This window comes from Streptomyces abyssomicinicus, assembly GCF_008974245.1.
In the GTDB taxonomy this organism is placed as follows: Bacteria; Actinomycetota; Actinomycetes; order Streptomycetales; family Streptomycetaceae; genus Streptomyces; species Streptomyces abyssomicinicus.
The window spans coordinates 732,633-789,500 of the sequence record NZ_BBZI01000005.1 but is presented as its reverse complement, the minus strand read 5'-3'; the positions used below and the strand labels follow the sequence as shown (position 1 = coordinate 789,500).

Below are 56,868 nucleotides of genomic sequence, written 5' to 3'. Positions count from 1 at the left end.
GCGCACCGACCGTGGACTGCGCGAGGACGACCCGGGTTACGTCTCGAAGGCGATCGCTCCGGTCGCATCGTCGGTGGACGTGGCGACGTCGCTGGTGGGCCTGGTGGCCTTCGGCGTCGCCGAGGTCACCCAGGCCATCGGGAGCAGGGACCCACGGTAGTCCGGCGCCGTGGCCGGCTCGGCCGCGCCGTCCCTCAGAAGACCAGGAGGCCGTTCATGAGCACCGTACCCGTACCCCTACCCGTGCCCAGGGCCCTGCGGGCCCGCCAAGAGCTGTCTGCGAACGACCCGGGTCATGTCCCGGACACAGGCGCTCCGGTCGCCTCGGCGATCGTGGTGACGCCCTCGGCGACCGGCCTCCCGTACGGCTGCTACATCGGCGCGGCCGTCGGGAGCAAGGATCCCCAATAGTTCTGTGCTCCTCGACCGCACCGCCGGTCCTCGGTCCGCCGGCGGACGCCGCCGGACCGAGGGCCGGCCGGCCGGGCGCCGCGAGGACCGGCGGGGAGTGCGCCCTGTGCCGTCCGCACGTCCCTGACTCACACGCCCATGACGTGACGTTGCCACACGAAGGAATTCTCACCGTGCCCTTATCCGCAGGCGTCCCGAGCAGAGCGAGATCCGTGGCCCGGGCGGCGCTGTCCTCGCTCTTCCGGCCCGTCCCGGTCTCCCGTGCGCAGGCCATCGGCGCCTCCGAGCGCATCGCGGCGGTGACCTCGCTGCTGTCCAGTCTCGAGCGCCTCGCCGACCGGGGGCCGCGCCGGCCCGGCGGGCTGAACGACTGGTCGGTCGCCAGGGAGTCCTACGTCCGGTTCGGCAGGCCGTTCCGGCGGCTGCTGGACCTGGCGGCCGACGACCGGACCGACATCGCCCTGCACACCACGCGGGTGGCCGCGAGCGCCGCCCTCCTGCTGCCGGGCAGCGGGCGCTGGCGCGGTGCGGCCAACCTCTTCCTCGGAGCGAGCGGGGCCGTCCTCTACTCGACCCAGCGCTACGGCACCGACGGTTCCGACCAGGCGTCCGGTCTGGTGCAGACGGCGACCGGGGCGGCCCGGCTCGTGTCCTCGCCGCAGGCGCAGGACGCCCTGCTGTGGTACGTGGCGCTCCAGTCCAACCTCTCCTACGCGGTCGCCGGCTGGGTCAAGCTGCTCGGCCGGGACTGGCGTGACGGCTCCGCCATGTCAGGGGTGATGCGCACGAGGACCTACGGGCACAAGGGGGTATGGGAACTGACGCGGCGTTTCCCGAAGTCCGCGCGTGCCTTCGCGCACGGGGTGCTGGCTCTGGAGTGCCTGTTCCCCGTGCTCTACCTCAAGGGTGGCCGGCTCGCCCGCCCGGTGCTGGGCGGCACCGCCCTGTTCCATGTGGCCAACGGCTTCGTGATGGGCCTCGGCAGGTTCGTCCCCGCGTTCACCGCGATGTACCCGATGGTCGCCTACACCAGCGCGCCCCGCAGCCATCCCGCGGTGGCCGGGCGGGACGACCGCATGCCGGCCGCCGCGGGCCTTCTGGCCCTGGGAGGCGCGGCCGTCGCGGCCGCGGTGGCCGTCAACCGCCGGCTGCGGGTCACCGACCACCCGTACGGTGGCGGCACCGTGACCACCCGGCACGGCAACCGGATCGGCTTCGACGGGACGGTCACCGCCGAGGGCACCGGTCCGGTGCTCGTCCTCCTCCACGGTCTGGGTGCCGGCACCGCGCACTTCGGCTGGTACGTCCGTGCGCTCAACGCCGAAGGCCGGCAGTGGCTGGTCCACAGCCGGGCCGGCTACGGCCCGAGCCAGCGCCGCGCCACCGGTCCGTACCACCTCGGGGAGTCGGTCGACGACCTGGTCGACCTGGTCGCGGCGGCGGTCCCCGAGGACCGCCAGGTGGTGCTGGTCGGCCACTCCCTGGGCGGCGAGATCGCCCGGCGGGCGGCGGCACGGCTCGGGGGGCGGACGCACTCCGTCGTCTACGTCGACAGCTCCCACCCCGGGCAGCTCGACCGGTCGGAGCAGCAGGGGAAGACCGCCGGGAAGGTCCTGGAGTCGCTGCGGACCATGTCGGTCAGCCTGCGTCTGGGCATGGGCGCCCTGCTGCAGACCCCGGGGTGGGTGCACAACCTGCCCCACCCGGTGCGGGGCAAGGCCATGGCCGAGTACGCCGACGCCCGTCTGTGGACGGCGGCCATCCGCGAATGGCGGGCGGCGGAGCGCGAGTTCCGCGCCTTCACCGGTGCCCTGCACGGCCTCGACACCCACGCACTGGTGCTGTCGGCCCAGCGTACGGTCGACCAGGATCCCGACCACCTGCTGCTGCACAAGGAACTCGCCGACGCGCACCTGCCCGGGCGGACCGTCCGCACCGTCGTCGTCGAAGGATCCGACCACGACAGTCTGCTGACGGACCCCCTGCACGCCGCGGAGGCATGCGGTCACCTGCTGGCCTTTCTGGCCGAAACCGCCGGCGGGCCCGCTGTCGGCTCCGGCACCGCCCTCGCACGGGAGGCCCGATGAGCAGCGCCCGTGCCCTCTCCCGCACCGGCCGCGAGCTGCTGGCCCGCCACTTCGCGGGCCAGGCGGGCACGGTCCGCCTGCTGGCCGGCCTCGTCCTGCTGGGTACCGTCTGCTCGCAGCATCCCAGCCCGGCGTTCAGCCGGGTGCTGCGGCTCGACGTGCTCAACGTGGTGTTTCCCAACTGGCGTTTCTTCGCACCGAATCCAGCCCAGCACGACCTCCAGTTCTACTGCCGGACCCTCGACGAGGCGGGCAGGACGTCCGAGTGGTTCCCGGTGGAGGTCATCCAGGGCCGCACTCCCCGCCAGATCCTCTGGTTCCCGGAGCGCCGGGCGGAGAAGGCGGTCTTCGACCTGGCCACCGAGGTGCTGCGCCACCTCGACAAGGGCCTGTCCAGAGCGGGCACCCTGCCCGGCTACCGCATGCTGCGCGCGTACTTCGAGGCCGGGATCGCACGTTCGGGCGCCGCCGCCGTCAAGGGCTTCCAGTTCACCCTCGTGCGCAACGCGGGCTACGACGACGCCGAAGAGCCCGAGATCCTCTTCGTCTCCCCCTACACACCGATGCGCGGGCGGGTCGCGGCAGCCGCGGAAGGCGGGCGTGCATGAACACCGTGACCAGTTCCCCGGCCGAGGACCCCGTCGCACCGGAGGTGCGGGACATCGGCTACGGCAGGATGTTCGCCGACTTCTACGACCGCCTCTTCCCACCGGACGGCCTTCCCGAGCGCACGGCCGCGGCACTGGCCCGCTGGCAGGCCGGCGGTCGCGCCCTGGAACTCGGCGTCGGGACCGGGCGGATCGCCGTCCCCCTCGCCCGCCTGACCGGTGAGGTGGTCGGCGTGGACTCGTCACCGGAGATGCTCGAGCTCCTGCGCGCCGCCGTCGAGGCCGCCGGAGTCCCGGTCACCGCCGTGCACGGAGACATCCGCGGCTACGCCGACGGCACCGGATACGGCCTGGTCTACAGCGTGTGCGGCACGATCTCGCTCGTGCTCGACCCCGTCGAGCAGCGCGGTGTCGTCGCCCGCGCCGCCCGGCACCTGGCCCCGGGAGGCAGCCTGGTGGTGGAGACCCACAACCCCGGTGCCGTGCACGCGCTGCACGAAGGGGCGTCGCGCACCTCGTTCTTCGTGCCGTACCCAAAACCCGGAACCGGGCTGCAGACATACTCCACCCTGCTGCCCGAGCAGAACCTGTGGCACACCTCGCACCTGTGGCACGAGGACGGCCGGGTGCGCGTCGGTTCCGAGATCACCCGGCTCACGACGCCCGAGGACATCGACGCCCACGCCGCCGACGCGGGGCTCGTCCTCGTCTCGCGGCAGGGTGACTGGGCGGGCGGGCCGTTCCTGCCCGAACACAGCCCGGTCCACATCAGCCGGTACGTCCGGGCCGCCGACCGCGAGGAGCGGGTGTGACCACCGTCGGCCAGGCACCGCCCGGCATGATCCGGGAGCTGACCCGGAACCAGCGGCGCATGCTCCTCCTCGGCCTGCTGCTGGGCACGGCGGGGGTGGTGTGCACCCTGGCGCAGCCCGTGATCCTGTCCGGCCTCATCGAGGCGGCCGGCCGGCACCGGCCGGTGACCGGCCTGGTGGTGCTCCTGGTCGTCCTGCTCCTCACGGACGCCGTGCTGTCGGCGGCCCAGGGCTACGTCGTCGGCCGGGCCGGGGAGAACATCGTCCGCGACGCCCGTGTGGTGCTCGCCGGGAAGGTCCTGCGCGCCGACCTGTCGCACCTGAACACCCAGCGGCAGGGCGACGTGCACACCCGGCTGGTCTCCGACACGGCCCTGCTGAAGATCTCGCTGACGCAGAGCCTCGCGCAGATCGTCCTCAACGGCATGATCGTGGTCGGCGGGGTGGTGATGATGGCCTGGACGGACCTCTGGCTGCTGCTGATCGCCGTGGGTTGCCTCGGCGCCGCGAGCACCGGCTCCGTGTGGCTGGCCCGCGGGCTGCGCCGGGCCGCGCTGGCCAACCGCGAGGACTCCGGCGCGTTCGGCGCCGACCTGCAACGGGTGATGTCCGCCCTGCCCACCGTGAAGGCGGCCTGCGCGGAGGAACGTGAACAGCAACGCCTGGCCCGGCTCGCCGACCGGGTCCGCGTCTCGGGCAACCGGGTCACCGCGCTGAACTCGGCGCTCACGCCCGTCCTCAACGTCGGTCTCCAGGCGTCCCTGGCCACCGTCCTGGGCATCGGCATGGCGCGCGTGACGACCGGCTCCCTCGGGGCGGCCGACTTCGCGGCCTTCACGACGTATCTCTTCTACCTCGTCTCCCCGCTGGTGCTGGTGTTCGTCTCGATCGGCACCTATCAGCAGGGCCGGGCGGCGGTCCAGCGCGTGAACGAACTGGCCGGCCTCCCGCAGGAGGACGTGCCCGCGCCGCGGAGGGGCGACCGGCCGGCGCCTTCGGCGGTGCCGCACGGCGGCCGTTGCGCCGTGGAGTTCCGCGACGTCCGTTTCGGCTACGGCGGGCGCACCGTCCTGGACGGGGTGTCCTTCGCGGTGCCCGACCGCGGACTCACCGCCCTGGTGGGCGCCTCCGGCGCGGGGAAGACGTCCGTGTTCCAGCTGATCGAGCGGTTCTACCGGCCACAGGGCGGTTCCGTCCTGCTCGACGGGGTGGACATCGCCGAGCTGTCACCGGCCGACGTCCGCGGGCGGGTCGGGTACGTGCAGCAGGAGAGCGTCGTCCTGCGCGGGACGGTGCGGGAGAACATCGTCTACGGCGCGCCGGACGCCACGGAGGCGGAGATCCGGGAGGCCGTCGACCTGGTCGGGCTCGCCGACGTGGTGGCCGACCTGCCGGACGGTCTGGACACCCTGCTCGGCGAACAGGGCACCGCGTTGTCCGGCGGGCAGCGGCAGCGTCTGTGCGTGGCCCGCGCCCTGCTGCAGAAGCCCCGGGTGATCCTGCTCGACGAGGCCACCGCCCATCTGGACTCCACCGCCGAGGCCGCGCTGCGCGCCGGCCTGGAGCGGATCGCCCGCAGGTGCGCCGTCGTCGTCATCGCCCACCGCATGTCCACCGTTGCGGAGGCCGACCGCATCGTGGTCCTGGACGGCGGCCGGGTGCGGGCGGTCGGCACGCACGCCGAACTCCTCGACGGCGACGACCTCTACCGGCGGCTGGCCACCACCCGGATCCCCGCCCCGCACCTGCCCGAACGCCCCCTGCCCGCACCGGAACACACCACGTCGGCAGCAGTACACCCGTAGGGAGCATCGCCATGGTCCGGACAACGCACGGCGCGACGGACGTCGGCCGCGCCACCGCCCTCCTCCTGCCACGCACGGCCGCGGGAATCGTGCCTTCGGTCAACGGATGGCAGTGACATGACCGTCGGCAGCGGCCGGCTCATCGCCGGCGTCCGGGCGCGTGGTTCCGTCCCGCGCCCAGGACGGCGGATCACCGGTGGTCACACCCAGCCCCGCTCGCGGGCCGACAGGGCCGCCTGTGCCCGGCTGCCCGCGTCCAGGACCCGCAGCAGTTCCGCGATGTGCCGGCGGTAGGTGCGCAGGGACATGCCGGCCTGCCGCGCCCCCACGTCGTCCTTGCTCGCCGTGCACATGGCGGTCAGCACCCGCCGCTGGGCCTCCGACAGCCCGGGGGCGTCCTCAGCCCTCGGAGCCGCCAGGTCGGCGAAGTCCGTCGCCGCGTCCCACAGCTTCTCGAAGAGCCTGACGAGGCTCCCGACCAGGCTGCTCTCCTCGGTGCACAGCGCTCCCCGGCAGGTGTCGTGGGCGTCGATCGGGAGCAGCGCCGTACGGCGGTCGTAGACGAGCATCAGGTCGAAGAGCTCGTCGGCGACCCTGATCTCGGCGCCGCCCGCGTACAGCTCCAGGAGGTAGCTCCGCGTTCCGGGGTCGTCGAGGGCCTGTGGGCGCACCAGGTTGCGGATCCTGACGCCGCGTTCCAGGCAACGGAAGTCGACGGTCCGGGCGTGCGCGATGTTGTCCGGCGACAGCGCGTCGTAGGGTTCGGCGGCGAGTATCTCCCGGTGCGCGGTGAAGGCCAGCTGATCGATGCGCGCGCGTACCTGTGTCAGGTCCTCGAGTCGGCGCAGCGCCGTACTCGTACGGCCGAGGGTCATGGGCAGGAGGTCCGGCAGCGGTTCCGGCCGGTCGGCCCGGAGCGACTCGAGGATGGGCCAGATGTCGGTGAGCCGGCGTACCGTGCGGTACACCGTCTCGAGTTGCCCTTCCGCCAGGCGGGTCACGGCGACATGAGGGTCCGTCGCCCAGGTGCTCTCCTCGTCTCCGTGCAGCAGTCTCAGGACGCGTAATCGCGAGATCGCCCGGTGTGCTTCCTGCCGGTCGACGGGGATCAGGGGAGCGACGTCGCCTGCCGGTGTCCGCGGGTTCTGCAGGAAATGCCGGTAGACGTGTTCCTCCGTGCTGGTCAGGCCGAGTACCGACATGGTGCGGGTCTCCATCGTCTCCTCCCGTGTGCTCTGCGGGACCGCGAGGCACAAGCTAGCCGAGGGACGAGGGGCTGAAGTCTCATCGGTGTCTCAGGAACTCTCGCGCGGCCGCTCCTTCCCGCTCCGGTGACCCACCGATAAGGTGTTCGCGGTCCGGAGGGGGTCGCGGTCGCGGCGCACGTGTCAGGAGGTCCGGATGGCCGCGCCACCGCGCCCGACGCCCGCCGCGCTGCGGGCCGCGGTCGGGAAGCACCACCTGCTGAACCTGACCGGGCCGCTGGGCAGCGGCAAGTCATGGCTCGCGGCCCGTCTGCCGCAGGCGACGGTGCTGGACCTTTCCGTGCCGCGGGCGCGGGAGGCGGTACCGGCCGCGCTCGCCGAGGACACCGGCGATCCCCTGGTCCTTGACAGTGTGGACGGCGCGGACGCCCTGGCGGCGGTGGAACCCGTCCGGTCCCGGCCGCGCCACGGCGGTAGACCCGTCCTGCTCGTCAGCCGGTGTTCGCTGCTGTCCCGCAGCGGGTGGACCCTGTCGGGCACCGCGGTGCTCAGCGTCTCCGCATGGCCGGACGAACGGATCGGACGGCTGGCGGCGGACACCGCCCAGGTGACCGACGCGCAGGGCCAGGACCTCGTCGTCCGGCTCGCGGCGGGCAACCCGATGATCGCCGCGGCGGCGTGCCGGGCGCTGCACGCGGGTGTCTCACCCCGGGCGACGGGGGCCGTGGCCGACGTGGCCGCCCAGGAGATCACCGACCGGCTCGCCCGGGAGTTGCCCACCGGCCTCTGGCAGCCCGCCCTGGACGCGCTGGCCACCATGTGGGCCGGTGACGAGACGCTGCTGGGGGCCGACCGGCGGCTCTTCGACGCCGTCGGCGGGCTCAGCGTCGTCCACCGCACGGAACTCGGGCTCGCCGTGGCCGAGCCGTTCCGCAGTGTGGTCGAACTGGCCCATCGCTGGCGCCGGCCCGTCACCCACCGCGGTTCGCGGACCCGGACGTTGGCCTACCGCAAGCGGCTGCTGGCCACGGAGCCCGTCGCGGCGCACCGGTCACGGCTCGCCGAGGGCATCATGGCCCTGTCCGACAGCACCGCCGTACGCGAGACGTTCTTCCCGGCGAGCCCGTCCACCGGCACGGTGCGGCCGGCCACGCCGGGCGACTCCGGCACCGTGGGCGAGCTGATGTACGCGTGGGCCCGGCACGGAGGGCTGGACACCGGGCGGACCGACCGCATGGTCGAGCGGTGGCTGCACGACGACCCGGCCGGCTTCCATCTGGTGCAGGACCCCGACGGCAGGGCCATGGGCCTCGCCGGTCTGTTCCACGTCGGCGAACACACCATCAACAGCGTGGAGACGTTGCTCCAGGAACACACCGACGAGCTGCTCGAGCGGAGGCGAAGCATCGGCACGATGCTGCTCGGAGCCGCCTACTGCCCGGACCGGGGCATGCGCGCGCAACTCCTGCGCTGCCTCTTCCGCCAGGTCGTGTCCCGCGGCCAGCTGCTCACCATCTCCACCCCTAGCCCCGACTACCAACGGCTGCTGCGCGGCCTGCGCTTCCACCGGCACGGCACGACCACCGACGACATCTACCGGTGCGGCCGCAAGCCCGAGATCTACAGCCAGGACTTCGGTCCGCACGCGATACCCGCCTGGGTGGACAGGCTCGCTCCCGCCACGGGCGGCCCCGACGGGTCCCGACGATCGCTGGGCCGGGAGGTGGGGCGCGCGCTGGCCGACATCCACGACGCGGCACGGCTGTCGGACAGCCCCCTGCTGTCGACCGCGCGCACGTCGACGGTGGCGGATCTCCAGAGCTGGCTACGGGAGAACGTACGTGCCTTGGCGGCGAGCGACGTCCTGGAGGACGCCGAGGCGGGCTGGATCCTGCTGCACTACTACCTCGGTCGCCGGCGCACCCATCAGCAGCTCACCCTGCAGCTCCACCTCAGCCGCGCCACGTACTTCCGGCGGCTCCGGCACGGCCTGGACGTGCTGGGAAGCCGGCTGGCCGCCTGGTCGTGACGAGCGCGCCCCTCGCCGTGCCGGCGCCTTCCGTGCCGGCGGTCTCCGGACCCGTGCGGCAGGACCGTCTCCTGTCCGAGGGTGTCCGGAGCGGATCAGCCGACGCCCGGCGGTCGGTGCGGCCGAGGCCCGTCCAGTCCCAGCATGCGCAGAGCGTTCTCCTTGAGGATCAGGGGGCGCACCTCGTCCTTGATGTCCAGCCTTTCGAAGTCCGCGAGCCACCGGTCGGGGGCGAGGACCGGGAAGTCGGAGCCGAAGAGGACCTTGTGGCGCAGCGGGCCGTTGGCCTGGCGGACCAGCTGCGGCGGGAAGTACTTGGGGGACCAGCCCGACAGGTCGATGTACACGTTGGCCTTGTGGGTGGCGATCGAGATCGAGGAGTCCACCCATGGCACCGACGGGTGGGCGAGCACCATGGTCAGGTGGGGGAAGTCCGCGGCCACGTCGTCGAGGAGCATCGGGTCGGAGTACCGCAGCTTGATGCCGCGCCCGCCGGGGAGTCCGGCGCCGATGCCGGTCTGCCCGGTGTGGAAGAGGGCGACCGTGCCGAGTTCCTGGAGCGTGTCCCACAGCGGGTAGTGGGCGGGGTCGTTGGGCTCGAAGTTCTGCAGGCTGGGGTGGAACTTGAAGCCGAGGACGCCGTACTCCTCGGCCAGGCGGCGTGCCTGCCGTACGGCCCGGGCGCCGCGCAGCGGGTCGACCGAGCCGAACGGCAGGAGCACGTCTGCGTGTTCGGCGGCGCGTTCGGCGATCTCCTCGCTGGAGAGCGGGGGATGGCCGAGGCCGGTGGTGGCGTCGACGGTGAAGACGACCGCGGCCATGTTCCGGGCGCGGTAGTGCTCGGCCGTCTGCTCGAGGGTGGGCGTCCGCGGATGGCCGGCACGGAAGTACGCGGCCGATGCGTCCATCAGTTCCTGGTCCAGTGAGAGATGGCCGTGGGCGTCGCATTCGATGTGGACGTGGGTGTCGAGGGCGACGATGGCGTCCGGGTCGACGCGGGGGCTGTAACGGGCGGGCATGTGGTGGTCCTCCTCGAAGCAGTGGGCCGATGTGTCAGGGCAGGGACCGGCGGCGCTTCTCCTCGATGAGCTGGATCAGCAGGGCGTCCCTTTCGGCCACCATGCGCGCCTGGTCGACGCCGGCCAGTTCCTCGTCGACGCCGCGGACCAGCGCTTCGGCCAGGGCCGGGGTGAGCTGTGGTGCGCCGAGGTCGTCCATCCAGCGCTGGGCGGGCGGTCCGAGGTGTTGCAGGGTGTGGGCCATGCCGCCCGGCCCGCCGGACAGGTGCTGATTGACCAGGGGGCCGAGCAGCGCCCATCGCAGGCCGGGGCCTTCGGATACGGCCGTGTCGATGTCGGCGACGGTGGCCACGCCCCGTTCCACCAGCGAGTAGGCCTCCCGCCACAGGGCGGCCTGCAGGCGGTTGGTGACGTGGCCGGGCACCTCGCGCCGTACCAGGACCGGCCGTTTGCCGAGCTCGGTGTAGAAGCGGAGTGTCTCCTCGACGACGGACCGCTCGGTCCGCGTGCCGGGCACCACCTCGACCAGCGGGATCAGGTAGGAGGGGTTGAAGGGGTGCCCGACCAGCACCCGTTCCGGTCGGCGCGGGCACATCTCCTGAAGCGTGGTGGGCATCAGCCCGGAGGAACTGCTCGCCAGCGGGGCCGACGGCGGGGCCGCCTCGTCGAGTTCGGCGAGCAGCCGCCGCTTGGCGTCCTCCGTCTCCGGGCCGCTCTCCTGCACGAAGCGCGCCCCGTCGGCGGCCTCCGCCGCGCTGTCCGTGAAGCGCAGCCGGTCCGGGTCCGCGCCCTCGGCGAGGCCGAGCCGGGCCAGGGCCGGCCACGCTTGCCGTACGGACTCCCGCAGCCGTTCCTCGGCGCCGTCGGCGGGGTCGTGGGCCCGGACGTCGAGGCCGTGGGCCAGGAACAGTGCCGCCCATCCCGCGCCGATGACGCCGGTGCCCGCCACAGCGGCGTGCCCGGCGCTCATCGAAGGTCCTCCGCGTGCCGGCGGCCGTACTCCGCGAACGCGTCCAGGGCCGACGGGTCGACGAGTGCGCCCGGGGAGGCGACGGCGGCCGGGTCGGCGCCGAGCAGGATCCGTTTGACCGGCACTTCCAGTTTCTTGCCGGTCCGGGAGTACGGCACGGACGGTACCGCGACGATCCGGTCCGGCACGTGGCGTGGAGACAGGGCGGACCGTATCCGTGCGGCCAGGGCCTCGCGCAGGCCGTCGTCGACCGTGGTGCCGGGGCTCGGCACCACGAAGAGGATCAGTTCACCCATGCCGCCGGCGGGGTCCTCGAGGTGGATGACGACGCTGTCGGTGATCTCGTCGGCGTCCTGCAGGACCCGGTAGAACTCGCCGGTGCCCAGCCGCACGCCGCCCCGGTTGAGGGTGGCGTCGGAACGGCCGGTGATCAGGCAGGAGCCCGCCTCGGAGAACCGGCACCAGTCGCCGAAGCGGAAGGCGTCCGGATAGGCCGAGAAGTACGCGTCCCTCAGCCGGCTGCCGTCCCGGTCGCCCCAGAGGCCGACCGGCATGGACGGCATCGGTGAGGTGATCACCAGCTCGCCCAGTTCCCCGGCCACGGCCACCCCGTCCTGGTCGAACGCCTTGACGTCGACGGCCAGGCTCGGGCCCGACATCTCGCCGGCGTACACCGGTGTGAGCGGCGACGCCTGTACCAGCCCGGTGCAGACGTCCGTTCCGCCGCTGCCGACGTTGAGCAGGACCCGGCTGCCGAACTGCTCGGCCACCCACCGGGCGCCCTCGGGCGGGAACGGGCTGCCCGCCACCCCGAGCTGCCGCAGCCGGGACAGGTCGAACTCCTCGGCGGGCCGCACTCCCTCCTTGCGGCACGCCATGAGGTAGCCGGGGCTCGCGCCCACCAGGGTCGCGCCGGTGTGCTCGGCGAGCCGCCACTGCTCGCGCAGCCCGGGATGGAGCGGGTTGCCGTCGATCATCACGATCGAGGAGCGGACCAGCAGCGCCGAGACGAGCGCGTTCCACATCATCCACGCCGTGGTGCTGAACCACATCAACCGGTCACCGGGGCCCAGGTCCCAGTGGAAGGCGTGGTTCTTCAGGTGTTCGAGCAGCAGGCCGCCGTGGCCGTGCACGATCGCCTTGGGCTTTCCGGTGGTGCCGGAGGAGAACAGCACGCACAGCGGATGGTCGAACGGAACGGGCTCGAAGGCCAGGGGCTCGTCGGTGTCGGCGAGCAGGTCGGCCCACGGCACCGCGTCGTCCAGGGTGTGTGGTCCGTACGGGACATGGACGAGGTGCCGGACCCCGGGCAGCGCCGCGTGGATCTGGGCGACCTCGGCCCGCTTGTCGATCTCCTTGTCGCCGTAGGTGTACCCGGCGACGGCGAGCAGGACCGTGGGCTCCACCTGGCCGAACCGGTCGTGCACGCTGCGCGGCCCGAACTCCGGTGCGCAGCCCGCCCATACGGCACCGAGGCTGGCGGTCGCCAGGTAGGCGACCAGCGTCTCGGGGATGTTGGGCAGGTAACCGGCGACCCGGTCGCCCTCGCGGACACCGAGGCGGCGCAAACCGGCCCGTGCCCTCCGTACCCGCTCGCCGAGTTCGGCGAAGGTCAGCTCGACGGGCTCCCTGGTCTGGGAGTGCGCGACGACGGCGACCGTGTCCGCGTCCTCGGGCCGGCCGAAGGCGTGCTCGGCGTAGTTGAGGGTGGCCCCGGGGAACCAGCGGGCGCCGGGCATCCGCCGGGTGGTGAGGACCTCCTCGGCGGGGGTGTGGAAGCGGACGCCGAAGTACTCCCGGACCGACTCCCAGAAGTCCTCCAGGGAGCGGACGGACCATACCCACAGGGCGTTCCAGGACTCGAGGTCGGCTCCGCGGCGGTCCCGCAGCCAGACCAGGAAGTCCTGCACACGCGCGTCGCGGACCTGCTCCGGGGCGGGCGTGTGGAGGAGTTCGGGTTCCCGGGGAGGGAGGGGGGCGCTCATCATGCCTCCTCGTCGGCGGAGGTGCGAGTGGGGGTGGGGGTGGGAGCCGGGGTGGGGGTGGGAGCCGGGGTGGGGGTGGGGGTGGGAGCGCCGACCTTGGCGGCCCGGCCGGACAGGAAGGCGTTCATCCGGTCCTTGGCCTCGGGGCTGCTCTGGACGACGCCGGCCATCAGGGACTCGAGGAGCAGACCGGTCTCGGGCGAGGCTTCGGCGATCCTGGGCAGGGCGTGGATCACCGCGTAGTTGGTGACGGGTGAGTTGCGGGCGACGCGGGCGGCGAGTTCGAGCGCCTTGGCCAGCCCTTCCCCGTCGGCGGCCCGGTAGGTGGCGAGCCCGGCGGCGGCCCCCTCGTCGGCGTTCAGCACCCGGCCGGTGAGCATCATGTCGGCCATCAGGGCGACGCCGATCAGCCGCGGCAGCCGGACGGAGGCTCCTCCCCCGACGAACAGGCCGCGCTCGCCTTCCGGCAGGACGAAGAAGGCGGAGTCCTCGGCGATCCTCAGGTGGGCCGCCGCGGCGAGTTCCAGGCCGCCTCCCACCACGGCGCCCTTGAGCACCGCGATCACCGGGACCGTCCCGGCCTCGATCCGCGCGAAGGCCCGGTGCCACATGCGGGAGTGGTGCAGGCCCTGCACCGCGTCCCGTTCCATGAGCTCCGCGAGGTCGAGCCCCGCGCAGAAGTGCTCGCCGTCGGCGGCCAGCACGACCGCCTTCGCCCAGGCGGGCGGGGCGTCGAAGAACGCGCCGAGGCCGAGTACGGTGGCGTCGTCCAGGGCGTTGCGCTTGGCCGAGCGGCTCAGTGTCAGGACCGCGATGTCGCCGTGGCGGTCCAGCGACAGGGATGCGGGGAGGTTGTTCTCTGCGGTCACACCATCTCCAGACCATCAGGAATCTTGATGATCAACCATCGTTGATACCATCAGGATTCCTGTCAATAGCTGGGAGGGAAACGGTGGAAGAAGCCGAGGGCCGGAGTGCGCCGCCGTCCTTGCTGTACGCGGTGAAGCGCCTCGAGCTCGTCATCCGCGCACGGCTCGACGAGATGCTGCGCGGTTCCGGGGTGACAACCCTTCAGTACACGGCGCTCACCGTGCTCGAACGGCGCGACGGCATCTCGGCGGCCCAGCTGGCGCGCGACTCCTTCGTCACGCCGCAGGCCATGGCCGACATGCTGCGCGCACTGGAACAGCGTGAGCTGATCTCCCGCTCCCCCAACCCGGCCAGCCGCCGCGAACTGCTGGTGCACCTGACGGAGGAAGGCCGTCGCCTCCTCGCCGAGTACGCCGACGCGCACGCCGCGATCGAGGAGTTGATGCTCTCGGGGCTGAGCAGGGCGGAACGTGCGCGTCTGCGCTCGTCCCTCGACGGGTCCTGGCGGGCCCTGCGCCCGCCCCGGTGACGGAGCGGGCGCGGGGCGACCGGCACCGGCACGCGGGTCAGACCGCCTGGCGCCTCTCCGGGTGACGCTCGGCGGGCGTGGAGAGTTCGTTGCGACTGGTCTCGCCCAGCACCAGGACACAGATCAGGGTGAGTGCGCAGAACCCGGCGATGACCAGGGAGATGGCGGTCGTACCGCCGCCGAGCGCCTGCGCCTGGGCGAAGATCAGCGGCGCGAAGCCGGCCCCCAGACCCGCGAGTTGATAGCCGAGCGAGGCTCCGGTGTAGCGGCTGCGGGTGGCGAACAGTTCCGCGTACAGCGCGGCCAGCGGCCCGTACATCATCGGGTGCAGCACCGACTGCCCCACGACGACGGCCACCACCAGCAGGGCGGTACTGCCGCTGTCGACCAGCGGGAAGAGCACGAAGGCATAGGCACCCACCGCCACCGCGCCCGCGGCCACCACTGGCCGGCGGCCGAACCGGTCGCTGACCGCGGACCAGCCGATGATGCCGATCACGGCCAGCGTCGACGAGACGGTGAGGGCGTTCAGCACCGTGTCACGGCCGAACCCGGCCCGTACCGCGTAGGAGATGATGAACGTGGTGAGGGTGCCCTGCATCACGAACGCGCTCAGGCCGACTCCCACGCCGAGCAGCAGTACCCGTGGGTGGTTGCGCAGCACGTCCCAGAGCGGGGTGCGCCGGGGCTCCGCCTCGGCGGCGGCCGAGGTGAAGACGGGCGTCTCCGTCACCCGCAGCCGCACGAACAGACCGATGGCCAGCAGCACGACGCTCAGCAGGAACGGTATGCGCCAGCCCCAGGCGAGGAACGCCTCCTCGCCGACGGCCGAGGCGGTCGCCGACATCACGACCGTGGACACCGCCATGCCGCACGGCGCGCCTGCGTTGGTGAAGCTCGCCCACAACCCGCGCCGCCTCTTGGCGTGTTCGGCGGACATCAGCACCGCACCGCCCCACTCGCCGCCCACCGCGACACCCTGCAGCACCCGCAGCAGCACCAGCGCGATCGGCGCCAGGCTTCCGGCACTCGCGTGGGTGGGAAGCACGCCGATCAGGAAGCTGGCGACGCCCATCAGCGTCATCGACAGCACCAGCATGTTCTTGCGGCCCAGCCGGTCCCCGAAATGCCCGAACAGCACACCGCCCAGCGGCCGGGCCACGTAGCCGGTGGCCAGGGTGCCGAAGCTGGCCACCGTACCGGCCAGGGGATCGAGGTCGGAGAAGAACACCTCGGCGAAGACCACCGCGGAGGCGGTCGCGTACAGCAGGAAGTCGTAGTACTCGATGACGCTGCCGAGGAAGCTGGAGGTGACGGCACGGCGCAGCTGCGTGTTGTCGCCGGAGGTGGGATCTGAGGGCTTCATGCCAGGGCTCCTTCGCACTGCCGGCCCGGAAAACTGTCAGGTTTCCTGATCGATGGCCAGTGTTGGGACGATCAGGAAACCTGTCAATGGTTCGGACGCGTGCAGACGTCGTCGGCCCCCTGGCGGTGTACGCGCACGCGGGGCCGGGGCGACCTGACGGCACGAGGGCAGGCCGGAACCCCCGACGGGGTTCCGGCCTGCCCGGTGTCCGGTCGGGCCTCCGGTCAGCCCGCGCCGCAGGAGGTGCCGTTGAGCGTGAATCCGGTCGGCGGGGCCGTGTTGCCGCTGTGGGTCGCCTGGAAGCCGATCGTCGTGGACTGTCCTGCGGCGATCGCGCCGTTGTAGCTCACGTTGGTGGCGGTCACCTGGCCACCGGTCCCCTTGTAGGTGGCGTTCCACCCGTTGGTGATCGTCTGCCCGCCGGGGAGGGTGAACGCGAGCGACCATCCGTTCACCGCGGAGCTGCCGGTGTTCGTGATCGTGAGGTTCTCGGTGAGCCCGTTGCCCCAGGAGGTGACCGCGGCGGTCACCTTGCACGCGGCCCCTTCGGCCGGCGGGGTACCGGGGCCTCCGGTCGTCGGACCGGGGCCCGGGGTGCTGCCGGTCAGTCCGAAGAACTGGACGGCCTGGGCGGCCATCCCGCTCGACGGCAGGGAGTGGCCGGCGCCCTGGATGCTGTACGCCTCCACGTTCACGGCTCCGGACGAGTTGGCGAAGCGCTGGCGGTTCCAGCCCGACTGCGGGGTGTCGGAGGACGTCGGCGTCTGACCGAGCCCGAACACGTCGGTCCACTGCTTCACGCTCTCCTGCAGCAGCTGGTACGGCACGAGGGTGTCGCCGGTGCCGTGCCACAGCTGGATCCGCGGTCGCGTTCCACTGAACCCGGGGTACGCCTGCCGCACCAGGTCACCCCACTGCTGGGGAGTCCTGTTCATGCTTCCGCCAGTGCACTTGCTCGTACCGGGAGGGTAGTCCGCCGCGTTGGCGAAGCATCCGAACGGAACACCCATGAAGGAGGCGCCGGCCTTGAACACGTCCGGGTACAGGGCCAGCATGTGCTGGGTCATCATGCCGCCGGAAGAACTCCCGGTGGCGTACACCTGGTTCGGGTCGCCGTTGTACTGCTGCTTCACGTAGTTGATCATCGAGATGATCGAGACGGGGTCACTGCCGCCGCCGCGGCGCTTGGCCGCGTCCGACCAGGTGTCGAAGCACTTGCCGAAGCCCGCCGACTGGGTCGCGGTCGGGTAGACGACGATGAATCCGTACCGGTCGGCGAGTGAGGCGAACTCGCTGCCGGAGTAGAAGTTGGGACCGGTGCCGCCACAGCCGTGCATGGCCACCACGACGGCCGGCTTCGCGGGGCGGCTGTCCGGTACGTAGACGTGCATCTGCATGTTGCCGGGATTGTCACCGAAGTTGGTCACCTGGTTCAGCGACGCGGCCTGGGCCGGCGCCACGGTGACGAGGCCGATGAACACGATGCCGACCGCCACCACCGCGGCGGCCAGCCTTGCTAACGGTCTGCGGGGACTCTTCACTGCGGACTCCTCGGGATGCGCCGTACGGCACGCGGCCGCGGCCGTCCGTACGGCGGTGGGGGGAACACCCACGTGCGGACCCGCGACGTGGGCGCGACTGCATGAGGCCGATGGAGCTGCGGACCTGAGGCTGCGGACCTGAGGCTGCGAACGACGAGGCCGCGGCCGATCAGGGTGGTGGCCGCCCGCGTCCCTCGCGGACAAGGAACGAGGGCCGCGGGCGGCCACCAGAGCCCCAGGAGCCCCTACCTCATATAACAATGACCGTATCCCCCGGACAGAAAACCGTCAATCAATCGGCACTCACTCGGAGTTGGCCGACGGAGGATCCCCGAGCCACACTCCCGCGAGCAGATCCGAGGTGGTGTGCGCCCCGACACCGCCGTCCGCGGCCGAGGGCAGTGCGGCCACCGTCCGGACGTGCTCCTGGGCGGTCTCGGCGAGGCCGTCGTAGACAGCGGTGAAGACGTCCCTGACCTGCTCCCTTCGCCAGCCCCGCGGCATGCACCGCATCGGCAGCCGCGGGTCGAGGACGTGGAACCGGCGGTAGGTGTCCATGACCTCGGTACGCGCGCAGACGGCCTCGACGCCGCTCACCCCACCGGCCCGCATCCGGTCGAGCAGCGGACTCCACCGGTCGACGAAGGACGTGTACTCCTCGGCGATGGCCTCGACGTCCCAGGCGTCCAGCGGATCACGGCGGGCGGCCGACTCCAGTTCCACGTGCTGGGCCCGGAAGACCGTCAGCGATCCGGGGCCGACCTGGGCCAGTTCCTCGCGCGCCCTCGGGGTGAACGGCCGGGGCGACAGCCACAGCCCGTCGTACAGCGGCGCGTACCCGAGCCAGCGCAGTCGTCCCCGCAGCGTCCGCCGCTCGGCGCTACGGCCTTCGGGAAGCGAGAAGGAGATGACCGTCCACGAGCCGTCCCACTTCTCGGCCCGCTCGGTGAACGCCACGATCGAATGCCCTGAGAGGGAGAGGTTGACCGCGGCGGGGTCACTCAGCCGGTAGGAGCTGTGCCGGCCGTGCCTGCTGCTCTCCAGCACGCCCCGCCGCGCCAGCCGGCTGATGGCGGTGCGACTGGCGGCGGGGGTGACACCGAACTCCCCCAGGAGCGCCACGATCGCCCCCGACGGCACGGGCGCGCGGGTGCGCAACGTGTAGTCGGCCAGCAGCGTCACCGCGAGACTCTGCGGTGACCCCCCGGCCCTCCGCCGGGGAAGCCGCACCGAGTCGGCCGGGTCGTCGGGATAGATCTCGTTGACGTCGAAGGGGCGGACCACGACACTCTCCGGCACGGTTCTGTATGGCTGGGTCGGTAACTCCCGCAACCTACCGGCCGGTTGGTGCACCCGCGAACCGGACCTGCCCTCCCCCGAGTGCGCCGTGCCGCCCGTCCTCGCCACCCCAGGCGGCCCCACACCCGAAGGAGAGGAACCCCGGCCGGAGCGCGGCCGGGGTTCCTCGATGTGGTGCGAGCGCCTGGACCGGGTGGGTCAGCGCTGGAGGGTGAGGACGCCCGGCCGGTAGGGCAGCGCGTTGTAGTCGCCACCCGAGTTCGGCGCCTTGCCCTGGTACAGGAGCTGCAGGTTGCAGGGGTCGATGGTCATGGTCTGGTCGGGGTTGCTGCGGACCAGGTCGCCGTGACTGATGTCGTTGGTCCAGGTCGCGCCGCTGTTGGCCTTGCCCGCGAACGGGTTGCTCTCGGAGGCCGCCTGCGGGGTCCACGAACCACTCAGGCTCGAGGACGTGAAGGAACGGAAGTAACGCCCGTTGGCGCCCATCGCCTCCACGATCATCAGGTACTGGTTCTGCCCCTGCACCTTGTACACCTGCACCGCCTCGAACAGGTTGGCCTTGGTGTCACTCATGATCGTCGTGTAGGACGAACCGAAACTGCCCGGGAAGTTCCCGATCGGCATGCTCGCCCGGTAGATCTTGCCGTTGTCACCGGCGAAGAACAGGTACATGTTCTGACCGTCGGCGATCAGCGTCTGGTCGATCGGACCCGTGTCGGAACCGGAGATGCTGCCCGTGAACAGCGCCTGCGGCGCCGACCAGCCGTTGGGGTTCGTGGGGTCGCTCGACGTGCGGTACATGAACGCCGCCGAACCCCACTGGTAGGCCAGCACCCAGATGTTCTTCGGCGCGAAGTAGAACAGCGTCGGCGCCACCGCGGCCTGACTCATCGCGTTCTGGCCCGCCGACCCCATGTCCGACCAGTTCGTGAACTGGCTGAACGCCATCGAACCGTACGACGACCCCGTCGAGTACGACCCGTAGACCAGGTACTTCCCGTTGTGCTTCACCGCGGAGAAGTCCTTCAACGACACCCAACCACTCTTCGGCTGCGCCAACGCACCCGTCGAGGACCACCGGTAGGTGGAGGGGAGGGAGCAGGAGCCGCTCGGCGGGGGCGTCGTCGGGGGCGTCCCGCCTCCGGTCAGGCCGCTCCACTTCTGGTTGTTCTGGCCGGTGCACGTCCACAGCTGCACCTTCGTGCCGTTGGCCGTGCCGTTGTCCTTCGCGTCCAGGCACAGCCCGGACTCCACGCCGACGATCGTGCCGTCGGAGTTCACCCGCCACTGCTGGTTCGCGCCGCCGCTGCAGGAATAGGTCTGCAACTGGACGCCGGCCGTGGTGGAGTGGTTCGGAACGTCCAGGCACTTGCCGAGCACGGTCAACTGGTTGCTGTCCGTCAAGGTCCATTGCTGGTTGGACCTTCCGGAACAGTCCCAGATCTGCAGGGACACGCCGTTGGCGGTGTCGGAGTTCGGCAGGTCGAGACACCGGCCGGAGGCGGCGTGACGCAAGGCGCCGCTGGTGGCCGCCTGGGCCGGGTTGGCCACCAGCGTCGCCGCCAACGCGGCGAGCACCGCGACCGCGGCGGAGAACACCGCGGACAGGTGCCTGCGGTGGAGAGTTCCTCTGCGCATGAAGACTTCCTCGTCTTGGGCAAACGGCTCCGGCCTGCCCCGAAGGGGACCGTCCGGACTGTCGATGTGGTGCGGCGCGAACGGACCGGTGACACCCGGTGGCTTCTTGTGGCTGCGAAGCGCACCGGCCTGTGCCGGCCTTGATCGTTGTGGTGCGAGCCGCCGTGGGGAGTCCCCACCGGCTCCGCGAGCCGTTCCAGCAACGATCGGGACCGAGGCCGCACCGGTGGATGCGGCCCGGCCGTGACCGCGCGTGAGCGGGTGCGACTGGGGACCCGAACAGCTCAATGCACACCGCGCCCCACCCCGCGCAGGGGGTCGAGTGCCATCAAGCCAGGTTGAGCAGGCGGAACTGTGACGTCGTCAATTGTTACCGCTAACACGGCCCGTCAGCCAAGGCTCGTGCAGCGAAAATCATCGCCGGGCCGGCGACGGGCGCGATGTCCCCGCCGCCGGCGAGGTTCAGCGGACTACGCCTCGCCGAGCAGTCCGGGACGCCGACTCACGGCGCTGACCAGCACTTTCCCGCGCCCACAGGCCGCCGGGGCCGACACCCGGCAGGCGCGTCCCCGGGTCCGCGTCGGCCGCGGATGAGAACTCCGCCTCCGCCACCCGTTCGCACCACGTCTCCCCCGATCGGGCCGCGCGCTTGACCCAGTGGGACAACGGACGCCTCTCGCCAGGCGAGTTGTTATCGCTAACACCGCATTTCCACGCCTACCTGCAGGCATGACCACCTGACGGCGTCTTCGGCGGGCCCGCACCCCGGGGGGCGCGGCGCCCCGGGGCGGACCGGCCGTTCGTCAGGCGCTGGCGCGGACGACCAGGCGGGTGGGCAGGATCAGCGCCGTGGGACTCTGTCCGTTGACGAGAGCGGCGAGCATGCGCGCCATCTCCCTCCCGAGGGCCTGTATGGGCTGGTGCACGGTGGTGAGCGGAGGATCCGAGACCTGCGCGACGGCCAGGTCGTCGAAGCCCACCACCGCGACATCGTCGGGGACCCTCCGGCCGGCCCCGCGCAACGCGCGCAGCGCCCCCACCCCCATGTTGTCGTTGGCGGCGAACACCGCGTCGACATCGGGACGCTCCGTGAGCAGTGCGGCCATGGCGGTGGCTCCGCTGCTCTCGGTGAAGTCCCCCTCCCGGGGCGGGAACGGGTCGAGACCGGCCGCCAGCATGGCGTCCCGGTACCCGCGGTACCGGGTGCGTCCGGCTTCGGTGTCCAGCCGCCCGCAGAGGGCGGCCACCCGGGTGCGACCGAGCGAGATCAGGTACTCGGTCGCCTCACGCGCGCCCCCGGCGTTGTCGACGTCCACGTACCAGCGCGGCACCGAACCGACCGGTCGCCCGCCGAACACGACGGGCATCGTCGCCCTCTCGGCCATCCGGGCGAGCGGATCGTCCTCGCGCAGCGCCATCAGCATCACGCCGTCGGCGCCCTTGGACCGGAAGAGTTCCTCCACCCGCTTGCGGCCCCGGTCGGAGGCGGCCAGACACAGCATCAGATGCAGGTCGGCCTCCTCCAGAGCGGCCGACGCGCCGACGATCACCTGGGCGAAGAACGGGTCGGCGAAGATCGACGGGTCTTCCCCCGAGACGACCAGAGCGGCCGCACCTGTCTGCCGGGTGGCCAGCGCCCGGGCGGTGGAGTTGGGCACGTACCCGAGTCGCCGGACGGCCCTCTCGACCGCCTCGCGTTTGACCCGGCTGACGTGCGGGGCGTTGTTGAGGGCGCGTGAGGCGACGGATCGGGAGACGCCTGCCAGTTCGGCCACCTCGTCGAGCGTCGGCTGCCGGCGGGGCGCATCCTCTGCCATGAACGCGATCCTCTCCTGTCGACCGGACGGCGTCCCATCCTCGCCCATGGCGACGCTCCCGTCGGAGGGCGGGTCGGCCCGAGCGACGCGGTCACGGTCCGAAAACTGGGAGCGCTTCCAGTTGGGATCGGCCGTCTCCCTGCGGCATGACCGATGCTCGCGATCGGACCCTTGACACAGCAAGCGGAACGGCACAACCATACCGAAGGCACCCCTGACCCCAGGCTGGAAGCGCTTCCAGTTGGGAGCGCTCCCGGGATCCGGGTCGAACTCTTGCCCGTGACGTCCCCCGGAAGGCCGAAGCCGCGCGGGGACGTCGCACCACCGCACTTCCTTCAGCGCGTCGCCCGCTCGGGACGAGGGCGGGTGGCGCATCCCTGCCAGGAAACCGAGGTACAGACATGGGCCGCAGACTCCGCACCCTGGTGGCAGCGTTCCTCGCCCTGCCGCTCGCGTTCGCCGTCGCCCCGTCCGCCCACGCGGCCGACCCGACCACCATGACCAGCGGGTTCTACGTGGACCCCGACTCCAGCGCCAAGCGGTGGGCCGCCGCCAACCCCGGCGACGGCCGGGCCGCGGCGATCAACTCCTCGATAGCCAACACGCCCATGGCGCGCTGGTTCGGCTCCTGGAGCGGCACCATCGGCACTGCCACCGGGGCATACGTGGGTGCCGCGGACAGCAGGGACAAGCTGCCCCTTCTCGTCGCCTACAACATCTACAACCGCGACTACTGCGGCGGACACTCCGCGGGCGGGGCCACGTCACCGTCCGCCTACGCGAGCTGGATAGCCCAGTTCGCCGGGGGTATCGCCAACCGTCCGGCCGTCGTCGTCCTGGAACCGGACTCCCTCGGCGACTACGGGTGCATGACGCAGGCCCAGATCGACGAGCGCGAAGCCATGCTCACCGGCGCCCTCTCCGAGTTCGGCCGCCAGGCCCCCAACACCTGGGTCTACCTCGACGCCGGCAACCCGGGCTGGACCGACGCGGCGACCATGGCACGCCGGCTCCACGAGGCCGGCCTCCGACAGGCGCACGGCTTCTCGCTGAACGTCTCCAACTACTTCACCACGGCCCAGAACACCGCCTTCGGCAACGCCGTCAACAGTCAACTGAGCGCTCGCTACGGCTACACCAAGCCGTTCGTCGTGGACACCAGCCGCAACGGCAACGGCTCCAACGGCCAGTGGTGCAACCCTTCCGGCCGCCGCATCGGCACGCCCACCCGGCTGGGCGGGGGCGCCGAGATGCTGCTGTGGATCAAGACTCCGGGTGAGTCCGACGGAAACTGCGGCGTCGGAGCCGGCTCCTCGGCCGGCCAGTTCCTCCCCGAGGCCGCCTACAAGATGATCTACGGCTACTGACCCTGGCGGGGCCGTGACGCGGCCTGCCCCCGCCTCTTCGCCCGGGGAGGTGGGCGGCCGGCCCGTTCCGCGCCACCCGGGTCCCGGTCGCACCGTCCGTTGCCACGTCGGAGCGGACGTCGCATCCCCCGCACTTCAGTCCTTCCGTGATGTCTACCCCTGGAGGCACAGTCATGGGCTCGTACGCCCTTCCCGGACCCGCTGTCCGTCAAAGGATCCGCGGCCTGTTATTGGCGCTGCTCGTCGGCGTCCTCGGTGCGTCCCTCGCACTGATCGGGCCGCCCGAGGCACGCGCCGCCGAGAGCACGCTCGGCGCCGCGGCGGCGCAGAGCGGCCGCTACTTCGGCACCGCGATCGCCTCGGGCAGGCTGAGCGACTCGACGTACACGTCGATCGCGAACCGTGAGTTCAACTCGGTGACGGCCGAGAACGAGATGAAGATCGACGCCACCGAACCGCAGCGGGGGCAGTTCAACTTCACCTCCGCCGACCGCGTCTACAACTGGGCGGTGCAGAACGGCAAGCAGGTGCGCGGCCACACCCTGGCCTGGCACTCCCAGCAGCCCGGCTGGATGCAGAGCCTCAGCGGCAGCGCGCTGCGCCAGGCGATGAACGACCACATCAACGGCGTGATGAGCCACTACAAGGGCAAGATCGCCCAGTGGGACGTCGTGAACGAGGCCTTCGCCGACGGCAGTTCGGGCGCCCGGCGCGACTCCAACCTGCAGCGCACGGGCAACGACTGGATCGAGGTGGCCTTCCGCACCGCGCGCGCCGCCGACCCGGCCGCCAAGCTCTGCTACAACGACTACAACGTCGAGAACTGGACGTGGGCCAAGACCCAGGCCATGTACAACATGGTCCGGGACTTCAAGCAGCGCGGCGTGCCGATCGACTGCGTCGGCTTCCAGTCGCACTTCAACAGCGGCAGCCCCTACAACAGCAACTTCCGCACCACCCTGCAGAACTTCGCCGCCCTCGGCGTCGACGTGGCCGTCACCGAACTGGACATCCAGGGCGCCTCGTCCACGACCTACGCCAACGTCGTCAACGACTGCCTGGCCGTCCCGCGCTGCCTCGGCATCACCGTCTGGGGCGTGCGTGACAGCGACTCCTGGCGATCGGGCGACACGCCGCTGCTGTTCAACAACGACGGCAGCAAGAAGGCCGCCTACACCTCCGTCCTCAGCGCGCTCAACAACGGCTCGTCCAACCCGAACCCGACCCCCACGCCCACGAATCCCTCGGGCGCCGGACCTGTCAGGGGCGTCGGCTCGGGCCGCTGCCTGGACGTGCCCAGCTCCAGCACCACCGACGGCACCCAGCTCCAGTTGTGGGACTGCAACAACGGCACCAACCAGCAGTGGACGTACACCGCTGCCGGCGAGCTCAAGGTCTACGGCAACAAGTGCCTGGACGCCGCGGGCACCGGCAACGGCACCAAGGTCCAGATCTACGGCTGCTGGGGCGGCGAGAACCAGAAGTGGCGCCTCAACTCCGACGGATCGATCGTCGGAGTCCAGTCCGGCCTCTGCCTCGACGCGGTCGGCGCGGGTACCGCCAACGGCACCCTGATCCAGCTCTACTCCTGCTCGAACGGCGCCAACCAGCGCTGGACGCGCACCTGACGGGAGGAGACACCGGGAAGGGAACGGCCGGTAGAGCCGAATCGCTGTCATCGTGATCCTGTCAGGGGCCCTTGTCCTCGCATCGCGAATCAAGGGCCCCTGACAGTCCGCCGGACAGCCCTGCCGGACCGAAGGCGGCCGGCGGCGGCCCGCCGAACGGCTACGTCCTCAGCCTCCCGGTCCCAACTCGGCCAGACGGCGGGCGTATTCCCGGGCGATCGCCTCGTTCGGAGCGACGCTCTTCGCCACCCGGTACATCTTCGCCGCGTCGCGGGTACGGCCGAGGCGGCGCAGCGCGTCCGCGCGGACGGCGGGCAGGGCGTGGTTGCCGGTCAGCTCCTTGGGCGCTCCCAGGGCGTCGACGGCGTCCAGCTGCGCCTGTGGACCGTCGCGCATCCCGACGGCGACCGCCCGGTTGAGGGCGACCACCGGATTGGTGCGCAGCGCCAGGAGGCGGTCGTACAGGGCCACGATCCCGCCCCAGTCGGTAGCGGCGGCGACCGGGGCGAGGGCGTGCTGCGCGGCGATCGCCGCCTGGATCGCGTAGGGGCCGCCCGCCGGGGCCGCCTCACGGGCGAGGGCCACGCCCTCGACGACGAGTGCCCGATCCCATCGCGTCCGGTCCTGGTGCTCCAGCGTGACCAGGCCGCCGTCCCCGTCGAGACGGGCGGCGCGCCGGGAATGCTGGAGCAGGAGCAGCGAGAGCAGTCCTCGTGCCTCCGGCTCGTCCGGTGCCTCGGCGGCGACGAGCCGGGCGAGCCGGATGGCCTCCTCGGCGAGGGCGTCGCGGGTCGTGTTGCCGTCGCTCGGCGCGTATCCCTCGGTGAACACGAGGTAGATGACGGCGAGAACCCCGCCCAGCCGTTCGGAGCGTGCACCGGGTGGCGGCACCCGGTAGGGGATTCCCGCAGCCGCGATCTTGCGCTTCGCCCGCAGGATCCGCTGCGACACGGTGTCCTCGCCGATCAGGAAGGCGCGGGCGATCTCACGCGTGGTGAGGCCGCCGACCGCCCGGAGGGTCAGTGCCACCCGGGCCTCGATGGGGAGCGCCGGGTGGCAGCAGGTGAACACCAGCCGCAGCCTCTCGTCCCCGGGCGGCGCCGGTTCGCGGGCCGCCTCGACCGCGGCGGCCTCGGCGAGCTTTCCGCGTTCGGTCGTCCGGCGGCGCAGCACGTCGAGGGCGCGGTTCCGGGCGGCGGCCACCAGCCACGCTCCCGGCCGCCGCGGCACTCCGTCGCGCTCCCAGGCCGGCAGGGCGCGGGCGAACGCGTCCTGGGCGCAGTCCTCGGCCAGCTCCCAGTCTCCGGTCAGGCGCACGACCGTGCCGAAGACGACGCCCCACTCGCCGCGGTGGGCCTCGGCGAGCGTCGCCCGGACCTCCGCCGGCCCGGTGGTCACGAGAGGTCCGTCCAGAACTCGCGCAGCTCGGCGATCCCCGACCGTGCCATGGGACAGCGGGTCAGATAGTCGATCGCCTCCTCCCGCTCGCCGTCGATGAACACGATGCCGGACACCCACTCCTGCACGTCCGCGTACGGGCCATCGGTGATCAGCAGTTCCCCTGCACGGCGGCGCACGAGTGTGGCGTCCTGGACGGGACGCAGGTGCTCGCCGCCGAGGTAGCGGCCGGAGGCGAGACCGTCGAGGACCCAGTGGGCCACCGCGGCCGGATCCGGGGTGAAGGACGGCGCGCCCGGGTCCGTCCGGAGGATCCCGAGGAAGCGTGAGGCGGGCGCGTCGCCCTCGTGCGGGACGTTCCCGGTGCCCGGACCGAGATCGAGCGGTTCGACCGGCCGGATCTCGATGCGCCCGCCGGTCGCCATCGGGTGCGAGGCGGCGACCTCGATCGCCTCGTCGAGGTCGGCGGCCTCGATGAGGTCGTACCCGGCGATCCACTCGGCCGTCTCGGCGAACGGGCCGTCGGTGACCAGCACACGGTCACCGCGCACGCGGACCGTCGTGGTCTCGGTGACCGGCTTGAGCCGCATTCCCTCCACGCGGACGCCGCGGTCGTTCCACTTCTCGACCCATGCCTCCGGGTTCTCGTCGGCCGGCTCTCCAGCGGGGTCGGTGGCGACGAACAACACGTACTTCATGACCGTTCTCCTTCCGAACGTTTCACGAGAACGACGAAGGGCCTCTGCCGGATCCGACAGTGCGGCAAGAGTTCGTCGGCGACAGGTGCCTCTCGCCCTCCGCCTGCGAGGCGGCCGCGGACCCGGCACGGCGGGTGGAGCCGGTTCCGTGAACCGGCCGACACACCGTGTCAGTCATGGCGAAGGGATGCGGAACTCGAACGCGGGGCGGTCCCACGGCACGGCGGGTGGGTTCGCCGGCGCGGTTCCGGTCCGCACCGCACCGACGCGGTGGTAGAAGTCCTCGGCGGGAGGATGCGACACGACCGCGACATGGTCGAGCCCGGCGGCACGGGCCTGCGACTTCATGTGCTCGACGAGCAGTCGTCCGATGCCCCGTCCCTGCGCTTCGTCGGCGACGAACAGCAGATCGAGCTCCGGTGGATCGAGGACGAGCGAGTAGAACCCGAGGACCCGGCCGCCCTGCTCGTCGCCGTCGACGGCCACGAAGACGCGGTGGGCCTCGATGTAATCGGGACCGACCCGGTAGCCCGCGACCGCGGCCGCGTACATGCCCGCGTAGGCGCCTGAGCCACGCACGAGCCGTGTGAGCCGTTTGGCATCCCGCGCGACAGCCCTCCGCACCGTGACCGTCCGGCCGCCCCGGGAAGTGCGTGAACCCATCCGGAGAGTATCCCGCACCGGGGAGTGCGCCGAGGACGCCCGGCCGCCCGGCCGCGCCCCGTCGACGGGTCGACGGGGCGACGGGGCGACGGGGCGACGGGGCGCCTGCGTGTGGCCCCGGGTCAGCCCCTCGTACCGGGGATTCCCTCGACCGCCAGGCGGCGGTTCTTGTACTCCTTCGCCCCGGTGATCTCGGCGCCGAACCAGTCGGGCGGTGTGAACGCCCTCGCCGCCTCCTCGGAGGGGAACTCGACCTCGACGGTGCGCAGGCCGGACAGCTCCGCCCCGTAGACGTCCACGGAGGCGACGGTGCCCTGCGCGGGGACCGAGTACCGGGTCTTCACCAGCCTGGCCCCCGCCGTGGCGGGCCAGAGCTCCTCGAACTCCTGCTCCGTGAGCGGGCACTCGACCTCGGTGCGGGAGAGTCCCCCGTTGCCCCGCTTGACCCCGAGGACGCACCGGCCCGCGATGCGGCGCAGGCGCACCTCGGTGCCGTCGTCGGTGACGGCGAGGTAGCCCTGCTCGATGGACTCCGTCGCCGTCGCGGGCGGAACGGCCCCGGCTCCGGCCCCGGCCCCGGCCCCGGCCCCGGCCCCGGCAGCAGTCTCGGCCCCGAGCAGGAACTTGCGCTCAATCTCCAGTGGCATCCGCCGTCTCCCTCGCCGTGACCAGGGCGGGCAGGAGGCGCATGTCGGTGAGGACGGCCGTCGCGAGCCCGGTGAGCCATTGCGCCGGGGTGAGGCCCCCCGCGTATCCGACGGAACGCATCCCGGCGGCGGTGGCCGCCTGGACCCCGAACTTGCTGTCCTCCACGACGACGCAACGCGACGGGTCGACGCCCATCCGCCGCGCGGCGTGGAGGAAGAGGTCCGGTGCGGGCTTGCCCCGTTCGACCTCGTGGGCGCTGAAGATCCGCCCGGCGAACCTCTCGTAAAGGCCCACCTTGCCCAGGGTGTGGCGCATCTTCTCGTGGCTGCCGCTGGAGGCGATGCACCAGTTGGCCGGTCCGAGGCCGGCTCGTTCCAGGCCGTCCAGGGCCTCCACGATGCCGTCGACCGGGGCCAGGCTCTCGTCGACGGCCACGGAGTGCATCTCCTGGAACCGCTCGCCCCAGGTGCGGGCCGTCTCCTCGCCGAGGCGCTCGGCGATCTGCTCGCCGATGGAGGTGGTCGAGCGGCCGACGAAGCGGTTCATGACGTCGGACTCGCTCAGCGGCCAGCCCAGTTCGGCGCCCAGGGCGACGTGCGTCCGCACGGCGATGGGCTCGCTGTCCACGAGCACGCCGTCGCAGTCGAAGACGACGAGCTCGACCGGCTCCCGCGCGGGGAGAATGCCGGTCAACGGATGCAGCCCTGGCTGACGAGGAGCTGCCTGATCTCCTCCACGCGCTCGGCGCCCAGCCGACGACGGGCCTGGTCCTCGGGCTTCTCGTCCTTCTGGCCGTACTGCCACCACGCCTCGCCGGTGTCGCGGTTCATCACCACGAAGCGGTCCTTCTCCGAGGGACCGCGCACGATGAGGGACGTGGTGTCCGGCTCGGAGCTGACGGTGTGCACCATGGTGTGGCGGATCACGTAGCCCGAGCCCGCGACCTCGTCACGCACCAGCGCGGGGCTGCCGATGCGGGTGTCGGTGTCCAGCTCCTCGTAGTCGCCGAAGAGGTGGTGCTGGTAGCTGCCGTGCAGGATGCGGGAGCCGAAGCTCCAGCGGTGGTTGTGCGGGCGGTCGAAGTCGCTGCCGGTGAACACGTGCAGCCGGACCCGGACGTCGCTGGCCTTGTCGTTGACGAGGACGACGCGGTCGAGCTCCTGGAGCCGCTCGCACTGGTTGAGCAGTTCCGGCGTGGACAGGACGTGGTCGAAGGCGTCGTTGAGCCACGTCGGGTGGGAGACCAGTTCCTCGAGCAGGTCCTCCATAGGCCGGTGCAGGGCGGGCAGGTCCGACCAGTCCAGGGCGGCGAGCCGGCCCGGGTCGATCAGGGGCTGCGATGCGGTGGTTGTCATGGGGTGGATCTCTCCAGTTCCTGTTCTCGGGCGGCCAGCCACTTGCGGGCCTTCTCATGGTGTTTGGGCAGCATTTCCGGGGCGTCCAGGAAACGGGGCATCAGGTGCGGTTCCGTGGTCAGCGCCCTGAGCATGTAGCCGATGGTCACCCCGTGGCCGGGCCGCTTGATGATCTCGACGGGGTCGCCCGCTCCGACCGTGCCCTCCTTCAGGACCCGCAGATAGGCGCCGGGCGCCCCGTGCGCGATGAAGCGCTTGACCAGGTCCGGGACCTCCCAGAAGCCCGCGAAGACGCGGCAGGGCTTGCGGGCGCGGATGACCTCGAAGACCGCCTCGCCGATGGCCCATTGCTCACCGACCTCGGCGTCCGTGACGTTCAGGCCCGTGGTCGAGAAGTTCTCGCCGAAGTTCCCCGGGGCGATCTCCCGACCGAGCTCCTCCTCCCAGAACGCGGCGTCCTCGCGGGCGAAGGCGTACACCGCCTTGTCCGGTCCGCCGTGGACGCGCCGGTCGGCGACCAGGTCGCCTTCGAGTCCCTCGCGGCGGGCCGTCACGCGGTGCTCCACGGGACGTTTGTCGATACCGCTGCGGCCGGTGCCGGTCCAGGGACCGCGCCGCTCCACGCCGAGGTTGAGCGTGGCGAGCACCGCGGTCACGAGGCGGCCTCCTGAAGTCGTTCCGGCGCCCATGCCTCGGTCACGTTCGGGACGATGGGGCCCACGTCGCCGACGTTCATCTCGGTCAGCAGGTGGGTGACCACGGTCAGCAGGTCCCAGCGGTGCGGGCTGTCCAGCGGGGTGCGCCGGGTAAGGTCGAGCATCTCCTCCAGGTCCGGGCGCCGCGTGCCGGCCTCCCCGAGCGGGCCGGGCCCGGCGGCGAGGCGCTGCCAGCTGTTCTCGAGGTCGAAGTCGTGCTCCGGGTGCCGGTCCTCCAGCTCCTGGAAGACGGCCAGGGCCTCGGGCCTGGCGTCGTGGTCCTGGAGGATCCGCCGGCGTACCAGTTCGCGCCGCGGCTCGTCGCAGATGACGGCGAGTTCGCGGAGCACGTCCGCCGGCTCGTCCGAGATGTGGGTGAAGTTGAACAGGCCGTTGACCACGCCGAGTTGGTGGCGCAGGTGCTCCGGCCGGCGCAGGCGCGGGTCGGCCGGCCCCTTGAGACCGTTCAGCCTGACCGCGGCGGGGATCGCGCCGGGGTGCCACCGCTCGTCCTTCAGGACCAGGGCGACGGTCCGGGTGCTCGGCAGGATGACGTCCATGGCCTCGATGCGCCGGCGGTCGGCGATGTTGAACTGGTAGCGCCACACCTCGCGGATGGTCAGCCGGTCGTGCCGGAACGGGATGACGTCGACGGGGCAGAAGCCCGCCTCCCGCAGGATGCGCAGCGCGGGCCGCAGCCTGCGGCCGGCGGTCGCCTCGGACTTGAGCATGCACAGGGCGATGCCGAGCATCTGCGGGACGATGTCGCCGAAGGTCCAGCTCGCCTCGCGGAAGTACTGGTCGACCGCGTACAGGTCGGCCTTGCGCTCCGACCAGGTGACGGTGTCGAGGAGGTCGGACGGGACCTCGGTCAGCTGGGCGACGGGCGGACTGTCGGGGTGCAGGCGTCTCATCTGTCGTGTCCTTCCTGCCAGAAGGCGGGGGCCCGGTGGGAGGCCGGTGCCTGGGCGAAGACGTCGGCCAGGAACTCCGCCTCGGCGAGGCGCAGCGGCGTGTTGGGGGCGGCGTGCTCGGCCAGCGGCCAGGTCACCAGCCGTTTCTCCGCCGGGTAGCGGTCGTGCGTGGCGTACCCCGTGTCCGGCAGGCACCGCTGGTCCTTGCCGGCCACCGAGAACAGTGCGGGACAGCGGCCGTGGGAGGCGAGTTCCGCCACGTCGAAGAGACCGAGGGTCCTGGACGCGCGGGCGGCCAGGCCGGGGTACGCCTCGGCGAAGCGCAGCAGCTCCCGGTAGGGCTGCCGGTCGGGGACCCGGGTGAGGTCGGGCAGCGCGGCGAGGAAGGGCGACTCGACGAGCGCGGCGGCGACCTGGGGGCTGAGCACGGCGGCGGCGAGCGCCAGCTGCCCGCCCTGGCTGCAGCCGGTGGTCGCGATGCGCCCGGCGTCGACGCCGGGGAGTTCCGCGGCGGCGGCGACGGCGCGCACCGCGTCGATGTACGCGTCCCTGTAGTAGTAGGTGTCCGGGTCGAGGATGCCGCGCGTGGTGAAGCCCGGGATCTGCGGATGCGTCAGCCCGACGGGGTCGGGGGTGGCGCCCGCGCGGCCCCCGGCGCCGCTCTGGCCGCGGGTGTCGACGACCAGCGTGGCGTAGCCGAGGGCCGGCCACAGGAGGCGGTCCAGGGCGTGCCCGCGGCCCTCGCCGTAGCCGAGGAACTGCACGGTGCAGGGCAGCTGTCGGCCGTCGGCGTGTCCGGCGGGGCGGATGTACCAGGCCGCGACGCGGTGGCCGCGGGCCCCGGCGAAGGAGGCGTCGTGGACGGTGCAGCCGGCCAGCGGGGTGTCCTGCTCGGTCAGCCTCACCTCCAGGGGCGGCCGGGTGGCCTCGTCGAGTGCGGCACGCCAGAAGCGCGTCATCTCCGCGGGGTCACTGCGCACGGCTCACCGCCAGCGCGCCGTCGGCACCGGACTCGTCGCCGAAGTCCTCGATCAGTTCCTCGAGCGACTCGCGGCAGTCCCCGCATCCCTGTCCGGCGTCGCAGTGCTCGCCCAGGCCCTCGACGGTGGTCACGCCGCGGCGGATCCAGCCGACGATCTCGTCCTCGGTGACGTGGTGGCACACGCAGATGGTGACCGGGCTCATGCCGGCTCCTGCCAGGCGCCGAGCAGGACGTTGGGGTAGATACGCTCGATGCCGGGGGTGTTGAAGCGCACGGTGGCGGTGAGGACCGCGAGCAGGTCCCACAGGTCGCCCGGGTCGGCGTCCGGATGGTGTGCCGCACGGAGCAGTTCGGCAGGGGTGACGGCGGCTCCCCGGGCACGGGCGCGGGCCAGTGCCCCCGCGGGGGAGCCGGACTTCTCCAGCCGTCGCCAGCCGGCGTCCGGGTCGAGGTCGTGCTCGGGGACGGAGCCCTCGACCTCCTCGCGGATCCGCCGCGTCTCGTCGGTCGCGTCGTGACCCGAGACCATGCGCTCACGCACGAGTTCGCGACGCGAGGGCTCGAGCAGCAGCCCGAGGTCGCGCAGGACGTCGATGGGCTCGTCGGTCGTGTGGAGAAAGTTGAACAGGCCGTTGAGCGCGCCCAGGCGCTCCCGCAGATGCTCGGGCCTGCGCAGTTCGGCGGTGGCGGGGCCCTTGAGGGCGGCGAGCCGGACGGCGGCCGGCACCGCACCGGCCCGGTGGCGCTCGTCGCGCAGGACGAGCAGGACGCAGTCCAGGGAGCGCAGGTACAGCTCCATGGTGGCGATGCGCTCGCGGTCGGCGAAGTTGAGCTGGAAGCGCCAGGTCTCGCGGATCGACAACCGGTCGTGCCGGAAGCGCAGGACGTCGACGGGACGGAACCCGTTGTCCGCCAGTGCCTGGAGGGCGGCGCCGTAGCGCCGCCCCACGGCGGCATCGGGCTTGAGGACGCACAGCGCGGTGCGCAGCAGTTCGCCTGTGTGGTCGCGGAACGTCCAGGCGGCTTCCCGCGTGTAGGTGTCGATGCCGAACAGGTGCGCCTTGACGGGCGAGCGTGTGACGGCGTCCAGCAGTTCCCGCGGGATGTCGTGGGGGCGTTCGGTGGAACGCTGCGTCTCCATTCCGGTGCTCCTCATGTTCGCCTCGGTCTCTCGGGTGGTGCGCGCGGTGCGCTCAGATCAGCGCGCGGCGCAGGCGCTCGGCGTCGACGTGGCAGCTCTGGGTGAACTCCGAAGCGGCGAGGTCCAGTTCGGGGAAGAAGGTGCGGTACGCCGTGAAGGACACGAGGTGCCAGATGTCGGCCTCGGCTACGCCCAGGGCACGGACGTTGGCGATCTGCTGGTCGATGGGCTGCGTGCCCGCGGCGACCACGCCCTTCTCCTGGTACCACAGGTCGCTTCCGGGTTCCTGGTGCAGGTCCTGGCCGGCGAGCCGGGCGACGTCGCTGCGGTCCGTCATCAGCATCATGTTCTGCGGGCCGACGATCTCGATGGCGCGCTTGGCGATGGCGAAGTCGACGTGCTCGCCGTCGAAGTTGAGGCAGGCGGCGATGCGTCCCGCGTGGGCGCCGCGCATGATGGCGGCGGGGACCGGGCCGACCTGTTCGTGGAGGTCTGCCAGGTTCCACGACGGCAGGTCGTAGCCGGCGAGCAGCGCGTCGCGGTTGGCGCGCGCCTTGGAGGTGCGGAAGGCGTGCTTGATCAGCAGCGGCATCTCGTTGAAGAGGTGGTCGGTGACGACCCGGACGCCGGAGTGCGGGCACTCGGCGGCCTCGGCCGTGGCGAGGACCTCCTCGACGCAGTCGGCTCCGAGCTGCGGGTCCTCCTTGGCGAAGTGGCCCAGGGCCGGCCGGACGCCGCTCTCGACGAGCCGGGTGACGATCCACTCCAGGGACGGGTGGTCCGGGGTGAACTGCGCGGCCAGGTAGGAGCTGGACTGCAGGGCGTCGGGCGACAGCATGATGTAGACGAGGCCGAGGGGGCCACAGCTCGCGAGCTTCTCCCACTCCTCCTTGGAGGGCGCCCACACCGAGCTGGCGGGCGTGCCGCCGAAGCTGGCGACGAGCGGGCCCTCGAGGGCGATGGCCGGGACGAAGGGGAGTTGGCCGTCGGCCTTGAGGGCGGCGAAGCCGCGCATGAACTCGACGAAGCCGTCCAGGCGCTCCTGGCGCAGGTACAGCGTGGGGATGCAGAGCAGGCCTTCGGAGGCGGCGTGCTTGTCGACCTCGAAGAGGTCGATCTCGGCGAAGTTGGAGAAGTCGACCTTGCCCAGGCCGTGGCAGTGGACCTCGACGGGCAGCGACGGGACCAGGTAGGGCTCGGTGTCGCCCAGCGGGGCGGCCGTCAGTGCGCCGGGGGTGACGAGGCCGTCCTTGTGCTGGACCGGGCCGGCGAAGGTGCCGCGCGGGTCGATCCACGCGTTCGCGGACCACGCGGACATCTGAGGGTTGCTCACTTGTCTTCTTTCTCTTTCCGAAGGATGTTCAGGAGGTGCCGAGCGCGAGACGCGTCGTCGCGCGGCGGGCGGCCAGGTGCACGAAGAGCACACCGGCGAGGGCCCATGCGCCGCCGACGGCGAGTTCGACCAGCAAGGGAGTACCGTGCGGCCGGCCGGCGAGGAGGCCGTCGACGGCCTCCATGACGTGGCTGAGGGGCATCGCCCGGCTCAGCGGGACCAGGAAGGCCGGCAGCCGGTCCTGGGGGACCAGCGTCCCCGACAGGACCATGAGGACGAGTTCGGCCATGTTGGGGCCGACGAAGAGGTCCTCGAGGAGCAGGGCCACGGCCGAGAGCGTCAGCCCGAACCCCGCGGTCGTCAGCACGCCCACGGCCAGCAGGAGGGCGTACTGCGGGACGCCGATCGGCAGTGTCATGTACAGCAGGGCGCACACGAGGTAGGTGCACAGGCCTCCGACGAACCCGTCCACGATGTGCGGCAGGGCGCGCTGGCCGGCCGCCGCGACCTTGTTCTGGGGCGAGGCCAGCCATGCGCCGAGCGTGTTGAAGGAGCGCTCGTTGCCGATCGAAAGGGCCATTCCGTACACGACCGCGCCGGCGCCGGCCAGCAGGCTGGAGGCGATCATCATGCGGTCGGCTCCCGCGCCGTAGTGGGTCGCCAGGGAGGTGAAGGCGATGGCCATGCCGATCGGCCGGACGATGCGCGAGCTGAGGTAGCCCAGCGGGTTGAACCAGGTGAACAGGGCCCGGTAGGAGAGCGCCGCGCCACGCAGCGCGGCGCGCAGCGCACCGCCCTGGGGGGCCGGGGTGGGGGTTCGCATGTCAGGCCTCCAGCGGCAGGGCGTTCCGGCGCACGGTGGTCTCGAGCCGCTGGACGGCGACCACGACCAGTGCGCAGAAGAAACCGGTCAGGGCGACCGCCGCGAGCAGCTGTTCCGGCCCGGCGCCGCGGATCCAGGCCATGACGTGGGACTGCGGCAGGATCAGGGCGAGCTTCTGCACGGGGGCCGGGAGGGCGGACTGGGGCACGATCAGGGCACTGAGCGCCATGACCAGACCGGTCAGGCCGTTGGTCATGCCGGCCGAGAAGGGGAAGCGCAGGACGGCGAAGCCGAGGAGCCCGATCACGGAGGCGGTGGCGAAGGCCAGCAGGACCCCGCCGACGAGCCAGCGGCCCCAGTCGAACCCGCCGTCGATGCCGAACAGCAGGCCCAGGACGATCAGGGTTCCCGGCAGGGCGGTCACCGACTGGAGGGCGGTGCCGGTCAGCCTGCCCAGGACCACGGGGACGAGGCCTCCGGGGCTGCCCAGCGCGGCGTGGAGCGTCCGCCACTGCTTCTCGCCGAGCATGCTGAACAGGAGCAGCACGATGATCGAGTCGAGCATGCCGATGCCCGCCGAGCCCACGGCCATGTCGTCGGTGGTGTGCCGGGAGAAGCCGTCCGTGGCGTTGGCGTGCACGACGAACGCGAAGACGCACGGCATGGCCAGGGTGGAGAAGATGGCCATCGGGCTGGTCGCGTGCATCCGCAGCTGGTCCGTGACGGCCCGGACGAAGGTCGCTCCGGTGCCGGACCGTCCGCCGCGCCGCCGCGGCGCGGCCGCGGTGCCGGTGCCGGTGCCGGTGCCGGTGCCGGTGCCGGTGCCGGTGCCGGTGCCGGTGGGTGAGGGGGTCATGACGCCGCCACCATGTCGAGGAAGACCTCTTCGAGGGTGGGCGGGGTGACGGCGACGCTGGTGGTCCGGCCGGGGAACCGGGCCAGCACCCACTGCACCGCGGCCGCCCCGTCGGACACGCGCAGGGTGACGGCGGAGCCCGCGTGCTCCACGTTCATGACGCCCGGGCACTCCTGGAGTCCGTCCGGTGCCTCGGGGGTGGAGAAGACCACGTTGACGACGTGGCCCAGGCGGCCCGCCGCGTTCAGCCGCAGCTCGCCGGCGGTCGACTCCACGTGGATGCGACCGCCCTTCATCAGGACCACGCGGCTGCTGAGCTCCTCGGCCTCCCGCATGTCGTGGGTGGTCAGCAGGATGCTGCGGCCCTCCCCGGTGAGGCGGGCGACGAGGGCTCGCATGGCGGCGGCCGACTGGGGGTCGAGGCCGGCGGAGGGCTCGTCCAGGATCAGCACGGACGGCTCGTGCAGGAGCGCCCGCGCCAGGTGCAGGCGCTGCTTCATGCCGCGCGAGAAGGAGCCCACGAGGTCGCCCGAGCGGTCCTCGAGGTCCACCTCCGCGAGCAGGTGGCGGGCCCGCTCCGCGAGGCGGGCGCCGCGCAGCCCGTACATGAGGCCGAAGAATTCCAGGTTCTGGTGGGCGGTCAGTCTCGGGTACAGACCGGTGTCGCCGCCGAGGCTGAAGCCGCAGGCCATGGCCGCGCGACGGCGGGCGCGCACGACGTCGTGCCCGTCGACGAGGACCTGTCCGGCGGTCGGCAGGAGCAGGCCGGTGAGCATCTTGACCGTGGTGGTCTTGCCCGCGCCGTTGGGGCCGAGCACGGAGACGAGTTCACCGGGTCGCACGACCAGGGACACGTCGTCGACCGCGCGCCGTACGGAGCCGTCCTTCGCTGTGAACTCGCGTACGAGCCCGCGGGCTTCGAGCCCTCCGTCTGTCAGAGTCATGATCGCACTGCCTTCGAGGTGATCCGGGTGAGGTCCATCTCCAGGTAGGCTCCGCCCGCCGAGATCTGGCCCGGGAAATAGGACACGTCGTCGCCGACCGCGGTGACCGAGGAGAGGAAGTCGATGGCCGGTCCCTCCACGGACAACGGGGCGTAGGCCTCCTGGGGGACACCGTCCACGGTGCGGGCCGCCAGGAGCCGGAACGCCAGCTGACCGCCGGAGCGGAACTCCTCGACGCCCAGCGTCCGGGCGTCCGCGACCACGCAGCGCTCGCCGGCCAGCAGGCCGCGGGCGGTGGTGCCGGCCGTCGGGGTCATCCGGACGTTGCCGGCGGTCGGCTGCGGGAAGTTCTTCAGCGGGTTCCACCAGGCGTGGCCGGTCAGGGGCGCCGCCGCGAGGGGACCGTCGTCGGCGAGAGCCGTCTTGCGCGTGGCGACGGGGCGCTGGCGGCCGTCGCGGCCGACCAGTTCCGCGCTTCCGGTCGGGGTGCCCTCGCAGTCGAAGGTCCGGGCGCCGTAGCCCGCCGCGCACGGTCCCTCGTCGAGGAGGGAGGCGGCCAGGGGCACGGGGTGGGCGAGGGGGTTGAGCAGGATGGTGTTCACCAGGGCCCGGAGCAGCTGGGCGGTGGCGGACGGGGTGAGGACGACGCGGGTGCCCGTGAACGGCTGCCCGGCGGCACCCATGGCGGTCTGCAGCACGCTCAGTTCGCGTCCCAGTTCCACCGGGTCGATGTCGTCGAGCGCGGTCGCGTAGCGCGTGGCCGACACCATGTGCGAGCCGTCCTCGCCGACGACCACGGCCGTCAGCTCGACGCCGTAGCACTGGTCCTCGAGCCGGGCGCCGCCGCTGTCCAGGAACACGGCCTCGCGCAGGATGTCGCTCACGTGCAGTCCGGCCACGGCCTGCCCGGGCCGCAGCCCTTCGCCCACGGCCTCCATGAGCGCGCCCGTTCGGGAGGCCGCGGCGCTCATGTCGAGGCGGTCCCGGGTGGTGTGCCAGTCCCCCTGGGCGGTCTGCCGGGACGGGTGGGCGTGCGGACGTCCCCCGTCCGCGGCGGGGCTGCCCAGGGAGAAGAGGGGGCGGCCCGTCGCCAGAAGCCGGGCCGCGGTCGGGACGGTCGGCTGGCCGGCGTTGAGGTACAGCTCCCGCCCGTCGCGCTCCAGCCGTACGAATCCGCTGAAGGCGGGGTCCTCGACGAGGAGTTGCTTCTTCCCGCTCGCGTCGCACACGAGCCGGCGGCGCGCCGACCGTTCCAGGAACGTGGCCGCGCTCTCCGTGGGGTGCAGAGCCGCCTGCACGGTCTCGGCCACGGCGATCGCCTGGTCCGCCCGGCGGTTGAGGACCTTCACGCTGCGCTCCAATCCAGTGCGGAGAAGCGCATCGACGGGGAGAACAGGCCGATGCCGAGCATCTGGCCCTGCTTCCCGCACGTGACGCTGTCGCCGCCGAAGTCCGAACCCGTGCCCTCCAGGCGGGCGAGGGTCTCCAGGGCGTCGCCGAAGAGGCTGACGTCGCGTACCGGGACGCGGTGCCCTTCCGGAGTGATGTAGGTGCAGTTCAGCGCGGCGAAATGGAACTCTCCGCTGCGGAGGTCGATCATCCCGGCGCCCAGGCATCCGACCTGGAGCAGGCCGTCGGCGGACGGGGCGAGCAGTGCCCGCGGATCCTCCGTGCCGCGTGGCACCACGGTGTTGCTGGCGCGGGGCAGCGGCAGTGCCCGGTAGTCGCGGCGGCGCCCGTTGCCGGTGGGCCGGTAGCCGTGGCGCTGCGCCGTACGGACGGAGGACAGCGGCGAGCCGAGTTCGCCCTGGGACACCAGCACGGTGGTGCCGCCGGCGAAGCCCTCGTCGTCGATGTCGTAGGAGCCGTAGCCGTCCGCGAGGGTGGCGTCGTCGTACATCGTGACCGATGCGGGGACGGCGCCCGGCTTGCGGAGCTTGGCGATGTAGTCGCTCTGCATCGCGAAGTTGTCGCCCTCGAGGGCGTGCCCGACGAGTTCGTGCAACAGGCCCACCGCGGCGGACGGCCCGAAGACGACGGGGGTGCGGTGGCGACCGCCGAGGTCCGCCCGCGCGGAGTTGCGCGCGTGCTCCAGCGCGGTCCGCGCCACGTCCTGCGGCACGCCGTCGCGGTCGGCTCCGCCGGCCCGCGGGCCGCGCTCCAGCCAGCGGTTCAGTCCGCGGAAGCGGTTCCCGTCGTGCTCGACGGTGGCTTCCACACGGCGTCGCACCAGCCGCGAGGTGGCCGCCGAGCGCACGCCGTCGGTGTCGACGACGGCGATGCCGCGGGCGGTGAAGTCCTCCATGGTGCGCAGGGAGTGGGCCGCGGGCGCGTCCTGGATCAGCCAGTCCCGCGCGGCGACGGCCGTGAACTCCACCTCCTGCGGGTCCGGCCACGGCGGGGGGCCCTCCGCGCCGGGCACCTCGCCGGAGCCGAGCCACCGGGGCAGTGAGGGCAGTTCGACGACGGAGAACGTGCGGTGGCGCCAGCGGCCGTCCTGCCGGACCATGCACGCCAGTCCCTCGCGGGGCTCGACGCAGGTGGCGAGCGCCTCTCCGTCCAGGCACTCCACGCGCACCTCGACGGTGCGCTCCGCGTAGGCCTGCGCGTACTGCGCCGACCTGCCGAGCTGCTCGACGGCCCACCGGGCCACCTCGAGCAGTTCCTCGGTTCCGTTGGCCGGTGTGGTCCGGCTCGTCGTCACTGCCATGGGTCTCGCTGCCGATCAGATGGTGCCGAGCACGGAGTACGGCTCGTCGCTGACAAGGTCACGCGAGCGCAGGGATTCGAGCAGACGCTCGATGCGCTCGGGGGTCAGGGTCTTGAGCGCGGGGACGTGCTCGGCCAGCCGCTGCACGGCATCGACGACGCCCTGCGGGTCGCGGCCGTCGCACAGTGCCCACACGAAGGCGGCGGGGTCACGCAGCATCAGCTGGCGGCGCAGCTCCCAGTGGAGCAGGATTCCGTCGCTCTGCCCGAGCACGTTGTACGAGGGGTTGCGCCAGAGGCGCTCGCCGGACTGCCCGGCCGGTACCGTCCAGGGCCAGGCGTCCAGGGAGACGTCGTGGCGGCTGAGCAGCTGGCTCGCGGCCACACAGGTCTGCACGAAGAACACCAGGTCCTCGGCGGCGCTGTTGCCGCGGTCGGTCCAGTTGCCTCGCTGGAAGTCGACGAAGGTGTCCTTGGGGAACCCCTCGACAGGCGTGCGGTCGAGCTGCTTGTAGACCCACTTCTTGCTGTAATAAAGATCGCCGGAGGCGGCCACGACGGCTTTGCCGGCGTAGGCGGTCAACTCCTGACCGACGAGCGCGGCGGTCTCGTAGTCGCCGTCGACGGAGGCGCCGAGGAAGTCCTCGAGGTGCCCGTTGACCGCGATGGCGGAGTAATTGACCGCTACCTGGCGGATGTTGGCGATGGACGAGTCGATCCGCTGCTTGAACCCGTCGAGCGCGGGCGAGGGCGCGACGATCTCTGACGTGTACAGGCGGCACACGAAGTCCAGTTGGCCCGGCAGCTTGTGAAGTTCCGTCAGGTTGTCACGGCGCAGCTCGAACGAGGTGATCGTGTCGACCGCCTCCTCGACGTACGCGAGCGTGTACCGCTCCACGTCGACCCGGTGGCCGTTCACGTTGTACTGCGTGACGTCGTCGCCCATTGCGGACTCGTCGGTGTAGAGAACGAAAAGGTCGGCATCACTCGTGGGATTACCGAGGCCGGCCGTCAGACTTCCCGCTATGTACATCGAATCGATCGATCCGTTGTCGTCAGCGGTAAGGGCCTCCGCCAATATGCGGGCCGCTTGCAGCTTTTCTTCGATCACCGAGCGCGCCACAGTTACGTTTTGCCTTTCAGCAGGTTGCGCAGGAGCCCCGCCAGAGGGTCCCGCCATCAATTCGGAGTTCTTCCATGAGGAAAGGACGGGGTGACGGGAGGGATTTTCCCGCCACCCGGCCTCAACTAGACGTTCGCCACGTTGGCGACGTTCGCCACGTTCGCCACGTTGGCGACGTTGGCGACGTTGGCGACATTCGCCACGTTGGCGACGTTCGCCACGTTGGCCACGTTCGCCGCGTTGTCCTCCGCGGACTCGAACTCGACGATGTCGTCGTCCAGCTCGATGACGTCGATGTTCTCCATGTACTCCACCCCCTTTCCGCGCGAAGTCGCCCCGTTGCGGGGCGCGGTGGGGCCGGCGGACCGGTCCCCCTTCCGGAGCCCTGCACGGGAAAGCAAGCCCGCGCAGCGCAACGGAAACCCTGAGCAATCCGGCATCGAGCAGATCCGGACGTCGCCAGAACGTCCGGACCGCCCAGATGCGGATAGATGAGAAAATGCCCACGATAAAATCGGCAGAAGAATCGGATTCGCATCGACCCTTACCGAGTCGTTGCCCCGATCGAGAAGCCCCCGCTTCCTTTCGCCTCCCCCTCCAAGGCGCACGTAGAACGTATGGGGAGCGATCGAAAGCGTCAAGATCTCTTGGTTACTTCATTACCTTCCGCCGGACGCCGAGCAGCAAATCCGCGCAGTATGCCCTGTTTTTTCGAGATTTAAGCGTCCGCTAAATCAGGGGCCGCGGTGTTTCTCAACCTTCCATCGAATCCCCTGGAGGGCGCAGCCGCGGGGGCTGACGTGACGTCACCGTCCGCCCTGGGCAGTGCGGTTGTCGGGAGATGGCCGGCCATCGGCCCCGACTCCTGTGCCACGGGCGGCAGTTCACCTCGCGCCGCGCGAGCTTCATGGACGGCCCGTCCCTCACCGGTGCAGGCGATGCGCCGAGGGGGCCGCATACGCACGCACGACCGCGCCCTCGACGCCGGGTGCGCCCGCCCGCGGGCCCGGGCACGGTGCCACGGCCCCGCCCTTCACCCGCTCGTACCAGTTCCCCCCTGGCCGTCTCGCGCCACCCGGGGCCCTCTGCCACCGTGGGGACGAGGGTGATCCTCGATGTCCACGTCCCCGGAAGAGCGAGGTCTCATGTACGACCCCGATCCACCGTTCCGGCCGGTCCGCAGACGGGACGGGTACATGCCGCTGGAGGACCTCGGGCTCATCGGTGACGGCACGACCGCGGCGCTGGTCGGGCTCGACGGGTCCATTCCCTGGATGTGCCTGCCCCGGTTCGACTCGGAGCCGCTGTTCTGCGGGCTTCTGGACCACAGCCGTGGCGGGCACTTCACCGTCGCTCCGGAGGGTCTGGTCGAGGCCCGGCAGTGGTACGTGCGGGACACCGGGGTGCTCGTCACCGACCTGCGCACCCCCGACGGGGTCGTGCGCCTCACGGACGCCCTCACGCTCCGCCCGGGCGCCGACCTCACCGACGACACTCCCGCCGGGCGCGCCGAGCTCGTGCGTTCGGCCCAGGTCCTCTCCGGCCACGTCCGGCTGCGGGCGGATCTTCGGCCCAGGGGCGGCGCGCAGGCGCGGGCCCTGTTCAGCGGGGTCGAGGTGCGGCCCTACCGGCAGCGAGGGCTGCGGCTGCACCTGCGCGGCAGCCGGCCCCTCGAGGGACTGCGCAACAGCTACGACATGCGGGAGGGCGACCGTCTCGACCTGGTCCTCTCCTGGGGGCGCTTCCACCGTCATCACCGCTTCGACACCGATGCCATGCTCGCCGCCACCGGTGAGGCGTGGCGTCGCTGGATGACGGGGTTCACCTACGAGGGCCCGGAGGAGCCCCTGGTCAGGCGGGCCGCGCTCAGCCTGAAGATGTGCGACGACTGGTCCAACGGCTCGCTCGTCGCCGCACCCACCTCCTCCCTCCCCGCCCCCATCGGCGGCATCCGCAACTGGGACTACCGCTACGCCTGGATCCGGGACGCGGCCTTCGCCGTGTTCGCCCTGCGGCGCATCGGCTTCCAGGGCGAGGCCGACTCGTTCCTCGGCTGGGTCCTCGACGCGTTCGAGCAGAGTGGACGGCCCCGCATCATGTACACCCTCGACGGGCTCGCGGTCCCCGACGAGATGGTGGACGGCGAGCTGGAGGGTTACCGGCGCTCGGCCCCCGTGCGTTGGGGCAACGGCGCGACCGACCAGCGCCAGCACGACGTCTACGGCGAGATCCTGGACTGCGCCGACCAGTGGCTGCTGGCAGGCGGCGAGATCCAGCCCGGCCTGTGGTCCAGTCTGGCCGGGCTCGCGGACCAGGCGGCCACCGCCTGGCGCGAGCCGGACCAGGGCATCTGGGAGGTGCGCAACGAGGGTGACGCCTTCACCTACTCGGCGGGACTGTGCCACGTGGCCCTGGACCGGGCGGTGCGCATCGCCGAGCGGCACGGGCTGCCGGGACGCGTCGAGGAGTGGCGGGCCGCGGCCGACGAGCTGCGTGAACTGATCCTGAACCGCTCCTGGGACGAGGACGCGAAGACCCTGAGCGTGTCCCTCTCCGGCGGGGGCGCCGTGGACGCCAGCCTGCTCGCCCTGCCGCTCCGCGGGGTCGTCCCGGTGGACCATCCGCGGATGGTGGCGACGACGGCCGCCGTGGCCGAGCGTCTCTCGGCGGGCGGCGGGCTGCTCTACCGCTACCTGCACGACGAGTCCCCCGACGGGCTCGACGGTGACGAGGGGGCGTTCCTGCTGTGCAGCTTCTGGCTGGTCGACAACCTGGTCGGCCAGGGCCGGCTGGACGAGGCCGAGGAGCTGTACGTGTCCCTGTGCGCGCGGGCCGGCACGACCGGACTCCTCTCGGAGCAGATCCATCCGTCCACGGGCGAGTTCATGGGCAACTTCCCGCAGGCGTTCAGCCACATCGGGGTCATCGCCAGCGGAGTGACCCTCGGCCGTGCGCGGGCGGGCAGACGGTGAGCGGGCGGTGAGCGCGCGGGCCGGCGGGCCATGAGCGGCCGCGCCCGCCGGCGTCCGTCAGCGGATCCGCTCGCCGCCGCCGGCGCCGCGGTCCAGCACGCTGGTCACGATGTCGTGCAGGTGGCGGCGGAACCGGTCGAGGACGGCCAGGTCACGCGGGCCGAGCCGACGCCCCGTCGGATCGATGATGCCCGCTTGGCCGAAGGAGTGCGCGGTCCAGACGATCGTGAAGACCAGCATCTCGACGTCGACCCCTGAGCCGAGGCCGACGCGGTCGAGCACCTCCCGTACCGAGGCGGCGACCTCGGTGATGAGCGGGCCGGCGAACTCCGACTCGATCTCGGCCAGGTCGGCCCCCTCCGACAGCCACCGGCGCATCCACAGCGCGGGGACCTCGGGACGGTTCATGCAGAAGGTCAGGTAGGCGTCGACGAAGCCGAGCAGCGCGGCCCTGGTCTCCGTCTCCGACGCGCCGCACGTGTGCAGTTGCTCCAGGGCGGCGGCGACCACCTCCCGCTGGGCCAGGTGCGCCCGGCGCATCACCGCGAGGTAGAGCTCCGCCTTCCCGCCCACGTGGTAGGCGACCGTCGCGATGTTGAGTCCCACGGCCTCCGCGATGGCACGGGTGCTGGTCGCGTCGTAGCCGCGCTCGGCGAACAGCCGGGTGGCCGCCGCCAGGATGCGTTCGCGACTGGAACCGTCGTCCGGCTGAGCGCTCATGCGGCCGAGGCTACCCGAGGCCGCGGATCGAATTCAATCAGTCGCCGGGGAGGAAAAGAGGAGGTGGGGAGGGGTTGTCGCGCTCTCCATCATTCGATTGAATGACCGCCCTCGAGTGAGGAGGACCGCGCATGGACGCGACGAGGGTGGCGGTGATCGGTGCGGGGGCCGCGGGGCTGGCCGCGGCGAAGGCGCTGCTGGACGAAGGTGCGGAGGTCACCGTCCTGGAGCGGGGCGACCGCCCCGGCGGACTGTGGGCCGAGGGCGGCGCCGACGGGTCGTCCCCGGCCTACGACAGCCTGCACCTCAACACCAGCAAGGGCCGTACCGAGTTCGCCGACTTCCCGATGCCGGCCGGGTGGCCGGACTACCCGTCGGCCGCCCGGGTCGCCGAGTACCTCGCGCGGTACTCCGACGCCTTCCAGGTCACCGGGCACATCCGGTTCGGCACCACCGTCACCGCCGTCCGCCGCTCCGGACCCGCCTGGCGGGTCGGCATGGAGGCCGGGGACGCCACCGTGACGAAGGACTACGACGCCGTGGTGGTGGCCAACGGGCACAACCGGGACCCGAAGTGGCCGTCCCCGGCGTATCCGGGCCACTTCGACGGCCTGCAGCTCCACGCCCACGACTACCGCGACCCCGGCCCGTTCGCCGGCAAGCGGGTGCTGGTCGTGGGGATGGGCAACTCCGCCATGGACATCGCCGTCGACGCGTCGTACGTCAGTGCCGGGCCGGTCCTGCTCTCGGCCCGGCACGGCACGCACATCGTCCCCAAGTACCTCTTCGGCCGCCCTTCGGACCTGACCGGCAAGGCACTCGCGGTACTGCCGTGGCGCATCCGCCAGAGGGTCGCGCAGGCCGCGCTGCGGCTGGCGGTGGGCACCCCCGAGAAGTACGGGCTGCCGAGGCCCGCCGGCGGCCTCTTCCAGGACCACCCCACCATCAGCGACACGATCCTGCACCGCCTCACCCACGGGGAGGTCGTCGCCCGGCCCGGCGTCGAGCGGCTCGACGGCGGCAGGGTGGTGTTCACCGACGGCACCGTCGAGGACGTCGACGTGATCGTGTGGGCGACCGGCTACCGGGTGACCCTCCCGTTCCTGGACCGCGACCGGACCGGTGAGGACCCCGAGGCGATGCCGCTGTACCAGCGCGTCTTCCACCTCGACGACCCGACGCTGGCCTTCGTCGGCCTCATGCAGTCCACCGGCGCGGCACTGCCGGTCGTGGAGGCGCAGGCCAAGCTCGTGGCCGCCTACCTCGGCGGCCGCTACGCCCTGCCGTCACCGGCCGAGCAGCGCGCGGCGGTCCGCCGCGCCCACACCGCGGCCGTCCGGCGGTGGGGGGACAAACGGCCGATGATGCGCGTCGACTTCGACCAGTACGTCTCCGCGCTGCCCCGGGAGATCCGGGCGGGTGTCCGCCGGGCCGCCCGCGGCGCCACCGTCCACACCCCTGCTACGAAGGCCCACGCATGACCCTCTTCTTCCTCGACCGACGCCACGACCCCCGCGGGCGGCGCTTCCTGATCACGGGCGCCTCGGGCACCATCGGGCGCGCCCTCGGCGAGCGGCTGGCACGCGCCGGTGCGCACGTGGTCGGCCTCGACCTGCGGCCCTCCGGCGACGAGCCGTTCGACGTCGTCCGCTGCGACGTCACCGACGACCGGAGCGTGCGGTCCGCCGTCGCGGACGCCCTCTCCCGCCTGGGCGGACTCGACGTCCTGGTGAACAACGCCGGGATCGGCGGTCCCGCGCCCGCGGAGCTGCCCCCCGGAACCGAGGTGCTCCGCCAGCTGGAGATCAACCTCCTCGGCACCTGGCGGGTGACCGCCGCCTGCGTCGGCGCCCTGGTGGCCGGGCGGGGCCGGGTGGTGATGGTGACCTCCAGGATGGCGGCCATGCAACTGCCGCTCGCCGCGGCGTACGGGGCCTCCAAGCGGGCCATGGTCGCGTACGCCGACGCGCTGCGCCTGGAACTCGGCACGCACGTCTCGGTCAGCTGCGTGTATCCGTCCGCGGTGCGCAGCCCCATCCACGACTCCACGAAGGAGGCCGGGCTGTCGCTGGAGGGCATGAGCGTGTACGAGCCGCTCGAGGGCGTGGTCGACGCCATCGAGCGGGCCGCGCTGGCCAGGCGTCCGCGACGGGACGTGACCACCACCCGCAAGGGCGCGGTGGAGTTCTTCCTGGCCCGCCACCTGCCCGCCGTCACCGACCGGGTCGTGGCCCGCACCCTCACCGCCCGGGCCAGGGCCGGCGCCTTCGACGGGGCGCCGCTCGCGGCCGGCGTGGTCGAGCGGCACAGGAGCGGCGCGTGAGCGCCCCGGTCGCGCCGGCCGCCACGACCGGGGCGCGGGCGGGCGGTGGTCCCCTGGCCGCCTACGCCGCCGGCTCGCTGGGCATGGGGGTCTGGGTCACCGTGCCCGGGCTGCTGCTCCTCTACTTCCTCACCGACGTCCTGGGCGTGCCCGCCTTCCTCGCCGGGCTGACCCTGCTGCTGCCCAAGGTCGTGGACATCGTCGTCCACCCGTTCCTCGGCTCGCGCTCCGACCGGGAGGCGGTCCGGTTCGGCCACCGCCGCCGGATGATGCGTTCCGGTGTGCTGCTCGGGGCCGCCATGGTCGCGATGTTCAGCGTGCCGTCCGCCCTCACCGGCGGGTCCGCGGCGCTCTGGGTGGGCTGCTGGTTCGTGGTGGGCAACCTGCTCTTCGCCGGTTTCCAGGTGCCGTACCTCACCACGGCCTCCGACCTGCTGGTCGGGTACCACGAGCGGACGCGGGTCTTCATGTTCCGCATGCTCTGCCTGACCGTGGGGCTGCTGTGCGCCGGCGTCGCCGCGCCCGCCCTGACCGCCGCCGGGGGCCGGGGCGACTACACCCGCATGGCGCTCCTGCTCGCGACGGTCATGGCCGTCACGTCGCTGGTCGCGCTGTCCGGGGTGCGCCGGCTCACCGACGGCTGCGGCGTCCGCGCGCCCGACGGGGCGGGCGGCCACTCCACCCTGGCCGACCTGCGGCTGGCCTGGCGGGACCGGGACTACCGCGCGCTGGTGCTGTCGTACCTGTTCACCGGAACGACCACGCACCTGTTCCTCGCCGCGCTGCCCTACTTCACCGAGTACGTCTTCGAGAACTCCGGGCTCACCGCCCTGCTGATGGGCCTGTTCCTCGCCCCGGCGCTGTTCGCCGGCCCGCTGTGGACCGCCTGGTCGCGGCGCTTCGGCAAGCAGCGCGGGCTGCTGCTCTCCCAGGCCGCCTTCGCGGCGGGCTCCCTGGCCCTCCTGCTGGGTGCGGTGCTCGGCGGGGCGCCCGGCGTGGCCGTCACCGCCGTCGTGGTGATGGTGATGGGCATCGCGTTCGCCGGGCTGCAGCTGTTCGCCTTCTCGATGGTGCCCGACGTCGTCGCGGCGGCGGAGGCGTCCGGATCCGCGAAGGCGGGCGCGTACACCGGGATGTGGACCGCGACGGAGGCGACCGGCACCGCCGTCGGACCGTACCTGTACTCGGCCGTCCTGGCGCTGGGCGGTTTCGTCTCCAGCACCGCCGGTGAGCACGTCACCCAGCCCGGCTCGGCGACGACCGCGCTGCTCGCCGGCTTCACCGCCGTACCGGCCGCGCTGATGGCCGCCGCCCTCTGGTTCCAGCGGCGCTACACCCTGGACCGCCGCCCCTCGTGACGGCCCGCCTGGACGCCGACGCCACCCGGGCGGGTGCCCGCGGCGCGGTGAGCCGTCGGCGCCCGGCAGCGGGGCTCTGGGGCGCGCGGGGCGGGGGGCCCCTCCGGCGAGACGCTGGAAGGGCCCCCGGCGTCCGGTGCGCGCACGGTGCGATCACCTGGACCGTGTGGGTCAGCGCTGGAGGGTGAGGACGCCCGGCCGGTAGGGCAGCGCGTTGTAGTCGCCGCCCGAGTTCGGCGCCTTGCCCTGGTACAGGAGCTGGAGGTTGCAGGGGTCGATGGTCATGGTCTGGTCGGGGTTGCTGCGGACCAGGTCGCCGTGACTGATGTCGTTGGTCCAGGTCGCGCCGCTGTTGGCCTTGCCCGCGAACGGGTTGCTCTCGGAGGCCGCCTGCGGGGTCCACGAACCACTCAGGCTCGAGGACGTGAAGGAACGGAAGTAACGCCCGTTGGCGCCCATCGCCTCCACGATCATCAGGTACTGGTTCTGCCCCTGCACCTTGTACACCTGCACCGCCTCGAACAGGTTGGCCTTGGTGTCACTCATGATCGTCGTGTACGAGGAACCGAAGCTGCCCGGGAAGTTCCCGATCGGCATGCTCGCCCGGTAGATCTTGCCGTTGTCACCGGCGAAGAACAGGTACATGTTCTGACCGTCGGCGATCAGCGTCTGGTCGATCGGACCGGTGTCGGAACCGGAGATGCTGCCCGTGAACAGCGCCTGCGGCGCCGACCACCCGTTGGGGTTCGTCGGGTCGCTCGACGTGCGGTACATGAACGCCGCCGAACCCCACTGGTAGGCCAGCACCCAGATGTTCTTCGGCGCGAAGTAGAACAACGTCGGCGCCACCGCGGCCTGACTCATCGCGTTCTGGCCCGCCGAGGCCATGTCCGACCAGTTCGTGAACTGGCTGAAGGCCATCGAACCGTACGACGAACCCGTCGAGTACGACCCGTAGACCAGGTACTTGCCGTTGTGCTTCACCGCGGAGAAGTCCTTCAACGACACCCACCCGCTCCTCGGCTGCGCCAGCGCACCCGTCGAGGACCACCGGTACGACGAGGGCAGCGAACACGTGCCGCCCGGCGGCGTGGTGCTGCCGCCCACCTTGACCAGCTGCCACTGCTGGTGGCCGGCGCCGGTGTCGGTGGACTGGACGATGTTCGCGCCGTCACCGGTGGAGGCGTTCTCCGGGCCGAACGCCTTGCCGCTGTTGCGGTTGATCAGACGCACGTACCCGTCCGAGGAGTCGGCGAGACGGAACTGCTGGTTGGCGCCGTTCAGATCGGGCCACTGCACGATCTGCCCACCGTCGGAGGACGACCAGTTGTAGACGTCCAGGACCTTGCCGGAGTGCTTCGACCTGAGCCGATAGTAACCGCTCCCGGAGTCCACGAACTGCCACTGCTGCTGCGCCTGGTCGTTGCGCGCCCACTGGACGATGCGGGCGCCGTCGCCGGTGGCCAGATTGTACACATCCAGCGCCTTGCCGCTGCTGCGGTTGACGAGGACGTACGTGGCGCCGGTGTCGACCGTGGCGGCCGACGCCGGGGTGCTGCCGAGGGTCAGGCACAGCCCGGCGAGCAGGGCGGTGACGGCGATCGCGACCGTTCCTCTCCGCCATCGCCACAGCAGGCGCGCGGGTAAGACCTTTGCTGGTGCCATCTCTGCCTCCTAAAGGTTTCGACTTCCGCCCGGCGCGGGCGCCGGAGGGAAGCCGGTTCGGTGGGGGGAGCGCCGGGCCGTTGCGCCGTGGCGCCGCCACGGCGGGACCGGGGTGCGGCGGACGTGGATCCCTGTGGGGGCCCGGCGTGGGCCCTGCGAGGGCCCTGCGTCCGTCCGGCATCCGTCCGGCGTTCGGCAGTCAGTGTGAGCGCTAACAGTTCTCGGAGCAAGGGGCGTGCGTCGACTGTGCCGGAAGCGGCGGCGGTGGCAGGGAGCCCAGTAATCGCAAGGGTGAAACGCTTGCCGAACAGGAGGGCTGACCGGTGTTAGCGCTCACATGTGCCCGGAGATGCCCAGGCAACGGTCGATCTTTCACCACTGATCTTGCGCAAGCACGAGGGTTGCCGGCACCGGCCCCGACCTCACCGGCCAGGCCCTCGGCGAGGGAAGGCGCAGGCTGCGCCCACCAGCGGGTCTGTGTGCCGATCGAGGGAAGGCTTCGAAATGTTTCGGCGACGGACCCCGGCAACCGATCATAAGTTTCGAGGAATTTTCGGAACATTAGTCATTGACTGCCGCTCCGCGCCGAGCGCATACTCTCGTGCGATCGCAACCCTCCGTAACGAAAATCACCCCTCGCGGTCACCCCCCGTCTGCCTGGCACGTGCACACCCGCATGCCTGGAGCGGGAAGCACGGAAATTGCGCGCCGCGATCAGGTCTCAAGCCGTCACGACCAGCCTGTCGCTTGATCAACCCGATCGACGCGCACGCAGTTCTTGGCACCACCCAGCAGGCCCATGACCTATCGCACGCCCTTGACGCTCCTTGCGTTGATTACGACTGATCAGGAAGTTGCCATGATGACGAGGAAGACACGCACCACGACGGCCCTCGCGGTCGGCCTGGGTATCGCTCTCGCTGCCACCGGCTGCGCCGGCAACGGCGAGGCCGACGACAACGCGGCGGAGGGCGGCAAGGTCACGCTGACCGTGTGGGAGAACGCCTCCCCCGGTCCGGGCGAGGAGTTCTGGAAGACCGCCGTCAAGGAGTACATGGCGGCGAACCCGAAGGTCACCATCAAGCTGCAGACGGTCCAGAACGAGGACTTCGACGGCAAGCTGCAGACCGCGCTCAACTCCAACTCCGCGCCGGACATCTTCCTCCAGCGTGGTGGCGGCAAGATGCGCGCCATGGTCGAGGCCGGCCAGCTCCAGGAGCTGCCCTTCAACGACCAGGACAAGACGAACGCGGGCGCGCAGGTCGCCGGCGCGACGATCGACGGCAAGGTCTACGCCGTCCCGCTGTCCACGCAGCCCGAGGGCATCTACTACAGCAAGGACCTCTTCGAGAAGGCCGGCATCAAGTCGACGCCGACCACGATGGCCGAGCTCGAGGACGCCATCGCCAAGCTGAAGAAGATCGACGTCGCCCCGATCGCGGTCGGCGCCAAGGACGCGTGGCCGGCCGCGCACTGGTACTACAACTTCGCCCTGCGCCACTGTAGCGAGGACGCGATCAACAAGGCCGGCGCCGAGCTCAAGTTCGACGACCCGTGCTGGACCAAGGCCGGCGAGGACCTGCAGAAGTTCCTCAAGGTCGAGCCGTTCCAGAAGGGCTACCTGACGACCCCCGCCCAGCAGGGCGCCGGTTCGTCGGCGGGCATGCTCGCCAACCACAAGGCGGGCATGGAGCTCATGGGCAACTGGAACCCGGGCGTGATCGCGGGTCTCACCCCGGACAAGAAGCCGCTCCCGGACCTCGGCTGGTTCCCCTTCCCCGCCGTGGAGGGCGGTCAGGGTGACCCCAGCGCCATCATGGGCGGCAGCGACGGCTACTCGGTCGCGAAGGCCGCGCCGAAGGAGGCCTTCGAGTTCCTCCGGTGGCTCGCCACGAAGGAGGAGCAGGAGAAGTACGCCAAGGGCTTCAGCACCATCCCGGTGAACAAGGAGGCCCAGGGCGTCGTCACCGACTCCTACAACGTCTCGGCGCTGGAGGCCTTCAACAAGGCCGCCTACTCCGTCATGTTCCTCGACACCCAGTACGGCCAGAACGCCGGCAACGCGATGAACACCGCCGTCGTGAACCTGATGGCCGGCAAGGGCTCGCCCGAGGACATCGCCAAGAACACCAACGCGGCTGCCGCGAAGGGCTGAGTAAAGAACCATGAGCGACACCCTGGGTACTGAAACGGCCTCCGGCCGTCAGTCGCAGGGCACGCCTGAAGCCGGGGACGCGGGCAAGTCCGCGTCCCCGGCTTCACCGCGAGCGGCTGGACGCCGCCGCAGTGGCCGTGCCCGGATGCGACTCGAGATCGCGATTCTCTCCGGACCGGCGATCATCGTCTTCCTCGCATTTGTGATCTTCCCCGTGGCACTCGCCGCGTACTACGGCTTCTACCGGTGGAAGGGTTATGGAGACCCGACCGACTGGGTGGGGTTCGACAACTACAAGCTGATCCTCACCGATCCGGCGTTCCACGAGGTGCTGACGCACAACCTGCTGATCGTGGTCCTCTCCCTCCTGATCCAGGGACCGCTGGCGATCGGCCTCGCACTCCTGCTCAACCAGAAGATCCGCGGACGCTCGATCATCCGCATCCTGATCTTCGTGCCCTACGTCATCTCCGAGATCATCGTCGGCACCGGCTGGGGTCTGCTGCTGCAGTCCAACGGCGCCGTCAACGACCTCTTGGGCAAGCTCGGGCTGGAGTCCTGGCAGCACGACTGGCTGTCCGACCCGGATCTGGCGCTGTGGACGCTGATGGCCATCATCACCTGGAAGTACATCGGGTTCGCGGTGATCCTGATGCTCGCCGGCCTGCAGTCCATACCCGACGAGCTCTTCGAGGCCGCGGAGATCGACGGCGCTTCCTACTGGCAGATCCAGCGCCGCATCACGCTTCCGCTGCTGGGCCCGACGATCCGCATCTGGGGCTTCCTGTCGATCATCGGATCGCTTCAGCTGTTCGACCTCGTCTTCATCATCTGGGGCCCGTACATCGCGGGAACCGCGGGAACGTCGACGATGGCGATCTACATGGTCGCCGAGGGCCGTAACGCGGCCAACTTCGGCTACGGCAGCGCCATCGCGGTCGTGATGTTCGTGATCTCGATGGTCGTCGCGCTGTTCTACCAGCGCTTCGTCCTGCGCCGTGACCTGCAGGGCGCCGTCACCGAAGGAGGCGACCGATGAGCGCGACGACCGCAAAGTCCGCGAACCTCACGGGGATCGCACGACGCAGGCGCCCCGACCGTGGCGGCGACCAGGTCAAGCAGAAGTGGGGCAACCCCTTCACCTACCTCGTCGCGCTGCTGTTCATCGTGGCGTGCATCGCGCCGGTGCTGTTCATCGTGCTCGGCGGGTTCCGCACCAACTCGCAGTTCACCACGGACCCGTCGGGGCTGCCGAGCCCGTGGTCCGTCGGCAACTACACGGACGTCCTCTCGACGCAGACGTTCTGGGGCCAGTTCGCCAACTCGATCGCCGTCGGTCTGGCGAGCACGGCGGGCATCGTGGTGCTCGGCCTGATGGTGAGCTTCGTGATCGCGCGCTACGAGTTCAAGTTCAAGGGCGCGATGTACTCGCTGTTCGCGGCGGGCCTGATGTTCCCCCTGGTCATCGCGATCACGCCGCTGTACATCATGATCAAGAACCTGGGCCTGATCGACAACCTGCTGGGCATCATCATCCCGCAGATCGCGTTCGGTCTGCCGACGACCGTCATCATCCTGGTGCCGTTCCTCAAGGCCATCCCCAAGGAGCTCGAGGAGGCCGCGTCGATCGACGGTACGAGCCGGCTCGGGTTCTTCTTCCGGATGGTGATCCCGCTGTCGACGCCCGGCGTGGTCACGGTCAGCATCCTCGGCTTCCTCGGCAGCTGGAACAACTACCTCCTGCCGCTGTACGTGCTGAACTCGCAGGCCAACTACACCCTGCCGCTCGGCGTCCAGGCGCTGTCCGCCTCGCAGTACTCCCAGGACACCGCGAAGATCCTCGCGTTCACCTCGCTCGCCATGCTGCCCGCCCTGATCTTCTTCTCGGTCTTCGAGAAGAAGATCGTCGGCGGCCTGACCGGCGCCGTGAAGGGCTGAGCCCGCAGGGATCCGCTCCGGACCGTTCCACGCCTGCCCCTGCCGCGTCCCTCGCGGCAGGGGCAGGCCCCGTTCACCGTGGCGGCGCCCCGCACACCGCGGCCGCGCCGCCCAGGAAGGACCACCGCAATGCCCCGCGTCCACATCGAGCTCGACCGGAAGGCCGTCGTCGCCCCCGTCCGGCGCCGTACCTTCGGCTCGTTCGTCGAGCATCTCGGCCGCTGCGTGTACACCGGGATCTACGAGCCGGAGCACCCGAGCGCGAACGAGGACGGCTTCCGCATGGACGTCGTCGAACTCGTCAGGGAGCTCGGCAGTACGACGATCCGTTACCCGGGCGGCAACTTCGTCTCCGGTTTCCGCTGGGAGGACTCGGTCGGCCCGCGCGAGAAGCGCCCGGTGCGCCGTGACCTCGCCTGGCACTCGCTCGAGTCGAACCAGGTCGGCCTCGACGAGTTCGCCAGGTGGCTCAAGCTCACCGGCTCCGAGCTGATGCTCGCGGTCAACGTCGCCACCCGGGGCATCCTCCCGGCCCTGGACCTGCTCGAGTACGCCAACCACCCGTCCGGCACGGCCCTGTCGGACCTGCGCATCGCCAACGGCACGCCGGAGCCGCACAACGTGCGGATGTGGTGTCTCGGCAACGAGATGGACGGCCCCTGGCAGACCGGCTTCATGACGGCGGACGACTACGGCAAGATCGCCGCCCGGACCGCCGCCGCGATGAAGACGGCCGACAAGGACCTCGAACTGGTCGTCTGCGGCTCCTCCGGGTCCGGCATGCCGACCTTCGGCGACTGGGAGCGCACGGTGCTCGAGCACAGCTACGAGCACGTCGACTACATCTCCTGCCACGCGTACTACCAGGAGCTCGACGGCGACCTCGGCTCCTTCCTCGCCTCCGCGGTCGACATGGACTTCTTCATCGACACCGTCGTCGCGACCGCCGACCACGTGGGGGGCAAGAAGCGCTCGAGGAAGAGGATCGACATCTCCTTCGACGAGTGGAACGTCTGGTACCTCAAGGAGCACCAGGAGTCGCAGAAGGACGAGACCGAGTGGCGCCACGCGCCCCGGCAGCTCGAGGACGTCTACACGGTGGCGGACGCCGTGGTGGTCGGCAACCTGCTGATGACGCTGCTCAAGCGCAGCGACCGCGTCACCTCGGCGTCGCTCGCCCAGCTGGTGAACGTGATCGCGCCGATCATGACGGAGCCCGGGGGCCCGGCCTGGCGGCAGACGACCTTCCACCCGTTCTCGATCACCAGCCGGCTCGCCTCCGGCGAGGTGATCCGGCCCGTGATCGAGTCGCCGGTGTACGAGACGGCGCGCCACGGCGAGGCGTCCGTCGTCGACGCGGTCGCGACCGCCGACGAGGACCGGGCCGCGGTGTTCCTGGTCAACCGCGACCTGCGGGAGGCGGCCCAGGTCACGATCGACGTACGCGGCCTCGGGTCCTCGCGGGTCGCCGAGGCGCTCACGCTCGCCGACGCCGACGTGTACGCGAAGAACACGGCGGCCGAGCAGGACCGGGTGTCCCCGTCCGCGAACACCACCGCGGCGCTCGCGGACGGCGTCCTCACGATCGAGCTGCCGCCGGTGTCGTGGACGGCGATCGACCTCCGCTGATCGCCGCGGATCGCCGCTGCTTGCCGCTGCTTGCCGCCGGCCGCCGCGGCGTCCTCGGCGGCCGGGCAGGCGCGGGTGCGGCCGCGATTCCGATTCCACGTCCCGCGTCCCGGGGGAACCTCCTTCCGGGGCGCGGGGTCCGTGGTGTCACTCCTTCCGGGCCACCAGGACACCGCTGTCCCCGTACTGCCACACCAGGCCCGCGCGGGCGAATCCCGCCCGGCGCAGGAGGGCCGCGTGGCGGGCCGCCCCCAGGCCGTTGCCCTCGCCCGCGGATCCCCCGAGAGCCGCCCGCCGGCGCTCCCGCAGCTCCAGCAGCCCGGCGAACTCCTGCTCCCGGGCGGCGCCCCGCCACCAGGACTCCCAGTCGTCGTGGCCGCCGGTACGGGACCGTTCCGCGAACCGGCGCCCCAGGGCGGTGGCGAGACGCCCGCGCCACGGGTCGTCGGCGGGGAAGTGGTCCCCGTTGACCAGTACCCCTCCCGGGCGTATCCGCCGGGCGAGCTCCCGGTAGACGGCCAGGAGGGCGGCCTCCGGCAGGTAGTGCAGCGCGGTGGTGGAGACGGCGGCGTCGAGCGGACGGTCCAGGGCCAGGGCGTCCGTCCAGCCCTCGGCCCCGATCACGGCGTCCACGTAGCGGGCGGCGTCCGGGCGGTGGGTGCGGCCGAGTTCCAGGAGCAGCGGGTCCATGTCCACGGCGACGATCTCGGCGTGGGGCAGGCGCGCGGCGAGCCTGGCGGCCAGGGAGCCCGGGCCGCATCCCAGGTCCAGCAGGAGCGGCCGCCCCCGCTCCCCCGCCGCGTCGTGCGCCGGGTCCCCCGCGACGCCGCACGCCGGGTC

The 56,868-nt window shown here is 71.5% G+C and carries 49 protein-coding genes (2 of these 49 running past the window's edge); 17 read left to right on the top strand and 32 right to left on the bottom strand.

Annotation, left to right across the window (positions count from 1 at the left end; all coding sequences use genetic code 11):
- From GBN72_RS03190 to GBN72_RS03165, 5 genes are all read left to right on the top strand, one after another.
- A protein-coding gene (locus GBN72_RS03190) for a hypothetical protein (protein WP_151770072.1) crosses the window boundary here: on the top strand, positions 1–160 show its 3' portion. Its footprint begins 29 nt before the window's first position; 160 of the gene's 189 nt are visible here — the last part of the coding sequence; its start codon lies beyond the left edge, outside the window; its stop codon occupies positions 158–160.
- Positions 161–584: 424 nt separating this feature from the next.
- Positions 585–2,498, top strand: coding sequence for an alpha/beta fold hydrolase (locus GBN72_RS03180; RefSeq protein WP_246212226.1), 1,914 nt, complete (start codon positions 585–587; stop codon positions 2,496–2,498).
- The gene (locus GBN72_RS03175; RefSeq protein WP_151770070.1) at positions 2,495–3,106 is read left to right on the top strand and encodes a hypothetical protein; all 612 of its coding nucleotides are present in this window, start codon (positions 2,495–2,497) and stop codon (positions 3,104–3,106) included. The genes GBN72_RS03180 and GBN72_RS03175 overlap by 4 nt, the downstream gene beginning before the upstream one ends.
- The gene (locus GBN72_RS03170; protein ID WP_151770069.1) at positions 3,103–3,918 is read left to right on the top strand and encodes a class I SAM-dependent methyltransferase; all 816 of its coding nucleotides are present in this window, start codon (positions 3,103–3,105) and stop codon (positions 3,916–3,918) included. Before GBN72_RS03175 ends, GBN72_RS03170 begins: the two co-directional genes overlap by 4 nt.
- Positions 3,915–5,723, top strand: a complete 1,809-nt coding sequence (locus GBN72_RS03165; RefSeq protein WP_439959727.1) for an ABC transporter ATP-binding protein — start codon at positions 3,915–3,917, stop codon at positions 5,721–5,723. The genes GBN72_RS03170 and GBN72_RS03165 overlap by 4 nt, the downstream gene beginning before the upstream one ends.
- A gap of 200 nt (positions 5,724–5,923) precedes the next feature.
- On the opposite strand, the gene GBN72_RS03160 is transcribed toward GBN72_RS03165, so the two are convergent.
- A complete protein-coding gene (locus tag GBN72_RS03160; RefSeq protein WP_151770068.1) occupies positions 5,924–6,940 on the bottom strand; it encodes a helix-turn-helix transcriptional regulator in 1,017 nt (338 codons plus the stop codon).
- Positions 6,941–7,124: 184 nt separating this feature from the next.
- Here GBN72_RS03160 and GBN72_RS03155 point away from each other — a divergent pair, with 184 nt between their 5' ends.
- On the top strand, positions 7,125–8,957 hold the full coding sequence (locus GBN72_RS03155) for a hypothetical protein (protein WP_151770067.1): 1,833 nt from the start codon (positions 7,125–7,127) through the stop codon (positions 8,955–8,957).
- Positions 8,958–9,052: 95 nt separating this feature from the next.
- On the opposite strand, the gene GBN72_RS03150 is transcribed toward GBN72_RS03155, so the two are convergent.
- The 4 genes from GBN72_RS03150 to GBN72_RS03135 are packed head-to-tail and all read right to left on the bottom strand — an operon-like array spanning position 9,053 to position 13,800.
- Positions 9,053–9,976 carry an amidohydrolase family protein gene (locus GBN72_RS03150; RefSeq protein ID WP_151770066.1) on the bottom strand — a complete coding sequence of 308 codons (924 nt, stop codon included), beginning with the start codon at positions 9,974–9,976 and terminating at the stop codon, positions 9,053–9,055.
- Positions 9,977–10,010: 34 nt separating this feature from the next.
- The gene (locus GBN72_RS03145) at positions 10,011–10,946 is read right to left on the bottom strand and encodes a 3-hydroxyacyl-CoA dehydrogenase NAD-binding domain-containing protein (protein ID WP_151770065.1); all 936 of its coding nucleotides are present in this window, start codon (positions 10,944–10,946) and stop codon (positions 10,011–10,013) included.
- Positions 10,943–12,931 (bottom strand): acetoacetate--CoA ligase, encoded by a 1,989-nt coding sequence (locus tag GBN72_RS03140; RefSeq protein ID WP_151770064.1) that lies wholly within the window; start codon positions 12,929–12,931, stop codon positions 10,943–10,945. Before GBN72_RS03140 ends, GBN72_RS03145 begins: the two co-directional genes overlap by 4 nt.
- The gene (locus tag GBN72_RS03135) at positions 12,931–13,800 is read right to left on the bottom strand and encodes a crotonase/enoyl-CoA hydratase family protein (RefSeq protein ID WP_151770063.1); all 870 of its coding nucleotides are present in this window, start codon (positions 13,798–13,800) and stop codon (positions 12,931–12,933) included. Before GBN72_RS03135 ends, GBN72_RS03140 begins: the two co-directional genes overlap by 1 nt.
- A gap of 83 nt (positions 13,801–13,883) precedes the next feature.
- Here GBN72_RS03135 and GBN72_RS03130 point away from each other — a divergent pair, with 83 nt between their 5' ends.
- Positions 13,884–14,330 carry a MarR family winged helix-turn-helix transcriptional regulator gene (locus GBN72_RS03130; protein ID WP_246212225.1) on the top strand — a complete coding sequence of 149 codons (447 nt, stop codon included), beginning with the start codon at positions 13,884–13,886 and terminating at the stop codon, positions 14,328–14,330.
- 37 nt (positions 14,331–14,367) lie between these two features.
- Here GBN72_RS03130 and GBN72_RS03125 read toward each other — a convergent pair whose 3' ends face one another.
- From GBN72_RS03125 to GBN72_RS03105, 5 genes are all read right to left on the bottom strand, one after another.
- Positions 14,368–15,696 carry an MFS transporter gene (locus tag GBN72_RS03125; protein WP_151770061.1) on the bottom strand — a complete coding sequence of 443 codons (1,329 nt, stop codon included), beginning with the start codon at positions 15,694–15,696 and terminating at the stop codon, positions 14,368–14,370.
- A gap of 224 nt (positions 15,697–15,920) precedes the next feature.
- Positions 15,921–17,195, bottom strand: a complete 1,275-nt coding sequence (locus GBN72_RS03120) for an extracellular catalytic domain type 1 short-chain-length polyhydroxyalkanoate depolymerase (RefSeq protein WP_246212224.1) — start codon at positions 17,193–17,195, stop codon at positions 15,921–15,923.
- 345 nt (positions 17,196–17,540) lie between these two features.
- Entirely contained in the window at positions 17,541–18,536 is a 996-nt protein-coding gene (locus tag GBN72_RS03115; RefSeq protein WP_218042011.1) for a PaaX family transcriptional regulator, read from the bottom strand.
- 198 nt (positions 18,537–18,734) lie between these two features.
- Positions 18,735–20,174 carry a non-reducing end alpha-L-arabinofuranosidase family hydrolase gene (locus GBN72_RS03110; RefSeq protein WP_151770060.1) on the bottom strand — a complete coding sequence of 480 codons (1,440 nt, stop codon included), beginning with the start codon at positions 20,172–20,174 and terminating at the stop codon, positions 18,735–18,737.
- Between the two features lie 803 nt (positions 20,175–20,977).
- On the bottom strand, positions 20,978–21,991 hold the full coding sequence (locus tag GBN72_RS03105) for a LacI family DNA-binding transcriptional regulator (RefSeq protein WP_151770059.1): 1,014 nt from the start codon (positions 21,989–21,991) through the stop codon (positions 20,978–20,980).
- A gap of 401 nt (positions 21,992–22,392) precedes the next feature.
- Here GBN72_RS03105 and GBN72_RS03100 point away from each other — a divergent pair, with 401 nt between their 5' ends.
- Together GBN72_RS03100 and GBN72_RS03095 are read left to right on the top strand one after the other, a co-directional pair.
- Complete coding sequence (locus GBN72_RS03100) at positions 22,393–23,358, top strand: glycoside hydrolase family 6 protein (protein ID WP_151770058.1); 966 nt, start codon at positions 22,393–22,395, stop codon at positions 23,356–23,358.
- A 173-nt stretch (positions 23,359–23,531) separates the two neighbouring features.
- Entirely contained in the window at positions 23,532–24,986 is a 1,455-nt protein-coding gene (locus GBN72_RS03095) for an endo-1,4-beta-xylanase (protein ID WP_151770057.1), read from the top strand.
- 168 nt (positions 24,987–25,154) lie between these two features.
- Here the strand turns inward: GBN72_RS03095 and GBN72_RS03090 are convergent, their stop codons facing one another.
- The 19 genes from GBN72_RS03090 to GBN72_RS03000 form a co-directional block, all read right to left on the bottom strand.
- Complete coding sequence (locus GBN72_RS03090) at positions 25,155–26,384, bottom strand: RNA polymerase sigma factor (protein WP_151770056.1); 1,230 nt, start codon at positions 26,382–26,384, stop codon at positions 25,155–25,157.
- The gene (locus GBN72_RS03085; protein WP_151770055.1) at positions 26,381–27,082 is read right to left on the bottom strand and encodes a YciI family protein; all 702 of its coding nucleotides are present in this window, start codon (positions 27,080–27,082) and stop codon (positions 26,381–26,383) included. The genes GBN72_RS03090 and GBN72_RS03085 overlap by 4 nt, the downstream gene beginning before the upstream one ends.
- A 174-nt stretch (positions 27,083–27,256) precedes the next feature.
- Complete coding sequence (locus tag GBN72_RS03080; RefSeq protein ID WP_164540340.1) at positions 27,257–27,745, bottom strand: GNAT family N-acetyltransferase; 489 nt, start codon at positions 27,743–27,745, stop codon at positions 27,257–27,259.
- A 122-nt stretch (positions 27,746–27,867) separates the two neighbouring features.
- On the bottom strand, positions 27,868–28,392 hold the full coding sequence (locus tag GBN72_RS33950; protein WP_164540338.1) for a CYTH domain-containing protein: 525 nt from the start codon (positions 28,390–28,392) through the stop codon (positions 27,868–27,870).
- Positions 28,376–29,086: an HAD family hydrolase gene (locus GBN72_RS03070; RefSeq protein WP_218042010.1), complete on the bottom strand. Its 711-nt coding sequence runs from the start codon at positions 29,084–29,086 to the stop codon at positions 28,376–28,378. Before GBN72_RS03070 ends, GBN72_RS33950 begins: the two co-directional genes overlap by 17 nt.
- Positions 29,083–29,748 (bottom strand): hypothetical protein, encoded by a 666-nt coding sequence (locus GBN72_RS03065; RefSeq protein ID WP_151770053.1) that lies wholly within the window; start codon positions 29,746–29,748, stop codon positions 29,083–29,085. Before GBN72_RS03065 ends, GBN72_RS03070 begins: the two co-directional genes overlap by 4 nt.
- Positions 29,745–30,404 (bottom strand): MOSC domain-containing protein, encoded by a 660-nt coding sequence (locus GBN72_RS03060; RefSeq protein WP_151770052.1) that lies wholly within the window; start codon positions 30,402–30,404, stop codon positions 29,745–29,747. Before GBN72_RS03060 ends, GBN72_RS03065 begins: the two co-directional genes overlap by 4 nt.
- Complete coding sequence (locus tag GBN72_RS03055) at positions 30,401–31,357, bottom strand: hypothetical protein (protein WP_151770051.1); 957 nt, start codon at positions 31,355–31,357, stop codon at positions 30,401–30,403. The genes GBN72_RS03060 and GBN72_RS03055 overlap by 4 nt, the downstream gene beginning before the upstream one ends.
- Positions 31,354–32,337: an acetylxylan esterase gene (locus tag GBN72_RS03050; RefSeq protein WP_151770050.1), complete on the bottom strand. Its 984-nt coding sequence runs from the start codon at positions 32,335–32,337 to the stop codon at positions 31,354–31,356. Before GBN72_RS03050 ends, GBN72_RS03055 begins: the two co-directional genes overlap by 4 nt.
- The gene (locus tag GBN72_RS03045; RefSeq protein ID WP_151770049.1) at positions 32,327–32,542 is read right to left on the bottom strand and encodes a (2Fe-2S)-binding protein; all 216 of its coding nucleotides are present in this window, start codon (positions 32,540–32,542) and stop codon (positions 32,327–32,329) included. Before GBN72_RS03045 ends, GBN72_RS03050 begins: the two co-directional genes overlap by 11 nt.
- A complete protein-coding gene (locus tag GBN72_RS03040; RefSeq protein ID WP_164540336.1) occupies positions 32,539–33,480 on the bottom strand; it encodes a nucleoside-diphosphate kinase in 942 nt (313 codons plus the stop codon). The genes GBN72_RS03045 and GBN72_RS03040 overlap by 4 nt, the downstream gene beginning before the upstream one ends.
- 52 nt (positions 33,481–33,532) lie before the next feature.
- Positions 33,533–34,813 (bottom strand): hypothetical protein, encoded by a 1,281-nt coding sequence (locus tag GBN72_RS03035; protein ID WP_246212223.1) that lies wholly within the window; start codon positions 34,811–34,813, stop codon positions 33,533–33,535.
- Positions 34,814–34,841: 28 nt separating this feature from the next.
- A complete protein-coding gene (locus tag GBN72_RS03030) occupies positions 34,842–35,636 on the bottom strand; it encodes an ABC transporter permease (protein ID WP_151770047.1) in 795 nt (264 codons plus the stop codon).
- A gap of 1 nt (position 35,637) precedes the next feature.
- On the bottom strand, positions 35,638–36,492 hold the full coding sequence (locus tag GBN72_RS03025) for an ABC transporter permease (RefSeq protein ID WP_151770046.1): 855 nt from the start codon (positions 36,490–36,492) through the stop codon (positions 35,638–35,640).
- Entirely contained in the window at positions 36,489–37,436 is a 948-nt protein-coding gene (locus GBN72_RS03020; protein WP_151770045.1) for an ABC transporter ATP-binding protein, read from the bottom strand. Before GBN72_RS03020 ends, GBN72_RS03025 begins: the two co-directional genes overlap by 4 nt.
- Positions 37,433–38,785 carry a metallopeptidase TldD-related protein gene (locus GBN72_RS03015; protein ID WP_151770044.1) on the bottom strand — a complete coding sequence of 451 codons (1,353 nt, stop codon included), beginning with the start codon at positions 38,783–38,785 and terminating at the stop codon, positions 37,433–37,435. Before GBN72_RS03015 ends, GBN72_RS03020 begins: the two co-directional genes overlap by 4 nt.
- Complete coding sequence (locus GBN72_RS03010; protein ID WP_151770043.1) at positions 38,782–40,146, bottom strand: TldD/PmbA family protein; 1,365 nt, start codon at positions 40,144–40,146, stop codon at positions 38,782–38,784. Before GBN72_RS03010 ends, GBN72_RS03015 begins: the two co-directional genes overlap by 4 nt.
- 15 nt (positions 40,147–40,161) lie before the next feature.
- Positions 40,162–41,091 carry a PqqD family protein gene (locus GBN72_RS03005; protein ID WP_151770042.1) on the bottom strand — a complete coding sequence of 310 codons (930 nt, stop codon included), beginning with the start codon at positions 41,089–41,091 and terminating at the stop codon, positions 40,162–40,164.
- A 302-nt stretch (positions 41,092–41,393) separates the two neighbouring features.
- Entirely contained in the window at positions 41,394–41,573 is a 180-nt protein-coding gene (locus tag GBN72_RS03000; protein ID WP_151770041.1) for a hypothetical protein, read from the bottom strand.
- An 840-nt stretch (positions 41,574–42,413) separates the two neighbouring features.
- On the opposite strand from GBN72_RS03000, the gene GBN72_RS02995 reads away from it, so the two are divergent.
- Complete coding sequence (locus GBN72_RS02995; protein WP_151770905.1) at positions 42,414–44,240, top strand: glycoside hydrolase family 15 protein; 1,827 nt, start codon at positions 42,414–42,416, stop codon at positions 44,238–44,240.
- A 57-nt stretch (positions 44,241–44,297) separates the two neighbouring features.
- Here GBN72_RS02995 and GBN72_RS02990 read toward each other — a convergent pair whose 3' ends face one another.
- On the bottom strand, positions 44,298–44,960 hold the full coding sequence (locus GBN72_RS02990) for a TetR/AcrR family transcriptional regulator (protein WP_151770040.1): 663 nt from the start codon (positions 44,958–44,960) through the stop codon (positions 44,298–44,300).
- A 131-nt stretch (positions 44,961–45,091) separates the two neighbouring features.
- On the opposite strand from GBN72_RS02990, the gene GBN72_RS34995 reads away from it, so the two are divergent.
- Genes GBN72_RS34995 through GBN72_RS02975 form a run of 3 tightly spaced genes read left to right on the top strand, consistent with a single transcriptional unit; the run spans position 45,092 to position 48,641 of the window.
- Positions 45,092–46,441 (top strand): flavin-containing monooxygenase, encoded by a 1,350-nt coding sequence (locus tag GBN72_RS34995; protein ID WP_151770039.1) that lies wholly within the window; start codon positions 45,092–45,094, stop codon positions 46,439–46,441.
- Positions 46,438–47,283: an SDR family NAD(P)-dependent oxidoreductase gene (locus tag GBN72_RS34990; RefSeq protein WP_151770038.1), complete on the top strand. Its 846-nt coding sequence runs from the start codon at positions 46,438–46,440 to the stop codon at positions 47,281–47,283. The genes GBN72_RS34995 and GBN72_RS34990 overlap by 4 nt, the downstream gene beginning before the upstream one ends.
- Positions 47,280–48,641 (top strand): MFS transporter, encoded by a 1,362-nt coding sequence (locus GBN72_RS02975; protein WP_246212222.1) that lies wholly within the window; start codon positions 47,280–47,282, stop codon positions 48,639–48,641. The genes GBN72_RS34990 and GBN72_RS02975 overlap by 4 nt, the downstream gene beginning before the upstream one ends.
- A 171-nt stretch (positions 48,642–48,812) precedes the next feature.
- On the opposite strand, the gene GBN72_RS02970 is transcribed toward GBN72_RS02975, so the two are convergent.
- Positions 48,813–50,306, bottom strand: a complete 1,494-nt coding sequence (locus GBN72_RS02970) for a non-reducing end alpha-L-arabinofuranosidase family hydrolase (protein WP_151770037.1) — start codon at positions 50,304–50,306, stop codon at positions 48,813–48,815.
- An 862-nt stretch (positions 50,307–51,168) separates the two neighbouring features.
- On the opposite strand from GBN72_RS02970, the gene GBN72_RS02965 reads away from it, so the two are divergent.
- The 4 genes from GBN72_RS02965 (at position 51,169) to arfA (ending at position 56,028) form a co-directional block, all read left to right on the top strand.
- The gene (locus tag GBN72_RS02965; protein WP_151770036.1) at positions 51,169–52,461 is read left to right on the top strand and encodes an ABC transporter substrate-binding protein; all 1,293 of its coding nucleotides are present in this window, start codon (positions 51,169–51,171) and stop codon (positions 52,459–52,461) included.
- Positions 52,462–52,606: 145 nt separating this feature from the next.
- Positions 52,607–53,500: a carbohydrate ABC transporter permease gene (locus GBN72_RS02960; protein ID WP_246212221.1), complete on the top strand. Its 894-nt coding sequence runs from the start codon at positions 52,607–52,609 to the stop codon at positions 53,498–53,500.
- Positions 53,497–54,399 carry a carbohydrate ABC transporter permease gene (locus GBN72_RS02955; protein ID WP_151770034.1) on the top strand — a complete coding sequence of 301 codons (903 nt, stop codon included), beginning with the start codon at positions 53,497–53,499 and terminating at the stop codon, positions 54,397–54,399. Before GBN72_RS02960 ends, GBN72_RS02955 begins: the two co-directional genes overlap by 4 nt.
- Positions 54,400–54,528: 129 nt before the next feature.
- Positions 54,529–56,028 (top strand): arabinosylfuranosidase ArfA, encoded by a 1,500-nt coding sequence (gene arfA, locus GBN72_RS02950; protein WP_151770033.1) that lies wholly within the window; start codon positions 54,529–54,531, stop codon positions 56,026–56,028.
- Positions 56,029–56,175: 147 nt separating this feature from the next.
- On the opposite strand, the gene GBN72_RS02945 is transcribed toward arfA, so the two are convergent.
- Positions 56,176–56,868, bottom strand: the 3' portion of a protein-coding gene (locus GBN72_RS02945) for a class I SAM-dependent methyltransferase (RefSeq protein WP_151770032.1). 186 nt of this gene lie beyond the right edge of the window; 693 of the gene's 879 nt are visible here — the last part of the coding sequence; the start codon falls outside the window, past its right edge; it ends in the stop codon at positions 56,176–56,178.

Coding starts and splice junctions, on each gene's coding strand:
- GBN72_RS03175 (WP_151770070.1), top strand. CDS start 2,495: ATGAGCAGCGCCCGTGCCCTCTCCCGCACCGGCCGCGAGCTGCTGGCC.
- GBN72_RS03170 (WP_151770069.1), top strand. CDS start 3,103: ATGAACACCGTGACCAGTTCCCCGGCCGAGGACCCCGTCGCACCGGAG.
- GBN72_RS03160 (WP_151770068.1), bottom strand. CDS start 6,940: ATGGAGACCCGCACCATGTCGGTACTCGGCCTGACCAGCACGGAGGAA.
- GBN72_RS03155 (WP_151770067.1), top strand. CDS start 7,125: ATGGCCGCGCCACCGCGCCCGACGCCCGCCGCGCTGCGGGCCGCGGTC.
- GBN72_RS03150 (WP_151770066.1), bottom strand. CDS start 9,976: ATGCCCGCCCGTTACAGCCCCCGCGTCGACCCGGACGCCATCGTCGCC.
- GBN72_RS03145 (WP_151770065.1), bottom strand. CDS start 10,946: ATGAGCGCCGGGCACGCCGCTGTGGCGGGCACCGGCGTCATCGGCGCG.
- GBN72_RS03140 (WP_151770064.1), bottom strand. CDS start 12,931: ATGAGCGCCCCCCTCCCTCCCCGGGAACCCGAACTCCTCCACACGCCC.
- GBN72_RS03125 (WP_151770061.1), bottom strand. CDS start 15,696: ATGAAGCCCTCAGATCCCACCTCCGGCGACAACACGCAGCTGCGCCGT.
- GBN72_RS03110 (WP_151770060.1), bottom strand. CDS start 20,174: ATGCGCAGAGGAACTCTCCACCGCAGGCACCTGTCCGCGGTGTTCTCC.
- GBN72_RS03105 (WP_151770059.1), bottom strand. CDS start 21,991: ATGGCAGAGGATGCGCCCCGCCGGCAGCCGACGCTCGACGAGGTGGCC.
- GBN72_RS03100 (WP_151770058.1), top strand. CDS start 22,393: ATGGGCCGCAGACTCCGCACCCTGGTGGCAGCGTTCCTCGCCCTGCCG.
- GBN72_RS03095 (WP_151770057.1), top strand. CDS start 23,532: ATGGGCTCGTACGCCCTTCCCGGACCCGCTGTCCGTCAAAGGATCCGC.
- GBN72_RS03085 (WP_151770055.1), bottom strand. CDS start 27,082: ATGAAGTACGTGTTGTTCGTCGCCACCGACCCCGCTGGAGAGCCGGCC.
- GBN72_RS03080 (WP_164540340.1), bottom strand. CDS start 27,745: ATGGGTTCACGCACTTCCCGGGGCGGCCGGACGGTCACGGTGCGGAGG.
- GBN72_RS33950 (WP_164540338.1), bottom strand. CDS start 28,392: ATGCCACTGGAGATTGAGCGCAAGTTCCTGCTCGGGGCCGAGACTGCT.
- GBN72_RS03065 (WP_151770053.1), bottom strand. CDS start 29,748: ATGACAACCACCGCATCGCAGCCCCTGATCGACCCGGGCCGGCTCGCC.
- GBN72_RS03055 (WP_151770051.1), bottom strand. CDS start 31,357: ATGAGACGCCTGCACCCCGACAGTCCGCCCGTCGCCCAGCTGACCGAG.
- GBN72_RS03045 (WP_151770049.1), bottom strand. CDS start 32,542: ATGAGCCCGGTCACCATCTGCGTGTGCCACCACGTCACCGAGGACGAG.
- GBN72_RS03040 (WP_164540336.1), bottom strand. CDS start 33,480: ATGGAGACGCAGCGTTCCACCGAACGCCCCCACGACATCCCGCGGGAA.
- GBN72_RS03030 (WP_151770047.1), bottom strand. CDS start 35,636: ATGCGAACCCCCACCCCGGCCCCCCAGGGCGGTGCGCTGCGCGCCGCG.
- GBN72_RS03025 (WP_151770046.1), bottom strand. CDS start 36,492: ATGACCCCCTCACCCACCGGCACCGGCACCGGCACCGGCACCGGCACC.
- GBN72_RS03020 (WP_151770045.1), bottom strand. CDS start 37,436: ATGACTCTGACAGACGGAGGGCTCGAAGCCCGCGGGCTCGTACGCGAG.
- GBN72_RS03010 (WP_151770043.1), bottom strand. CDS start 40,146: ATGGCAGTGACGACGAGCCGGACCACACCGGCCAACGGAACCGAGGAA.
- GBN72_RS03005 (WP_151770042.1), bottom strand. CDS start 41,091: ATGGGCGACGACGTCACGCAGTACAACGTGAACGGCCACCGGGTCGAC.
- GBN72_RS03000 (WP_151770041.1), bottom strand. CDS start 41,573: ATGGAGAACATCGACGTCATCGAGCTGGACGACGACATCGTCGAGTTC.
- GBN72_RS02995 (WP_151770905.1), top strand. CDS start 42,414: ATGTACGACCCCGATCCACCGTTCCGGCCGGTCCGCAGACGGGACGGG.
- GBN72_RS02990 (WP_151770040.1), bottom strand. CDS start 44,960: ATGAGCGCTCAGCCGGACGACGGTTCCAGTCGCGAACGCATCCTGGCG.
- GBN72_RS34995 (WP_151770039.1), top strand. CDS start 45,092: ATGGACGCGACGAGGGTGGCGGTGATCGGTGCGGGGGCCGCGGGGCTG.
- GBN72_RS34990 (WP_151770038.1), top strand. CDS start 46,438: ATGACCCTCTTCTTCCTCGACCGACGCCACGACCCCCGCGGGCGGCGC.
- GBN72_RS02970 (WP_151770037.1), bottom strand. CDS start 50,306: ATGGCACCAGCAAAGGTCTTACCCGCGCGCCTGCTGTGGCGATGGCGG.
- GBN72_RS02965 (WP_151770036.1), top strand. CDS start 51,169: ATGACGAGGAAGACACGCACCACGACGGCCCTCGCGGTCGGCCTGGGT.
- GBN72_RS02960 (WP_246212221.1), top strand. CDS start 52,607: ATGCGACTCGAGATCGCGATTCTCTCCGGACCGGCGATCATCGTCTTC.
- GBN72_RS02955 (WP_151770034.1), top strand. CDS start 53,497: ATGAGCGCGACGACCGCAAAGTCCGCGAACCTCACGGGGATCGCACGA.
- arfA (WP_151770033.1), top strand. CDS start 54,529: ATGCCCCGCGTCCACATCGAGCTCGACCGGAAGGCCGTCGTCGCCCCC.